Origin of the sequence: Methylosarcina fibrata AML-C10, from assembly GCF_000372865.1 — a bacterium.
Taxonomy (GTDB): domain Bacteria; phylum Pseudomonadota; class Gammaproteobacteria; order Methylococcales; family Methylomonadaceae; genus Methylosarcina; species Methylosarcina fibrata.
Map to the genome: position 1 here is coordinate 1,586,581 of NZ_KB889965.1, position 57,671 is coordinate 1,644,251.

Genomic DNA, 57,671 nt, shown 5'->3' on the forward strand with positions numbered 1-57,671 from the left:
TTTTTCGTGAAGGACTATCTCGGACTCTCCGCCGAATTTCTAGCCGCTTTGACTTTCTGGGCGATGCTGCCCTGGGCCATGAAGATGCCGATCGGCCATCTCGTGGACCTGTTCTGGCGGCACAAGGCCAGGATGATCTATCTGGGCGCGGGCCTGATTGCGGCAAGCCTGCTGATCATGTTGAATCTTTTGGTCGACCCGGACTCCATGACCGGCTGGCTGTCCGCCGAAACCTGGTATGTGGTGGCGACGCTGCTGGCTCCGATCGGCTACGTCATCCAGGACACCGTGGCCGATGCCATGACCGTGGAAGCGGTCGTACGGGTCGACGAACAGGGGCGGCCTTTGCCGGAGGGGCAAATTCAGTTGGCGCATACCACCATGCAGACGCTGGGACGAGTCGCTATTATCGGCGGCACCCTGCTCGTCGCCGCGGCCAACGTTTATCTGTTCAGAGGGGTGGAGACGATGGACGCTGCCCGGCAGGCGGCCGTTTACGTGCAAATTTACCGCTGGGCCTTGCTGATTCCGGTCATTTCCGTCGGCGGCGTGCTCCTGGCGTCTTATCTTCGATCAAGCGCGGAATGGCGGCTCGCCGCCCAGGGTTACGAAACGGCGGACATCGAACGCCTGCTGGATCGCCCATCGACCGAACTACCCGCCGTCAACTGGTGGATCCTCGGCGGCAGTTTGAGCTTTACTCTGTTTGCGCTAATCATGGGGCTGGCCAAAATTCCCTACAACGAAGAACTGGTCTTTCTGGGGTCTCTATCGATCGTCGTCTTTCTGATGTGGCGTTTGACCGAAGAGCTGACCGTGTCTCTCAGAAAGCAATTATTCGGCATTGCTCTGGTCATTTTCGTCTTCCGCGCCATTCCGTCGACCGGAGCCGGCTCCACTTGGTGGATGATCGATGCCCTCGGTTTCGATCAGCAGTTTCTGTCGAAGCTGTCGCTGATTTCCAGCGGATTGACCCTGTTCGGCATGTTTGTATTTCGGCGTTTCATGGCCGAACGCTCGATCACCGAGATCGTCGCGATACTGACCGTGATCTTCACCGTCCTCAATTTGCCCGAAATCGCTTTGTATTACGGATTTCACCAGTGGGCGCAAACTCACGTCGCCGGTTTCATCGACGCCCGTTTCATTGTGCTGGTCGATACCGCGCTGGAATCGCCTTTAGGCCAGGTTGCCATGATTCCGATGCTGGCCTGGATCGCCAATTCGGCTCCCCGGCAACTCAAGGCAACCTTTTTCGCGGTGATGGCGGCGTTCGTCAATCTGGCCCTGTCCCTCTCCCAATTGTTGACCAAACTGCTGAACCAATGGTTTGTGGTTACCCGCGAAGTCAGGGATGCCGTGACCGGGGCGATCGCCGTACCGGCCGATTACAGCCAGTTGGGCGGCCTGTTTTTCGCGGTCATGGTCCTGGGCTTCGCCATGCCGATGCTGGCCATCGTCATCGCGAAACGGACCCTGCTCAGCGAAAGCAAACCCTGACGGATCCTTCCCGGATAAGCATCGCCGGGCGGTAACTTACAGAAAGTCCGCCCCGTGCCTTGACGGTCGCCATTCCGGCAAAGCCTTCCGGACGGATTACAGGGCAGAACCGGGTTCCGATACTGCCCTCAATGCCGTCAAATAGGCCGGATAAGTAAAGCGCATCCGGCCCGCCAGAGTCATCGTACCGAGTACTTGTCATGCGTCATTCCGTGGATTGTCCTGCGAAGCAATGACTTGCAGCGCACTTGCCGGATAAAATCATATATAATGCCGGATTTAATCAATCATAAATCAACCGCTGTTTTACCCCATGCCGAAGAAGAAAAGCTCAACTCCATTCGAAGAATCCCTCGCCGAGCTCGAGCAGTTGGTCAGTCAACTTGAACAAGGAGACATAACTCTGGAAGAGTCGTTGAAGTCTTTTGAACGAGGGGTCTACCTGACCCGAACCTGCCGGCAGGCCTTGCAGGAGGCGGAACAGAAAGTTCAGATTCTTCTGGAAAAAAACGGCAGTCAATCCCTGGAGCCTTTTACTGATGAGTAATGCGTTAAAAGAATACCTTAGTTTTTGCCAAAACCGCGTCGAACGGGCCCTGGAAGCCCGCTTGCCGGGTGAACAGATTTTGCCGCAGAAGCTGCACAAGGCGATGCGCTATTGCGTGCTGGACGGCGGCAAGCGGATGCGTCCGATGCTGACCTATTGCACCGGCAAAACGCTGGGAATAGAACCGGAGGTATTGGACGGCCCGGCTTGCGCAGTCGAATTCATTCATGTCTATTCGCTCATCCACGACGATCTTCCGGCCATGGATGACGATGACTTGAGACGCGGCAAGCCGACCTGTCACGTCGCCTTCGATGAAGCGACCGCCATCCTGACCGGCGATGCCCTGCAGGCTTTGGCTTTCGAAACTCTGGCGCATGACCCTACCATTACGGCCAGCATGGAAAACCGGTTAAAAATGATTACCGCCTTAGCCAAGGCCAGCGGCTCGCAGGGCATGGTGGGCGGACAAGCGATCGATCTCGAGTCGGTCGGAACGAAAATCACGTTGCCCGAACTGGAAAACATGCATATTCATAAAACCGGCGCCTTGATACGTGCGAGCGTCAATCTGGCCACCTTCGCCAAAGAGGGCATCGATCCCTCGGCCGCCAAAAAACTGGACCAGTATGCCAAATGCATCGGCTTGTCCTTTCAGGTCAAAGACGATATTCTGGACGAGGAAAGCGATACCGCGACCCTCGGGAAGACCCAGGGAAAGGACAAGTTCAACGACAAACCCACCTACCCGGCCTTGCTGGGGATGGCGGGCGCCAAGCAAAAAGCGCTTGATTTACATGAAAAAGCCATCGAGAGTCTGGACATCTTCGGCAAAGAAGCCGATCTTCTGCGTGATCTGTCCCTTTATATCATTCAACGCGACCATTAAATCCCCACTTGATTACTAGGACATTTAATCTGATAATCGCTCGTTTTGTTAAGGCTTTAGCGTACCGCATCCGCATCGCCAAAGAATGGCATCACGCCACCCTGCCCCTAGACTTGCCGAGCTGACTCAAGGACTCGAACTACCCATGACCCAATCAGGCCGTTATCCGCTATTAGACACCCTCCATTACCCTGCCGATCTGCGCCGTCTCGGCAAGGAGCAGCTCAAGCCGCTGGCGAAGGAGCTGCGCGAGTACCTGACGCAGACCGTGAGCGTTTCCGGCGGCCATTTCTCGGCCGGTCTCGGTACCGTGGAATTGACCGTGGCCCTGCACTACGTGTTCGATACGCCCCAGGATCAGTTGGTCTGGGACGTCGGCCATCAGGCCTATCCGCACAAGATCCTCACCGGCCGCAAGGAACGGATGACCACGATCCGCACCCGCGGCGGCGTCGCCGCCTTCCCCTGCCGCAGTGAGAGCGAATACGACGCCTTCGGCGTCGGCCATTCCAGCACCTCGATCAGCGCCGCGTTGGGCATGGCGATTGCCGCCGAGCTCAAAGGCGAACAGCGGCAGATGGTGGCGATCATCGGCGACGGCAGCATCACCGGCGGCATGGCGTATGAAGCGATGAACCACGCCGGTTCCATCGACGCCAATCTCCTGGTGATCCTGAACGACAACGACATGTCGATCTCGCCCAACGTCGGCGCGATGAACAACTATCTGGCCAAGATCCTGTCCAGCCGCCTGTACGTCTCGGCCTGGGAGGAAAGCAAGAAGGTCCTAAGCCGCATGCCCAGCGTCTGGGAACTGGCCCGGCGCACCGAGGAGCACATGAAGGGCATGATCGTGCCCGGCACTTTGTTCGAGGAGCTCGGCTTCAATTACATCGGCCCGATCGACGGCCACGACCTGGACGCCCTGGTGCCGACGCTGGAGAATCTGAAAGCGATGTCCGGCCCGCGCTTCCTGCACGTCGTCACCCAGAAAGGCAAAGGCTATCCGCCGGCGGAAAAGGATCCTCTGGCCTATCACGGGGTGCCGGCGTTCGACCCGAGCCGGGACTGCCTGCCGAAAGCGGCGCCGTCGCCGCATCCGACCTACACCGAGGTGTTCGGCCGCTGGCTCTGCGACATGGCCGAGCAGGACCCCCGGCTGCTCGGCATCACCCCGGCGATGCGCGAAGGCTCGGGTCTGGTGGCCTTTTCCGAGCGCTATCCGAAGCGTTATTTCGACGTCGCCATCGCCGAACAGCACGCGGTGACGCTGGCCGCGGGCCAGGCCTGCCAGGGCGCCAAACCGGTGGTGGCGATTTACTCGACCTTTTTGCAGCGGGCGTACGATCAATTGATTCACGACGTCGCCTTGCAGAATCTGGACGTCCTGTTCGCGCTCGACCGCGCCGGTCTGGTCGGACCGGACGGGCCGACCCATGCCGGCAGTTTCGATTTCAGCTATCTGAGCTGCGTTCCCAACCTGCTGGTCATGGCCCCGGCCGACGAGAACGAATGCCGGCGGATGCTGACCACCGGCTTTCTTTACGAAGGGCCGGCGTCGGTGCGCTATCCGCGCGGCAAGGGACCGGGGGTGGCGGTCGAGCCGGGGTTGACGCCCTTGCCGATCGGCCAGGCCGAGGTGCGCCGGCAAGGCAGCCGCATCGCCGTGCTCGCCTGGGGCAGCATGGTCGCGCCGGCGGTGCAGGCGGGGCAGAGCCTCGGCGCCACGGTGGTCAACATGCGCTTCGTCAAGCCGCTCGACGAGGCGTTGATCCTGGAGCTGGCGAAAAGCCACGACGTGCTGGTGACGGTGGAAGAGAACGTCCTGGCCGGCGGCGCCGGCAGCGCGGTCAACACGCTGCTGCAAGCGCGGAAGGTGCTGATGCCGGTGCTCAACCTCGGGCTCCCGGACCATTTTGTCGAACAAGGCACCCGCGAAGAGCTCCTCGCCCTCTGCGGCCTCGACGCCCAAAGCATCACCGACCGCATCGCCGCGTTTTGCGCTTGAATCGGCTTGCTTTAACCGGAGCTTTCGTTTCTTATAAACCATCAGAAGCAGATGATAAACGCACTTTCCCCTTTACAAGAGAAAACTCTGGAACGTCTGAAAAGCAAAATCCGCGATATTCCGGATTTTCCGATACCCGGCATCATGTTCAAGGATATTACGCCGCTGGTCAAGGATCCGGCCACCTTGAAACTGGCAGTACATCAGTTAATGCAGCCTTTTCTGGGAAGCTCCATCACGGCCGTAGCAGGCATGGAAGCGCGGGGATTCATTTTCGGGTCCCTGGTGGCCTGGGAATTGGGACTTCCGTTTATCCCTCTCAGGAAACCCGGGAAATTGCCTTATGACGTTCAAAGCGTATCGTACGATCTGGAATACGGTTCGGCTTCACTGGAAGCCCATATCGATGCTTTTGAAGATGGGGACCGCGTGCTCTTGATCGATGACCTGCTGGCTACCGGAGGAACGGCAAGAGCCAGTTGCGAGTTGATCGAGAAACTGGGGGCAAAGGTGGCGGCCTGTGCGTTTGTCGTGGAACTGGATTTTTTACAGGGCCGCAGCAGACTTGAAGGATACGAAATCCATTCCCTGCTCCATTTTTAAGAGCAGGGACCGAAACTTTTTTTCGGAAGAGATTAATTTTTCCGGCTGTATTTCCTGCTCTTTTTGGTTTCTTGAGTTTCTTTTTGCACCTTCAACTTCTCCAGCTTCTCGCTGGCTTCGGCGAAGGATTTCGAAGCTTCTTCGAACGACGGGCTCATGCTACCGGACGAATTGGAAACTTTTGAAAAATGAGGCGCGTCGGCAGCACTGGCCGATTGTTCGGCGGGGGCAGCCTGGACCGGAACACCGGCCACAGCCGCTTCGTCTGCCGTCGTTGCTTTTTCTGTAGAAGAGGACTCAGTTACAGGCGTCTTTCCGGCGCCGTCAGAAACGGCCGTAGGTTTCGGGGCGACCTCTTTCCTCCTGGCGGCGGATTCGTCTCCGGCGGCATCGCCTTCGCTCAACTCGTCTTCGAATTCGGACAGATCGGACGAAGATTCAGCCTTGCCGTCGGACGCAAGACTGCTGCGCCATTGCAAAAACGATTCCCGCGTGAACACATAAGGATCCAGCGCCGCTTCATCGATAAATTTCAATGCCCCTTCGGCGCTGGCTCTGGAATTCAGCATGGAGACCAGTTGCACCGGCAAACCGACGTAAGTGGCCGGGTTCGCCGCCGTATCGAAGACGGAGCCGGGAATGCCCCGGGTAGTCGTCGGGCCAATGAAAGGCAACACCAGATACGAGCCTTGAGGCACGCCCCATACCGCCAGAGTCTGCTCGAAGTCTTCCTCGTTTTGCTCCCAGCCGACGTGTTTGGCCACGTCGAACAAACCGCCCAGGCCCACCGTGGTATTCATTAAGAAGCGTCCGCTGTCCTGGGCGCTCTGGGAGAATTTGGCCTGCAGCATGTCGTTGAGCACGACGTTGATGTTTTTCAGATTATTGAAGAAATTGAATATCCCTGTCTGCACAAACTGGGGCGTTACCCATTTGTAGGCATCGGAAATGGGCTCGGCAACGTAGTTATCGACTTTATCGTTAAAATAAAATACTTTCCTGTTGAAGTTTTCATAAGGATCAGCCTTGGCCGCTGCGGTGTCCGCCGTCTTTTCCGCTTCCTTTTCGCCGCCGCTCGTGGCACATCCGGCCAAAGCCATGCTCGCACTGATCACGAAAGCCGGAAAAAAGGAATGTCTTCTAGCGGAGCGCAAGCCGCTGAATGGTGTGCTCATTACTGTAAAACCTATTGTTTGGAATAATTGTCGATTTTTTCGTTAATCTTTTTAATTAAAGCGTCGAAGCCTTCCCGTTGCAAAATGGTGGTGTATTCCGATCTTTTCAAGGCCAGATCGCTGACGCCGTTTGCAATAATATTAATGATCCGCCAACTGTCGCCTTTCTCTTTCAGCATATAATCGAATTTTACCGGTTTGTCGTCGGGCACGTTCATCTTGGAATGCACGACCACGCCGCCTCTGGCGGTTTCCTTTTCGGAATCGAAAACGAAGGATTCTCCCCCATATTCCTTGAAATTATAGGCATACGAAGCGACGCTCAACCGGCTGAACACGTCCACCAGCTTGTCCTGTTGCTCCGAAGTAAGCTTTTCCCACTCCTTTCCCACCACGATACGGGCGATTTTTGGCAAATCATGGCTGTTGGAGACGGCATCATACAGCTTGTCATAACGTCCGGCAAATCCTAATTGTTTGCCGTTTTTCATGACGTCGATAAGCTGCTCCTGGAATTTTTCGACCACCGCCCTGGCGCTCTCCCCGGCCATGGCATGAGCCGAAAGAATGAGAAAAAAAATAAAATAACCTGCTGATTTTATTATATTATTGATCATGATGTGAAATCTCGTAGTTACACCGCCCGTCTGTTAGTTCTGATCCATCAGCCGCTTAAAGCCATAGAACCGCTTGCTTCGCTCCGGAAGATGAAAGACCCGGGACGCGCCTGTCGGAGGCGCGCTGCGCCCTTCAGAATACCGACGCCGATCGATACCCTGAACGCAAGTGCGCTTCCTGTCGCCAGCTCATCCCAATGAGAGTATTTTGACGGTAAATTGCGACACGAATCAAGTGGTTGTTGAGTTAAACCGCTGCTTGTCCCGGTCGAATCATTCGGCCATTTCGACCCGGATGGGTATCCCCGAAAAAGTCGGCGTCGGTCTTTCTTCCTTATAATAGGCAGGCGCCGGCTCCGGAATCATCTCGCCTTCCGTTTTAGGACCCCGAAGAGCAGTCATAATCCCTTTCAACGGATTTTTTAACATATCCTCAACGGCCGTGGCCTCATAGCCGCAATGAGCCATGCAGTTGGCGCATTTCGGATTATTGACGGTTCCGTATTTTTCCCAGGGCGTGGTGTCGAGCAGTTCCTGAAAACTGGAAGCATTCCCCTCATCGGCCAGCAAGTAGCAGGGCTTCTGCCAGCCGAAAATGTTGCGCGTGGGGTTCCCCCAAGGGGTGCAGTTATAGTTTTGATTACCGGCCAGAAAATCGAGATAAAGCGCGGAATGGTTCAATTTCCATTTGCGTTTTTTCCCGATTTTAAAAATACCCCGGAACAATTCCTTGACATCGCGGCCTTTGATGAAGACGTCCTGTTGCGGCGCTCTCTCATAGCTGAAACCGGGAGCAATGGTGACGCCCTCGACGCCCAATTCCATCGCATAATCCAGGAATTCGGCCACTTCCTCCGCTTTCTCTCCCTGAAAGAGGGTGCAGTTGATGGTCACCCGGAAGCCTTTGCCCAGCGCCAGTTTAATCGCTTCGACCGCGCGATCGAATACCCCTTCCTGGCAGACGGAGGCATCGTGCCTTTCGCGCATCCCATCGAGATGAATCGAAAACGTCAGATACGGCGACGGTTTGTAATCGTCGATTCTCTTTTTCAACAACAAGGCATTGGTGCAGAGATAGACGTACTTTTTACGCGCGATGAGACCCTCGACAATCCGGGGCATGTCCTTATGGATCAGAGGCTCTCCGCCCGGAATCGACACCATGGGCGCACCGCATTCATCGACCGCCTGCATGCACTCTTCGTAAGAAAGACGCTTGTCGAGAATTTCGTTCGGGTAATCTATTTTGCCGCAGCCGGCGCAGGCCAGATTGCAGCGAAACAAGGGCTCCAGCATCAAAACCAAAGGATATTTCTTAACTCCTTTAAGCTTTTGCTTTAATAAATAGGTACCAACAGTTAACTGTTGACGTAAAGGAACTCCCATGACCCAACCTCCGAAAAAATGAAAACGGCAGCCGCATTGCGTGGACTGCCTTAAAACTAGATTACCAGATAAAGTGTAGCTATAAAACAACAACAAGACAAGATTCACCGTATTACAACCACCGAACTTTTCAATTTTCCGCTCGGGCGCCCAACTCGTTAATCTCCCCTAATTTGTTGACTAGAATACTATCTTTCCAACAACATCTCCAGCTTTTTACGGTAACACCGCATTAATTTTTAACTCTCGCCCGTGGCCGACAGCCTATTGCTCAAATACAACATCTGCTTTTAAGCTACTGTTTTAATTCTTAAATGACACGACAGCTCGAAGCCAACTCAACAATATTGGCAACAAAACAACATTACTTTGCAAATTACCAACAAAAAGGCTATTATTGCCCGTAACGAATCTTTAGCTCGCACTTACCGGCGGGTGGACAGTATTAAGTATTATGAGCGAAACCCGAATCTCTCTGGATAATCCAAAATCACTCGGCAAATTGTCTGACGATGCGTTTCAGGCTTTGCTGCTGGAAGGGGTATCCAGAACCTTTGCCTTGACCATTCCCCAATTGCCGGCTTCTCTGTACAGCGCCGTCGCCAATGCCTATTTATTGTGCCGCATCGTCGACACCATCGAAGACGAAGTCTCTCTGACGCCCGAGCAAAAAAAATATTTCTGTTCCGAATTCATATCGATCGTAAAAACCGGAATCAACACCGAATCCTTTGCCGTGGAACTGGCGCCGCTTCTGTCCGGGCAGACTTCCCCGGCGGAGCATACGCTCATTCACGTATTGCCGCGCGTCATCGAAATCACTCACAAGTTTGATCCGGCTCAAATCGACGCGCTTGCCACTTGCGTTGAAACGATGGCGGCGGGCATGCCGATCTTTCAAGCGCAAAATCTTAACCACGGCCTTGCCACCCTCGCGGATCTGGATAAGTACTGTTACTACGTCGCAGGCTGCGTCGGAGAAATGCTGGCCAAGCTCTTTTGCCATTATTCTCCCGAAATCGATCGGCACCGGGACGAATTGTTGCGCCTGTCGGTTTCTTTCGGGCAAGGTCTGCAAATGACCAACATACTGAAAGACATCTGGGACGACGCCAAGCGCGGCGTCTGCTGGCTGCCGCAGGACATCTTCACGGAAACGGGATTCGATCTGAAAAATTTGACGCCGGAAACCAGCGATGCAAGCTTCAAAGCCGGTCTGGAACGCTTGATCGGCATCGCTCACGGCCATTTGCAAAATGCCCTGACCTATACGCAATTGATTCCCGGCCACGAAACGGGAATTCGCAATTTCTGCCTGTGGGCATTGGGCATGGCGGTTTTAACCTTAAGAAAGATCAAGAGAAATATGGATTTCAATCAATCCGATCAAGTCAAAATAACTCGGAACAGTGTGAAAGCCACCATTTTTGTAACCCGTTTGATAGGCCGCAGCAACTTCATGCTGGCTCTGCTGTTTAATTGGGCAGGACGGGAACTGAAAGCGCCCGGCTGGACCTATTCAACCCCAAACCCAAAAGCTCAGTGAAACTAATATAAGGAATCACTATGTTTACCGATGCAACGACCCAAACCAATACAACGGATCTGCCCGGCTCTTCGACGCCTATTCATTCCCATGCCTTCGATATCGATAATGCGATAAACCAGGCCAAGAATCGGTTATTAAGTCTTCAGGACCAGCAAGGTTTCTGGGTATTCGAACTGGAAGCGGACTGCACCATTCCGTCCGAATACGTCATGATGATGCATTATCTGGGTGAAATCGACGAGGCGCTGCAGGCCAAAATAGCCGTATACATCCGCTCTCGTCAATCCGAAGACGGCAGTTTTCCTTTGTTTACCGGAGGCCCCGGTGACATCAGTTGTAGCGTAAAAGCCTATTACGCATTAAAAATGGCCGGCGATTCTGTCGACGCCCCGCACATGACTCGCCTTAGGAAATGGATTCTGGCTCAGGGAGGAGCGGCCAAGGCCAACGTATTTACTCGAATTGCTCTGGCAATGTTCAAACAATTGCCGTGGCGAGGCGTTCCCTATATTCCTGTCGAAATCATGCTGCTGCCGAGCTGGTTTCCTTTTCATCTGGACAAGGTTTCCTACTGGTCCAGGACCGTGATGGTACCGCTGTTCATATTGTGCACCTTGAAGGCAACCGCTAAAAACCCGAATCAAGTCGACATTCTCGAACTGTTCACGGTCCATCCGGATCAGGAACGGCACTATTTTCCGGAAAGAACGCTGCTGAATAAATTCTTTTTGGGACTCGACAAGCTGGGCCGGGTCACTGAACCGTTGATTCCTGCGAAAATACGCGCTCGGGCGATCGAAAAAGCCAAAGCATGGTTTATCGAACGGCTGAACGGCGAAGACGGCCTGGGCGGCATTTTTCCGGCGATGGTAAATGCCTACGAAGCGATGCTGCTGACCGGCATGCCCAAGGATCATCCTCATGTCGTCATCTGCCGCAAAGCCATCGATAAGTTACTGGTGATCAACGAACACGACGCCTATTGCCAGCCCTGCCTGTCTCCGGTCTGGGATACCGGCCTGGCCGCTCTGGCTCTGCAGGAAGTTTACAAAGGCGAAAATTCATCCGCACTCACCAACAGCGAAGACCTGGCAAAGGCCTACGAATGGCTGCAAAGCAAACAGCTTATGGACGAACCGGGCGACTGGCAGGTCAAAAAACCCGGACTTCCAGGCGGCGGCTGGGCCTTCCAGTTCAATAATCCGCATTATCCGGACGTGGACGATACGGCGGTGGTCGCTTTCGCGATGGCCGACTCGAAACGGACCGGCCTTGACGAAGCCATTCACCGGGCAACGCGCTGGATAGCCGGCATGCAGTCCGAAAACGGCGGTTACGGCGCTTTCGATGCCGACAACACGTATTACTATCTCAACGAAATCCCGTTTGCCGATCACGGCGCCTTGCTGGATCCGCCGACCGCCGACGTGAGCGCGCGCTGCGCGATGCTGATGGCCAGACTAATCAAGGCACATGAAGAATATCTGCCGGCGCTGAAGCGCACGATCGACTATCTGCGCAGTGAGCAGGAAGCCGACGGTTCCTGGTTCGGCCGCTGGGGCACCAATTACATTTACGGAACCTGGTCCGTCTTGCTGGGCCTGGAGCAAACCGACCTGCCCAAAAACGATCCGATGTACGTCAAAGCGGCCGCCTGGCTGAAAAGCGTACAGCGCGAAGACGGCGGCTGGGGCGAAGACAATTTCAGCTACCACGATGCCGGCGTCCGCGGAAGATACCGGTTCAGTACGGCCTTTCAGACCGCATGGGCCGTTCTCGGTCTGATCGCCGCCGGAGAAGCGCACAGCCCCGAAGTCAAGGCGGGTATCGATTTCATCCTGCGTCATCAAAACCGGGACGGTTTCTGGAATGATAAATGCTTTACGGCGCCGGGATTTCCGAGGGTTTTCTATCTCAAATACCACGGTTACGACAAATATTTTCCGCTTTGGGCACTGGCGCGTTACCGCAACGAACTTAATAAAAAGTGATTACGGGAATCCTTGCCGCTTTGCCCGAAGAGCTCGCCACGCTGACTTCCAAAAAAATCGGCAAAGGGTCTGGCGTTTTTATCGGCGACACGGTACTGATCGCTTACTCGGGCGCCGGACCGGCCAATGCGGAGGCAACCGCCCGGCAACTGGTTGATCAGGGCGCAACCCGCCTGCTCAGTTGGGGTTGTGCCGCCGGGCTCGACGCTTCGCTAAAACCTGGCGATCTGTTGGTGCCGGATCGAATTGTCGACGCGGACCGTAACGAACTGGCCGTCGCTTCGGAATGGCGCACGGGATGCCTTCAGGCGCTACAGCGTTTGCCCGGCGCCCTTCCCCTCCGTATCCACGAGGGAGCGATCGCCGAAAGCCGCGACTTGATCAGTTCCAGCCGCGCCAAACAACAACTGCATACACGGACCGGAGCGGCGGCGCTCGACATGGAAAGCGCGGCCATCGCTCGAGTGGCAAGGCAATATCAAAGGGATTTTCTGGCGCTCAGGGCCGTTGCCGATCCGGCCGCGATGGATTTGCCGAAAGCCGTCGGTTATTCCCTCGACGACCAGGGCGAAGTCCGGCTGGACAGATTGATGGGTTTTCTACTTTTCCACCCTCTCGAATTACCGGGCTTGATCCGATTGGGACTTCACTTTAACCAAGCCAGGATCACTTTAAGAAGAGTCGCCGGCCAACTTCAATCGCTTACCGGTGTCGGCGAGCTGACGGCGATCGAAACCGTTTAAATCTTTACTATTGAATTTTATATCTTTATGTCTTTTAGTATCGCCGAACTTTTCGAACAACACAGCACTGATAAATTCGATCTTCACGAACAGTTTCTCAACAACCAGATGGTCCGCGTATTAAAGACCATAGGTTACGACCGGCATTACCGGAAGGCGAACGGCCAATACCTGTACGACGAAAAAGGCGCGGAATACCTGGATTTGTTGAGCGGTTTCGGCGTCTTTGCGATCGGCCGCAACCATCCGACGGTCATCAACGCCTTAAAGGAAACGCTGACTCTGGAGCTGCCGAACCTGGTGCAACTGGACGTGTCCGTACTCAGCGGCTTGCTCGCCCAGGAAATTCTGAAGACCACTCCGGACAATCTGGACAAGATGTTTTTCTGCAATTCGGGGACCGAATCGGTGGAAGCTGCGATCAAATTTGCCCGCTTCACCACCAAACGCGAAAAGATCGTCTTTTGCGAGCACGCTTACCACGGCTTGACCATGGGCGCCTTGTCGCTGAACGGAGAACCCATATTCCGCGAAGGCTTCGGCCCGTTACTGCCCGGTTGTTATTCGATTCCTTTCAATGACGCCGAGGCTCTGGAACAGGCTCTAAGGGACAAGGACGTGGCCGCGTTCATCGTGGAGCCGATCCAGGGCAAGGGCGTTAACGTACCCGACGACAATTATCTGCCGGAAGTCGAACGGATCTGCAAAAAATACGGTACGCTGTTCGTCGCCGACGAAGTTCAGACCGGCCTCGGACGCACCGGCAAATTCTGGGCGATCGAACACTGGAACGTCCGCCCCGACATGATCTGCATGGCGAAGGCCTTGTCCGGCGGCTTTGTTCCCGTCGGCGCCGTGGCGATGACGCAAAAAATCATGGACAGCGTCTACAACCGCATGGATCGGGCGGTGGTGCACGGTTCGACTTTTTCCAAAAACAACATGGCCATGGCGGCCGGACTGGCCACGCTGCACGTGATGCAGGAGGAAAATCTGGTGGACAACAGCGCCAAGCTGGGCACGGACATCATCGACAGCCTGAACGCGCTGTCCGAACAATACGAATTTCTCAAGGAAGCCCGCGGCAAGGGCATGATGATCGCCATCGAGTTCCATTCGCCGAAAAGCCTCAAATTGAAAGCCGCCTGGGCGATGCTGGAAGCAGCCAATAAAGGCTTGTTCTGCCAGATGATCACGATCCCCTTGTTCAAGGAGCACCGGATCCTGGCCCAGGTCGCAGGGCACGGCATGAACGTGGTCAAGCTGTTGCCGCCGCTGAACCTGAATCCAAAAGATCGCGACACCATCGTGGCCGCCTTCGACAAGACCATTGCCGACACTCACCAGATTCCGGGCTCGATCTGGGACCTCGGAAAAAATCTCGCCAGCCATGCCTTAAAAGGCAAAAAAGGATAAACATTATGAAACAATTGTTCCGGTTCGGTTTATTGTGGCTCACTCTGACTCAGATTCCTCATGCGCTGGCTCATGCCGTAGTGACCGATTATTCTTTAAAAATCAAGCCGATTCGCGCGCTGCAGAAAGACACCGTGGAACTGATGTTCAATTCGAAAATCGAACTGGGCCTGTCCCAGGTATTTCTGGTGCGCAAAGGCGACGTTCACGAAACGCTTCCGATCAGCAAAGGCGCGCGCCAGGGTCAGATGATCATTGCCGTGCCGCCGTTGGAAGCCGGCGACTACGCCATCAAGCTCAAAGTCTTCGCTGCGGACGGTCATCTGACCGAAGACGTCATTCATTTTTCTGTCTCTCAATAGGTTTCACTAATGGCCGGCATTGCTGACTTTCTGGATTCCCTAATCGGCGGATTCGATCTTATCTGTTTCGCCCTGACCATCGGCGCCTTGCTGTGGGGATGGTTCATCTTGCGCCCCTGGCAGGCGCAAGGCCGCTATAACGCGGCCTTGATGGAAAAAACGACGACCCTGTTATACAAAGGCGCTTTTTATCTGGTGGGCGCCCAGATTTTTAAAATTATTCTTAAAGTCTGGTTGATGGCCGCCGTGCTGGACCGCTGGCCTTTTCCCGAGTTTGCCCAAACCACGCAATTTATCGGCGGCCTGGTGCGCGCCCTGTTAACGCTGGTATTGGCAAGCTATTGTTACCTCGTCTTGAGCAAACATCCTTACTCGCAACGGCACTGGCTGACCGCCCTGCTGCTCGCTGTTCCCATGATCGTCTCCGGCGCCTGGCTGGTGCACGCGGCCGGCCGTTTCGACGACAGAGTCTTTTTGATGTCGCTGACCGTCATTCACCAGCTCGGCGCCGCCGCCTGGATAGGCGGCGTGTTTCAACTGGTCAATCTGTGGCTGCTCACCTATCGAAAGCAAATTCAAGCCGACTTGTGGCCATCGCTGCTCAAACGGTTTTCTTTATTCGGAATGGCTTCGGTGGGTCTCATTCTGATCTCGGGCACTCCCATTGCCCTGCAATACATCGATACCTGGAACGGACTGGTCGGCACCGGCTACGGCAACTTGCTGATGGTAAAAATCGTTCTGCTTAGTCTCGCCCTGAGTCTGGCCTGGCTGAACCGCTCCGCCGTTCTCGAATTCGGTTTGTCGGGCAATCCGCTTCGGCTGACCCGCAGCGTGCCTTATTATATCGAAGCGGAAACGTTCGTTCTGATCACCCTGTTGTTTACCGCCGCCAGTCTGGCTTCCCAGCCTCCGGCGATCGACATTCCCAACCTGACGGCAAGCTGGCAGGAAGTACTCGAGACGTTCAAACCCGCCATGCCGAGGACGACCTCGCCTACCCATACGGATCTAATCGCCGGCGAACCGGGCCGGGTGGCGATCATCGGTCAGGTTCCGTCGGTCGCAGCGACGGAATGGTCCAATTACAACCATAACATAGCGGGCATCTTTTTAACGGTAATGAGTTTTTTTGCCATGCTGTCTTACATGAAATCGCCGTCTCCCGCTCTGAATCGCTTTTTTACCGCCATCAAGTTCTGGCCCCTGGGTTTCGTGCTGCTGGGAATCTTTTTATTTTTCCGGAGCGATGCCGAGACCTGGCCTTTGGGTCCGATCGGATTCTGGGAAAGCACTTTTAACAACGGCGAAGTGCTGCAACACCGAATTGCCACGTTACTGGTGTTCGTGCTGGGCGTGATCGAACTGAGAGCCCGCATGAAAGGCAACCAAAACACCACGTTGCCATTGATTTTTCCGGTACTGGCCGCCTTCGGGGGGTTAATGCTGCTGACTCACTCCCATGTCGGCTTTCAACCCAAAAGCGCTTTTCTGATCCAGGTCGGGCATACCGCCATGGGCGTTTTTGCGCTGGTTTTAGCGTGCGGCCGCTGGCTCGAATTGAAACTGGACAAGCCCGGCAAGGAAATTGCCGGGTTTATCTCAGTGGCGGCCCTATTCCAAATGGGACTCATCCTGATGTTCTATCGTGAACCTCTCTACTGAATATGAAAGCACCAAGCAAATACCCTTTACTAGACACCCTCCATTACCCTGCCGATCTGCGCCGTCTCGGCAAGGAGCAGCTCAAGCCGCTGGCGAAGGAGCTGCGCGAGTACCTGACGCAGACCGTGAGCGTTTCCGGCGGCCATTTCTCGGCCGGTCTCGGTACCGTGGAATTGACCGTGGCCCTGCACTACGTGTTCGATACGCCCCAGGATCAGTTGGTCTGGGACGTCGGCCATCAGGCCTATCCGCACAAGATCCTCACCGGCCGCAAGGAACGGATGACCACGATCCGCACCCGCGGCGGCGTCGCCGCCTTCCCCTGCCGCAGTGAGAGCGAATACGACGCCTTCGGCGTCGGCCATTCCAGCACCTCGATCAGCGCCGCGTTGGGCATGGCGATTGCCGCCGAGCTCAAAGGCGAACAGCGGCAGATGGTGGCGATCATCGGCGACGGCAGCATCACCGGCGGCATGGCGTATGAAGCGATGAACCACGCCGGCGCGATCGACGCCAATCTCCTGGTGATCCTGAACGACAACGACATGTCGATTTCGCCCAACGTCGGCGCGATGAACAACTATCTGGCCAAGATCCTGTCCAGCCGCCTGTACGTCTCGGCCTGGGAGGAAAGCAAGAAGGTCCTAAGCCGCATGCCCAGCGTCTGGGAACTGGCCCGGCGCACCGAGGAGCACATGAAGGGCATGATCGTGCCCGGCACTTTGTTCGAGGAGCTCGGCTTCAATTACATCGGCCCGATCGACGGCCACGACCTGGACGCCCTGGTGCCGACGCTGGAGAATCTGAAAGCGATGTCCGGCCCGCGCTTCCTGCACGTCGTCACCCAGAAAGGCAAAGGCTATCCGCCGGCGGAAAAGGATCCTCTGGCCTATCACGGGGTGCCGGCGTTCGACCCGAGCCGGGACTGCCTGCCGAAAGCGGCGCCGTCGCCGCATCCGACCTACACCGAGGTGTTCGGCCGCTGGCTCTGCGACATGGCCGAGCAGGACCCCCGGCTGCTCGGCATCACCCCGGCGATGCGCGAAGGCTCGGGTCTGGTGGCCTTTTCCGAGCGCTATCCGAAGCGTTATTTCGACGTCGCCATCGCCGAACAGCACGCGGTGACGCTGGCCGCGGGCCAGGCCTGCCAGGGCGCCAAACCGGTGGTGGCGATTTACTCGACCTTTTTGCAGCGGGCGTACGATCAATTGATTCACGACGTCGCCTTGCAGAATCTGGACGTCCTGTTCGCGCTCGACCGCGCCGGTCTGGTCGGACCGGACGGGCCGACCCATGCCGGCAGTTTCGATTTCAGCTATCTGAGCTGCGTTCCCAACCTGCTGGTCATGGCCCCGGCCGACGAGAACGAATGCCGGCGGATGCTGACCACCGGCTTTCTTTACGAAGGGCCGGCGTCGGTGCGCTATCCGCGCGGCAAGGGACCGGGGGTGGCGGTCGAGCCGGGGTTGACGCCCTTGCCGATCGGCCAGGCCGAGGTCCGCCGGCAAGGCAGCCGCATCGCCGTGCTCGCCTGGGGCAGCATGGTCGCACCGGCCTTGCAGGCGGGGCAGAATCTGGGCGCAACGGTAGTCAACATGCGCTTCGTCAAGCCGCTCGACGAAGCGTTGATCCTGGAGCTGGCGAAAAGCCACGACGTGCTGGTGACGGTGGAAGAGAACGTCCTGGCCGGCGGCGCCGGCAGCGCGGTCAACACGCTGCTGCAAGCGCGGAAGGTGCTGATGCCGGTGCTCAACCTCGGGCTCCCGGACCATTTTGTCGAACAAGGCACCCGCGAAGAGCTCCTCGCCCTCTGCGGCCTCGACGCCCAAAGCATCACCGACCGCATCGCCGCGTTTTGCGCTTGAATCTAGAAATGGAGGGCGGAGGCAGAATATTTGCCTCGTTCGCCCTGCTCCAACCTTTTCTGAATCCGGTTGCAGCAGGCAGAATTAAGGCTGAACCGATCCGTTCAGCCTTAAAATAAAAACGAGCAGGCCGCCTTAGGCGCTCACCTGAGCGATCCAGTCCTGGAGATTGTAATAATTGGTGATGCGCGCCACCTTGTTATCGCGCACTTCGAAAAACGCCCCCGCCGGCAAGCGATATTTTTGGCCTTGAGCGACCGGCAATCCCTCGTCCGTTTTAAGATATTCACCCAATACGACAAACTCGGCGGCGGCGCGAGTGCCGTCGGGAGTCGCCATGACGACCATGTCGACCAGTTGTTCCTTGTAGTTGTAATTCATGCAAGCCATGAATTGAGCAAACGCTTCCTTGCCGATTTCCCGTTTGCCTTGATTGATGTCGTGGATGACGTCGTCGGTCAGAAGAGTCATAAAGGTCTCCATGTCGCCTTTGTTGAACGCCTCGTAATATTTTTGTATCAGGTTGATGGTGTCTTGGTTCATAGTGATTCCATAGTGAGTTAAATGACGCCTATTTTATAGTAAAATGGATTTTCGCCTTGATTATTTTCCGCTTCTTTCCAAAATGGCCGGGAATCGCCGCCGTCGGCAAATTACAGAGCCGATAATTTTCAGAAAAGGAACACGTGCCCTTTTTCGATTTCCGCCAAAACCTTAGCCGCCCCGGAAGGGCTTTAGAAATACCGCAGATGCTTCGAATCACCGAATTAAAACTCCCGCTCGATCACGACGACCGCCAATTGCAAGCCGAAATCCTGAAACGGCTGGGCATCGGCGCGGAGGAGCTGATCACTTACACGATCTTCAGGCAGGGCTACGATGCGCGTCGGCGCGACGCCATCAAGCTGATTTATACGCTCGACGTCGAACTGAAAAACGAGCGCGCGGTGCTTTCCCGTCTGCACAAAGACAGCCAGATCTCGATCGCTCCGGACACCGCCTACCGTTTTGTCGCCCAGGCCCCGAAAGAACTGACGACCCGTCCCGTCGTCATCGGTACCGGCCCCTGCGGATTATTTGCCGGGCTGATCCTGGCCCAGATGGGTTTCCGTCCGATCCTGCTGGAACGCGGCAAGGCGGTGCGCGAACGCACCAAAGACACCTTCGGGCTGTGGCGCAAACGGGAATTCAATCCGGAATCCAACGTCCAATTCGGCGAAGGCGGCGCGGGCACGTTTTCGGACGGCAAGCTGCATACCCAGATCAAGGATCCCCATCATTACGGCCGCAAGGTATTGACCGAGTTCGTCAAGGCCGGAGCGCCGCCCGAAATTCTGTATGTGAGCAAACCGCACATCGGTACTTTCAGGCTGGTATCGATGGTCGAGCAAATGCGCGCGACGATCGAGTCCCTGGGCGGAGACATCCGTTTCGGGAGCCGGGTCGAAAAAATCGACATCGACCACCATATGGTGCGCGGCGTCATTCTGGCCAACAGCGACCGAATTCCCGCCAGCCACGTCGTACTCGCCGTCGGGCACAGCGCGCGCGACACCTTTAAAATGCTCTACGACAGCGGCGTGTATATCGAAGCGAAGCCTTTTTCGGTCGGGTTTCGCATCGAGCATCCGCAATCTTTGATCGACCACTGCCGGTTCGGCAAATACGCAGGCCACCCGTTGCTGGGCGCCGCCGACTACAAGCTCGTGCATCATTGCAAAAACGGACGCTCGGTCTACAGTTTCTGCATGTGCCCCGGCGGTACCGTGGTCGCCGCGACCTCGGAAGCGGAGCATGTCGTCACTAACGGAATGAGCCAATATTCGCGCAACGAACGCAACGCCAACAGCGGCATCGTGGTCGGCATTACGCCGGAAGATTATCCGGATCATCCTTTGGCCGGCATCGATTTTCAGCGGCGCCTGGAAGCAAGAGCGTTTGAACTGGGCGGCGGCAACTACGATGCTCCGGGTCAACTGGTCGGCGATTTTCTTGCCGGCCGCGCATCGGTCCGTTTCGGCACGGTACTGCCCTCGTATACCCCGGGCGTGCATTTATGCGACCTCGGCACCGCCCTGCCCGACTATGCGATTGCAGCGATACGCGAAGCCTTGCCGGCGTTCGATAAAAAAATCCCCGGCTTTGCGATGGCGGACGCGGTCCTGACCGGCGTCGAAACCCGCACGTCTTCACCGGTGCGCATCAAGCGCAACGAAGAATTTCAGAGCTTGAACACGCGCGGTCTGTATCCGGCCGGTGAAGGGGCGGGTTATGCCGGCGGCATCATGTCGGCCGCGATTGACGGCATTCAGGTCGCCGAAGCGGTGGCGCTGGACATCGTCCGGAAGATTCAACAATAGCGGCGGTACAGAGTTCACCGTTGGCAAGCTCTTCCCCGAAGCCGTTATTTGGAGCGCTTGCTGGTATTGAACACGTAAGAAGAAACGACTCCGCGCGGATCGAACTTGATCACAAGGTCTTCGGTGCTGCCTTCGCCGAACAGACTGTAACGATAATGCCCGTAGGTCCAGGTTTTCATGCCGTTATCGAGACCGGTGCGCCAGGGAGTACCGAAAGTCGTATAAATGTCGTTCTGCGTGGTTTCTCCTATTTTGATGGTGGAAACCTGACCTGCCGGAAACTCATGTCCGACCGAAGCGCATCCCGTCAACAATACGGGAACGGACAGCACCAGAGCGCCCAGCGTATTTCGAAAGGATCGGTGCGAGTAAGGTTGAGATAAAATCAGAGCTTTCATGGGTTTGTTCATTTCCAGATATAGAAAATAATAAAGCGAAAAATTGGCCAATTATAGAGCAATTTCGACAATTTGCCCGATCTTGACTGGCATTCGCGTCCTGTTCAAATTAAAATACACACTATCGTGCAGAAATGAAAATTTATCAATTTGAACTATTCTTACGATAACATGGCGTTTTATAAGGCGCTATCGGCGCCGGCCCTGCCCGATCCAATCGGACGGCGCTACTCAAGATGTTATTCGCTATTAATCTAATTTCTGATTTCATCCCCGTGCATACCGAACTATTCAACTGGCGGACTTAATGACTGACTATAAACTAACGCACCTAAAACAGCTGGAAGCTGAAAGTATTCATATCATCCGAGAAGTTGCCGCCGAATTCGAGCGGCCGGTGATGCTGTATTCGATCGGCAAGGATTCGGCGGTCATGCTGCATTTGGCGATGAAGGCGTTCTTTCCCGGTAAGCCGCCCTTTCCGCTGCTGCACGTCGACACGACCTGGAAATTCCGGGAAATGATCGAATTCAGGGACAGACTGACCCGGGATCTGGGCCTGGAGCTGTTGGTCTACATCAATCAGGACGGCGTCGCCCAGGGCATCGGCCCGTTTACCCACGGCAGCAAGAAACACACGGACGTGATGAAAACCGACGCGCTCAAGCAGGCCCTGAACCAATATCAATTCGACGCGGCCTTCGGCGGCGCCCGGCGCGACGAAGAAAAATCCCGGGCCAAGGAGCGGGTCTATTCGTTCCGCGACAAGAACCACCGCTGGGATCCGAAAAACCAGCGTCCCGAGCTGTGGAACATTTACAACGGCAAGATCGACAAGGGCGAAAGCATCCGCGTGTTCCCGCTGTCGAACTGGACCGAGCTGGACATCTGGCAGTACATCCATCTGGAAAAAATCCCGATCGTGCCGCTGTATTTCGCCAAAGAGCGGCCGGTGGTCGACAAGGACGGCATGCTGATCATGGTCGACGACGAGCGCATGCCGATCGGCCCCGAAGACAAGATCGAAATGAAACGGGTGCGTTTTCGCACGCTGGGCTGCTACCCGTTGACCGGCGCCGTCGAATCGAACGCGACCACGCTGCCTGAAATCATCCAGGAGATGCTCTTGACTACCACCTCGGAACGCCAGGGCCGCCTGATCGATCACGACCAGGCCGGGTCGATGGAACAGAAAAAGCGGGAAGGCTATTTTTAAGCCCGGTTTCAGCCTGCGCTCCGGTCCGCCCCCAGGACCGGCGATTCGACCGACGATATTGCACCCTTACAGGAATTCGAAGAAAGACTATGTCCCATCAATCCGATCTCATCAGCACCGACATCAACGCCTATCTGGCTCAGCACGAACGNAAGGAANTGCTGCGNTTTCTGACCTGCGGCAACGTCGACGACGGCAAAAGCACGCTCATCGGCCGTCTTCTGCACGACTCCAAAATGATCTACGAAGATCAACTGGCCGCGGTGCAAGCCGACAGCGTCAAGTCCGGCACCACCGGCGCCGGCAAGATCGACCTGGCGCTGCTGGTCGACGGCCTGCAGGCGGAGCGGGAACAAGGCATCACCATCGACGTCGCCTACCGCTACTTCTCCACGTCCACGCGGAAGTTCATCATCGCCGATACCCCGGGGCACGAACAATACACCCGCAACATGGCCACCGGCGCCTCCACCTGCGACCTGGCGATCATTCTGATCGACGCCCGTTACGGCGTGCAAACCCAGACCAAGCGGCACAGCTTCATCGCTTCCTTGCTCGGCATCCGGCACATCATCGTCGCGGTCAACAAAATGGATCTGGTCGATTACAGCGAAGCCACGTTCAACCGGATCAAAGAGGACTACCTCGCCTTCACCCGGGCATTGTCCCTGCACGACGTCCGTTTCATTCCGATTTCGGCGCTGGACGGCGACAACGTCGTCCATCCGAGCGCGCACATGCCCTGGTTCACCAGCGAGCCGTTAATGGACGCATTGAACCACGTCCAGATCGCCAACGATTACAATTTCACCGACGCCCGCTTTCCGGTGCAGTACGTCAACCGTCCCAACCTGAACTTCCGGGGCTTCTGCGGCACCGTCGCCGCCGGCGTATTCCGCCAAGGCGACCGGATCACCGCGCTGCCTTCCGGTAAAAGCAGCACGATCAAATCGATCGTCACCTACGACGGCGAGCTGNCACAAGCCTTTCCGCCGATGGCCGTGACCCTGACCCTGGAAGATGAAATCGACATCAGCCGCGGCGATATGATCGTCGGCGCCGACACGACCCCGGCCGTCGTCGCGGACAAATTCAACGCCCACATCGTCTGGATGAACGAGAAGGCGCTCGCCCCCGGCCGCCAGTACACGCTGAAACTGGCCAGCCGCAGCGTGTCCGGTTCCGTTTCGCTGATCCACCACCGGATCGACGTCAATACGCTCGAGCATCACGACGCCAACGAACTGAAACTCAACGAGATCGGCTACTGCACCGTGTCGGTGAATGCCCCGGTCGTGTTCGATCCGTACCGGGCCAGCCGCGGCACCGGCTCGTTCATCGTCATCGACCGCCTCAGCAACGGCACCGTCGGCGCCGGCATGATCGTCGGCGCCACCGGCGACGAAGCGCTCCAACCCGTCAGCACCGAAGAACGCGCAGCACGCTTCAGCCAGAAAGCGGCGGCGGTCGCCTTCATCGGCCAGAACAGCAAGGACGTGGCCTACCGGATCGAAAGAAAACTGTTCGACAACGGACACGCCGCCACCGTACTGGAAGCTCAAAATCCGATGCTGGTCGACGCCATCAAAAACGCCGGCCTGATCGGTTTGTGCGTCAACGGCAGCCAGGAGTCGTCTGATGTGGTGTTCGATGCGGATAAAGTCCCGCTCGACGACATCTATGCCGAGTTGAAAAACCGGAAAATCATTTACTGATACCGTACCGGTATTTGCGAAAGCTTGTTTTGGGCAGCCACTACCCCCCAAAACAAGCCGACGAACGACGCGGGTTTGCCGTCTCCCGCCATCTTGACTGTCACCCTTGCCGATCCGGAAAAATTTGGCCGTTGGCTTCAAGCCAACGGTGCAGCCAATAGCCGGGATCGGCCATGACTTCCGCCTCACTCTCGGAGGCAATTCCTTGCGCGTCTTTCCACTCAATCTCCGTCAAGGAATCGAGTGGCTCCTTTTTCTTTAGCGAAAGGGCTGTATTTTCGATCAAGGCATTCACCCCTCCCGCAGGATTAGATGACTTTGAATGCCATTAACGCCGCTTCCCGATCCCTCCTTCCGCAACGTATACGCAGGACTCCAGGCCCGGCAGTACGTCCGATTTTTCAAGCCATGACCCTTCATCGTAAATTGCGGCTAACAGAACCAACAGTCTCTGCATGCTTTTCTTCACCGCCCTTAACTTACAATTAAGAAACTCGTGACACACTATAATCGCCTGCCGCCGAAAAACGGAAAGCCGAGTCATCCTGAGCGATAGACAAAGCGATTCCAGGGAGCGCTGGCGTGCTCTTTGTGGAGTGGCAAAGCTACCGACATAGCCTCGAGTCATTTTCCAATAACTGTTTCATCCTGTGCCTCGACTCAAAAAGCTGGAGCTAAATCAACACGGGAATAGTTGCCGAGGTCCGGGAAAAATAATGACTCTTCGAAACCTATGCAATCGGTAAAAAGGGGGATTTCTCAAATAATCCGCAAATTATTTGAAGAAGCACAGTAATTAATAGGTTCGTAAACTGCACATTTGCGAACAATGATTAAGTTTGTTTCCACAAAACCAAACGAGTGATTTTATTATGAAGTCTTCTAAATTTCATTTCAACGGTAAGACCGGGATCGCCGGTATTATTCTACGGGCGTCGGTTTCTCTTTATCTGGCAGGGATCGTCGGCATCGCCCAAGTCGATACGGCACAAGCCGCTCGATGGGGCGGGGGCGGCGGAGGCAATACTGACAGAACGGCGCCTACCGTTCCTACCGGGCTCACGGCCACCGCGGCTTCTTCTTCCCAAATCAATTTGAGCTGGAAAGCCTCCTCGGACTCGGTCGGCGTTAAAGGCTACAAGGTGTACCAAGGCGGCGCTCAAATCGCAACCGTCTCCAGCACTTCTTTTTCCAACACGGGACTTTCTCCCAGCACCACTTATAAATACACTGTCGCCGCATACGATGCTGCGGGCAATACTTCAGCACAGTCCTCATCGGCCAGCGCCACCACTTCCTCAAGTTCCGGCGGCGGTTCCGGCGGCAGCGCCGACGGCGTTCCTTCCGGCGTTCCGGCGGGCATCTATTCGATTGACAATGTCGTCGATCAGCCGTTCGTTGACGGCGTGCTTGTTCGGATATATTGGGATAAAAGCGAACCCCAAGAAAATCAATATTCTTTTACCAATCTAGACTCGACCGTTCAGAAGGCCATATCTCTGGGGCAATCCGTCACTATAGCCCCCATGGTAATGGCTGTTCCGACCTGGCTGGAATCGAAATGCGCTACTTATAACGACCCTCAATTCGGTAAAACCTGTGTACCCTGGGACGCCACGGGCCTATCCGCTCTGCAAAATTTCATCAACGCTCTGAGCACGCATCAAATCAACGGAACCGCGATAAAGGATTTAACTTCGGTCAGGCAGATTAATGCAAGCCTCTTAGGCATGCAATCCGTGCGGTTGACGACAACCTTTAGCGGCTACTCTGCGTCAAAAATGAAAGACGCGGCGATCACCACAGCCGGCTATTGGGCTAGCGCTTTCCCGAAGAAGAACCTGTATTTGGGACTTTTCGACATTACAGACAACACCAGCAACCCTTCTACGACTGAAGACATCCGCGATACTTTACTAGCTCAGTACGGCTCCGTCATGAGTTTTTTCCAGGAAGTAATGACCGGCTCCGCACCTCAAACCAACTCGATTTTAGGCGAGAATCTGCTGCCTGCCGTAGGCAAAACCGGCATCATGCTCCAGGCTTGCGGAGAATGGTCGAATCAAAATTCCTGGTCTTATTGTAATTTTCCGAAAGGCGACACGCCCAGCGCCGGCATGAGCAATGGATTTAATAATTACAAAGCGACCTATTTCGAATTCTACGACACGGATTTGAACAACAGCAGCTATTCGTCCCAATTCCAGCAATGGCATGATACTTTAAAGCCATACATTCCATAAATTCAGTACCTTCCCCCAATATAAGTACCTACTATCCGCGCGCTCGCAATGAACGCGCGTTTTTTATCCGAATTAAAAAATTCGGGATTCCTTCTAATTGATCCGTCACCGAAAGACGTTCCAGTTTCAAGTGGTGTTTTTTAATCGGTTAGAACCCTCTGCCACAGTGCAATCGGTTATTTTAATGAGCATGGGAACCAAGCCGAGATAGGGGGAACACCTACTGAACGCCGTGCCGATCAACGTACCTGTCTCAACCTGTCCGGGCATTCGGACAATGCCGGCCATGATGCGGTCGGCAATTCCTGAAACGGCGCGGCAAGTGTCGGAGCTGGTTCAGAGGTTGATTACCCCTCGGGGCGTTTCCGATCTTTGATGGCAGCGTACAGAATAAACGTTATTGCAAGCCGATAAGTGAACGGCATACGCCTGCAAGCCGAAGAACTTCACAGCCAACCGAAACAGTTACCGGCCCAAAAGAATTGACAATGCGTCAAAGCCTGCTCGCAACGTAATCACCTCGCGAGCTGTTATCCTGTCTGGATCAAAGAAAGTTTAAACAGCCGCCCTGCAAAGATTTTCTATCACGCTAGGGCCGGCTTGTTTTCAGACTCTTTACGAGCCGAGTTGCGTAATCCCGGAATTAAGACTTGTTCGAGAAGATAGCGGCAGCTTGTAACAAAAACACCGGCCAAAAGCCGGTGTCTTGCAAGTGAACGGGGACATAAATCCGTTACTACCCCATGCGTGAATAAAATTTCTTAGCTCTTGGCCGACAACGCCTCGGCGTTGCGTTTCGCCAGTCCGTCGATGACTGCGGCGAGCGAGCCTTTGGCCTGGACTTCGTTGGTGAAGGTGGTGCGGTAATTGGTCACCAGGCTGACTCCTTCGATCAGGATGTCGTAAGCTTTCCATTGGCCGTTGCTCAGGAACATCCGGTAGTTGACGCCGACCGGTTGAATGCCGGGCTGCAACACCTCCGTTTTGACCACGACTTTCGTTGCGCCGGGCTCCATTTGCATGGGCAGGAAGCGCACCGACCACTCTTTGAACTCGATAAAGGCTCGCGAGTAAGTTCTTACCAGCAAGGTTTGAAATTCCTGCTTGAAACGTCCGCGCTCTTCCGGGGTGGCAGTTTTCCAGAGCTTGCCGAGCACCAGCGCAGAAATCCGATCAAAATCGGTATGCGGATAAATGACTTCGTTGACAAATTGGGTAATTTGTTTGAAATCTCTGGAGAACCCGGGATTCTGAAGCCGTTTTTGCAATTGATCCGAGGCACTCTGAATGGCTTGCTGCGGCGGCAGCAGGTTTTCGGACATCGCTCTGTTAATCGGCAGCAAAGCCATTAACAGCGCAGATAAAATAAATACTGCAAATTGCTTAGTTTTCATATGACCCTCATTTATTCAAACTAATGTGTGTTGACCGTTTTAGGGTATCAGCAAGACTCTTTCCTGATACAATGTTTTCCTGGGAACCCAGCGATCGAAAAAAGATCCCGGACCACCAAGATTCTGATTTTTTCTAAACCCAAGGTTATGGATAAGATGTCCTATCATACCATTAATTTCCCTCGTACACGCATGAGAAGAATGCGTTATAATGATTTTTCCCGCCGTTTGATGCGCGAACACCGTCTTTCCGTGGACGACCTGATCTATCCGATGTTTGTCACGGAAGGCTCGGACCGGAAGGAGCCGATTCTTTCGATGCCCGGAATCGTCCGATTGTCTCTGGATTTGCTGCTTGAAGAAGCGCAGGAAATTTCCCGCCTGGGCATTCCCGCCATCGCCCTCTTTCCCGTCGTTTCGCCGGAAAAAAAATCCGAGACAGCCGAGGAATCCTACAATCCGGACGGATTGGTCCAACGCAGCGTGCGGGCCTTGAAAAAAACCGTTCCCGATCTGGGCATCATCACCGACGTCGCTCTGGACCCTTTTACTTCCCACGGCCAGGACGGGCTGATCAATTCCGAAGGGTATGTACTCAATGACGAAACCATCGACGTGTTGTGCCGGCAAGCGCTGTCGCACGCCGAAGCCGGAGCCGACATCGTCGCGCCGTCGGACATGATGGACGGACGCATCGGCGCGATCAGGCGGGTATTGGAAGCCGAAAAGCATGTTAACACGTTAATTTTAGCCTACTCCGCCAAATATGCTTCGAGTTTTTACGGCCCTTTTCGAGACGCGGTGGGCTCGGCCGGCGCCCTGGGAAAAGCCGATAAAAACAGTTATCAAATGGATCCGGCCAATTCGAATGAAGCCTTGATCGAGATTCGGCTAGACTTACAGGAAGGCGCCGACATGGTCATGATCAAGCCCGGCCTGCCTTATCTCGACGTCATCCGAAGAGTCAAAGACCGTTACGGCGTGCCTACTTTCGCCTACCAGGTCAGCGGCGAATACGCCATGCTGAAAGCCGCCGCTCTGAACGGCTGGCTCGATGAAAAACAGGCCGTTCTGGAATCCCTGCTCGCTTTCAAGCGGGCCGGCGCCGATGCCGTTCTGACTTATTTTGCCAAGTCCGCAGCGCAATGGCTGCAACCCTGATTCCATGATGAAACCCGCAGAGTGCGGTGCGTAACGGCTAATTTTCAAATCCAAATTGCACTAATCCATAATAAAAAAATACAGAGGGAGCCCGTCCTATGCCAGAAGAAATGATGAATCCGAAAAGAAAGTTCCAGATTGAGGAAGGCATTCTGATCCTGCTGCTGATCTTGTCTCTGACCGGTATTTTCATTAATGATTTTTCTCCTGCCGACGGCTACGGTTACTGGATCGTCATGGTCTTCGTCTTTGCGGTGTTCGCCATCATCATCGGCTGGCTGCAATCGAAACATCGAAGCGAAGACATCAAAATCATCCTGAGCGAACAGGCCCTGCACTGGACGGCGTCCCTGCTGGTGGTCGGGGGGGCGTTTCTGGTGCAAAAAGCAGCGGGATCGACCGACACCGGCCTGCTGATCTTGCTGATCCTGTCGCTGGCAACCATCCTGGACGGTTTGCGCGTCGGCTGGCGCTTCAGTCTGGTCGGATTGTTTCTCGGCACCTCGGCGGTCATTGCCTCCTACACCGAGCATTTTTTCTGGATAGAATTACTGATTGCCGTTTTTATCGTCACGGCAACCATTTTATGGGAAATCTGGACCGAAAAATGAGCACCAACACAACTTCGATCGATCGTTACGCCGTATTCGGCCATCCGATCAAACACAGCAAATCGCCCCGAATTCACCGGTTGTTCGCCGAACAAACCGGGCAGTCGCTGCATTACGAAGCCCGGGAGGTAACACCGGAGCAGTTTTTATCCGCGGTGAACGCTTTTTTTGCCGAAGGCGGCAAGGGATTGAACTGCACGGTACCGCTCAAGGAACTGGCTTTTGCCTTTGCCGGCCGCACGACGCCTCGCGCCGGTTTCAGCAAAGCCGTCAACACCCTGGCCTTACAGCCGGACGGCAGCATTCTCGGCGATAATACCGACGGCCAGGGGCTGGTGACCGACCTGGTGCGCAATCATGCACTCAATCTTGAAAACACGAAAATTCTGATTCTTGGCGCCGGAGGGGCCAGCCGGGGAATCCTCGGTCCTCTGATCGAGCAAGCGCCGGCGGAGGTTGTCATCGCCAATCGCACGACCGGGAAGGCCGTCGGTCTGGCCGCGGAATTCGCCGAACTCGGCGCAATCCGGGGCTGCGGCTTCGACGACCTGAACGGTTTGGAATTCGACCTGATCCTGAATGCGACTTCCGCCAGTTTAAGCGGCCAATTGCCGCCTTTGCCGGAAAATCTGCTGGCCGAACACGGCAGTTGCTACGACCTTGCGTACGGCAACGAACCCACCGCCTTCGTGCGTTGGGGCCAAGCGCATCGGGCCGTGAAAAGCCTGGACGGATTGGGCATGCTGGTCGAACAGGCGGCGGAAGCTTTTTATCTCTGGCGCGGAGTCCGCCCCGAAACTCGTCCCGTGATCGAATGGCTGAATGCCGAAAGAAATGATCGCGAGTTTCCTTAAGGCTGAGCTTTCAGCCCTGTTTCAGATACTCGTCCTTCAAATGGATATAATGCTGAGAGGAATATTTCAGAAATTCCTTTTCGGTTGCGGTCAAAGGGCGCGCTTGCTTGGCCGGGGAGCCGACATAGAGATGCCCGCTTTCGAGCTTCTTGCCGGGAGTCACCAGCGCGCCGGCGCCAAGCATCACATAATCTTCAAGCACCGCGTCGTCCATGATGACGGAGCCGATGCCCACCAGACAATAATTACCTATCGTGCAGGCATGGACGACGGCTCGATGGCCGATGGTCACGCCTTTGCCTATCGTTAACGGATAGCCTCGATCGTTGTATTTGCCGTAATGAGTGACGTGCAAGACCGAGCCGTCCTGAACGTTGGTCCCCTCGCCTATCGTAATGGCTTCGACGTCGCCTCGGATGACCGTAGACGGCCAGATCGAGACGTCGTCACCCAGAGTGACGTCGCCGATCACCGTTGCCTGAGCGTCAATGTAGACTCTCTCGCCGATCACCGGCCGCTTGTTGTTAAACGTTCTGACTGACACGAAAATAACCCGTTTTCTCGGAAATTGTCTAATAAGAAGATGACGGAAAAAGTTAAAGGTTCAAACCAGTCCCCGAAAACCGGGTCCCGTTCGATTCAAGTTGCAAGGCGACCTTCGAGCCGGGCAGCGCCTCGCGCGAAGGAGGCTGTCGTAAAAGTCAATACAGAACTCTCTCCCTCGGGGAGAGGGCAGGATGAGGGGATATAAATCAATGTCTTACTTTATTTATTCCCCTCACCCCAACCCTCTCCCGCGGGGAGAGGGGGCTTTTACGACGCTCTCCAAAGGTTGCGGAATGGTCTATTTGTCTTGATAAATGCCGACCGCTTATTTCGGTTCTTCCTTGGACTTCTCGGGCGGGGTCGTTTCTTTCGGCTGATCGGCGGCCGCTCCCGCTTCCGTACCGGGCTTGACGACTTCGGCTACGGCCTCCTTGGCTTTCTCTGCCGCATCGGCCGCAGCGGATTTGGTAGCGTCGGCCGCATCGGCTGCGGCTTCTTTCGTTTGCTCGACCGCCGCGGCTCCGGCCTCTTTGGCGCTCTCTACGGCTTGGGATGCCGCCTCGCCGGCAGTGCTTGCAGCACTTTTCGCCGCTTCGGCCGCTTCAGTAGCCGCACCTTGCGCCGCGGGCGCGGCTTCCTGAGGCGCATTCGAAGCCGCGGTTTTGTCTTCCGACTTTTCACAGCCCGCCAACAACGCCAGCCCAATTAAACCGGATGCAATCAACTGTGTAGTTTTCATGTGTCGTTATCCTCAATTAGTTATTCTATTGTTTGAATTGCGAAAGAACTGTCACGAACAATAACATACCAATAAACTTTAAATATTTCTAATAAAGTTTCAATATTTATGATATTTCCCCCTTCAAAAAAATAGACTACGGTTTGTCTCACCTCAGTCGAAACCGGCTTCTTCAATGTTCATCGCGTTAAAAACGTCCGTTGAGAAGTCAGATAAGAGCTCTGAAAAAGCCACGTCTCGCTCGGTTTCAAAATGGGGAAAGCCCCCGGCAGACGCGCCGGCTCTTGAAAACGGCTTTGCTGGAAACGCTCAGGCCGCGCCGCAGCAACGCTTGTACTTTTTGCCGCTTCCGCAGGAGCACGGGGCGTTCTTGCCGAGATTGGTATTCAGCCCGACTTTGGCGATCGATTTCACTACGCCGTCCAGATAATACCAGCGATTGGCGTTTTTTATAAACCGGCTGATTTCGTGCAGCGCGTATTCTTCGCCCTCCTGGATGAAATAGGCCTTAAACTCGACCAGCCCTTTGCCGTCTTTAGCGCCGCCTTTTTTGGTCTCGATAATTTCCAGTTTATGCCATTCGGCTTTTTCCCTGGAAAAATCGATCGTCTCGGGACATCGGCCGGCATCCCAGGTATTCGAAAGATAATCGGCGTTCCGCATGGCATAGGCGGTAAAACGCGAACGCATCAACGATTCGGCGGTAACGGGCAAAGTTTGGCCGGAATGGAACAGCCCGCAGCATTGACCGTAAGCCAAACCGGAGCCGCACAGGCAGTCTTCGGAAAAATCAGTCATCATCAAAAAATATCGTCATTCCCGGCTTCAGCTTTGAATAAAGCAACCGGGTTCTAGTACCCACGTAACGTATTAAGAATACCGCTGCAAATAACTTTTCTCATGGCTTCCACGCTCTGCGTACCCATAGGGCATTAAGATGGGAACCGCGATGAAGTTATTGGTGACCCTATCCAAAACGGGAGCCGCCGCATCAAAAATACTCGGAAAAAGAGTTCATAATTTTTCAATGCATTGTAATTGATGAAAATTTGAAGCTCAATCGCTTCGGTGATATTTGCAATTCAGCCGCTAATGACTGCCGGAGGCGAATTGAGGTATCAAGACCGTCCTGGCCTTAATGAAATAGGTAAATTTATCAGCTTTGAGATTCGATTTTATTACCGTGATTCGTCCGGTAATTTTTGCAACGAACGAGAAATATTTACAGGATAAACCTGAGTCAGCAGAAATGATTTACCGGCAGGAATTAATAACCTAATGATTTTCAATACTTTTCAAATCAAATAGCATTTTGGCCTACAAATTGCTTTAAATTGAGGCATCGACTTTAAATAACTTACTATTTTAATAAAGATTCGACGGGTTTCGGCGATGATTTGGGTTGAGCCGATTGCGTGAAGCGCTATTAACCAACTCTCAGTCCGGCCGATCAGAAACCTGCGAGTGTTCTCATCAGTTGTTCATGGGACATGTCTGATGGACATAACGCTGTTCCTTCTTTAGAAGAGGCCAAACCTTATGCCTAGACACAACTTATTGATTAACGCCTTGCCCGACGAGGTGTTCGACCGGATCCGGCCGCACCTGGAACCGGCGCCGATGCCGACGGGCGAAGTGCTGTACGAATCCGGCGATGCCTTGTGTTACGCCTATTTTCCCACGACCAGCATCGTCTCCCTGCTGTACGAGCTGGAGAACGGCTCGTCGGCCGAAATCGCGGTGGTCGGCAACGAAGGGATGATCGGAGTCGCTCTGTTGACCGGCGGCGGCACCATGCCCCACCGCGCCGTGGTGCGCAGCGCGGGCGACTGCTACCGCTTGAAAGGCAGTTTGTTGAAGAACGAATTCAATCGGGACGGCGTGCTGCACCAATTGCTGCTGCATTACATCCAGGCGTTGCTGACGCAAATCTCGCAGACGGCGGTGTGCAATCGCCATCATTCGATCGACCAGCAGTTGTGCCGCTGCCTGCTGTTGAGTCTGGACCGGCTGCCGTCCAATGAGGTGGTCATGACTCAGGAACTCATCGCCAACATGCTCGGCGTACGACGGGAAGGCATCACCGAAGCCGCCGGAAAATTGCAGGAAGCCGGCTTGATCCGCTACAGCCGCGGGCATATTACGATCGAGCACCGGGAGGGTCTGGAAGAGCGGGTGTGCGAATGTTACACCGTGGTCAAACAGGAGTTCGACCGATTGTTGCCTTGCCGTTGTCCGCTCAATCCCGCCCGCTCCTCTCTGGCCCTGGCAAGAGCATGATCCCGAAGACCGGGACCGGCGCGTTATGAAGGAATTGGGAGTCTTGTGGTTCTTTCTCTTCCATGATCCATGGACCACAGACAAAAGCCGCTAGCGGCTACGACCGTGGGTTGGCGCCCACCTGAATATTTGAGTTTTGAAAAACATCGGTTTGAACGTCTCGGCAATTGTTTAAAGCGTTCGGGGGGTTGATATGAAATTCTGGCAATTTTTGGCTAGCTTCTGGATCTTCTCAGGTATTTTTCTAATGACGGACACGGCAGAATCCATTGCGCATATGATGGGCTTTAATGATCATCAGGCCTCCGTTTCATCGGTAAAAACTCATTCGCCCGTGGCGCTCTGTGACTTTTTGATCAGGAGTTCGGGCACGACCGTCACAGCAACATGGCGTCAGTCCGTCGAAGCGTGGCAGCCCAGCGACTTGTCGCAAGCCGGGTATTGTACAGAGCAGCAGCCCAGCGTCCGTACGTTCACGGCGCGCTTGAGAGGCTACCGTAAATTGCCCGGACCGGATCCGGCTGCCTGGACGACGGCGCCGATTCAATCGGCCGCCGCCGGGATCACGGTCTTTGCCCAGGCCCGGCGCCCCTCGGCATGAAAGTATCGGAGTCGGCAGTTATCCGGGCACGGAGGGGTTATCGGGTCTGGCCTTTAATTTGTTGTAAAGCGTCTTGACACTGATGCCGAGCATTTCCGCCGCCGCTTCCTTATTCCCCGAGCAATACTCGAGCGTCACATCGATGAGCCTGTTTTCCATCTCTGAAATAGTCATCCCGGCGGTGATTTCCCTGCCTCTTTTTGACTTGGCGCCGACCGGCAGAGGACAAGCATCCAGTATGCATTCGGCCGTGATTTCGTCATCCGCCATAATATACGCTCGATGCAGGGCATTTTTCAGTTCCCGTACGTTGCCCGGCCAGTGATAGCTGTTCATTTTTTCGTAGGCATCCGGAGTCAAGGTCTTTTTCTTCTTTTCCGATCGGCACAAGTCTTCCAGGAAAAAACTGGCCAGAATGTCGACGTCGCCTTTACGGTCTCTTAAAGGCGGCAGGCAGAGTGGAAACACCTGAAGCCGGTAAAGCAAATCTTCTCTGAGTTTGCCTTCTTCAACGGCCTCCATGGGGTCGCGATTCGTTGCGGAAATAATGCGGACGTCGGTCTGCACCAGCGTGTTTCCGCCGACCGGCAAAAAAGCGCCCGTTTCCAATACCCTCAATAGCTTGGCTTGCATTTCGATCGGCATTTCAGTGACTTCATCCAGAAATAAAGTGCCGCCCGAGGCCTGTTCGAAATAACCTTTACGATCTTTCGTCGCGCCGGTAAAACTGCCTCTTTCGTGCCCGAAAAGTTCGCTTTCAATCAACTGCGGAGAAATGGCGCTGCAGTTGATGGGCAAAAACGGATTTTTTCGCCGGGTACTTAAGTCATGAATGGTCTGCGCGACCGCTTCCTTTCCGGTACCGCTTTCGCCGATGATCATCACCGAGGCGATCGAAGGAGCGACTTTGGCTATCTGGTCGTACACTTCCTGCATGGGTTTCGAAGTGCCCCACAGCTTGCCGAAGCGTCCCAGGTTTCTCAACTCCTTGCGCAGTTGATCAATTTCATCTTTCAGATCCCCGGTTCTCGGAATCTTGGCAAGAATATTTTTCATGCGCTGCAAACTGACCGGTTTGGTTAGATAATCTTTAAAGCCAAGGCGCAACGCTTCGACCGAAGTTTCCAGGCTGGCGAATCCGGTCATCAAGATCATTTGTACATTGGCCGGCGCCGGCTCCTCGCCGAAGATTTCCAGACCTTTGCCGTCAGGCAACATCAAATCGGTCAGGATAACGTCGGGCATGCGTTTTTCAATTTCCGCTCTCGCTTGCGCCAGGTTGGCGGCGGCGGCAACGACAAACCCTTCTTTCGCAATGATATGTTTCAGCGCCATGGCCGAATCGACGTCGTCATCAACTATCAGTATGAAAGGCATGATATCAATAGGCATTCATGTGTTTAACTTAAAGGCAGACCGACATGGAAAGTTGTGCCCAGGTTGATGCCGGGACTCTCGGCACGAATCGTTCCATCATGCAATTCAACCAGTTGCCTGGCTATGGTCAGACCCAATCCCAAGCCGGTATTATTTCCATAGCTATGAGTCGGCGCCTGCAAGTAACGATCAAATACGTAAGGCAATAGTTCCGCCGAAATACCGATGCCGTTGTCACATACGGTAATCTCGGCATAAGGCTTATCCTTGTCCCCGCGGCGGTCGGCTCGAATCTTGACCCGGCCGTGTTCCTGGGTAAATTTGATGCTGTTGCTGATCAGATTGCTAAAAATTTGTTGCAAGCGATCCGGGTCCGCCTGCAGGATAAGTTCGGCGGCGTCATGAGAGAACGACAAAGCGATGTGCTTCTTGTCCGCGACCGGTTGCTGAGCCGTCACGATGTCCTTCAATAAATCGACAAGATTCACGGTTTGTTTGTACAGCTTGATCGTCCGGTTTAAACCGCGGGTAAATTCAACCAGATTGTTCAATATATAGCTCTGCTGCCGGATGGACCGCTCCAGGGCCTCGATGCCGGTCTTAAGGGTTTCCGGATCGGTATCCGGCGATTTGAGGATGTCGATCCACAAGAGCATCGAATTGATCGGGCCGCGCATCTCGTGAGATACCATGCCCAAAAATTCGTCTTTACTTCGGTTGGCGGCTTCGGCCTGCTTGCGGGCTTCCAGGGCGAGGGCCAACGACAACCTTTCCTGTTCGTGTTTTTTTACTGCACAAACGTAACGAATGGCTCGGTCAAGAATTCGGCTGTTGATTTCCGCCTTCACCAGAAAATCACTGGCGCCTTCCTGCATGGCGGTTAAATCGATCTGTCGGTCGGAATGTTCGGTCAATAAAATCATCGGCACATTCAAACCTTCGGACAGAACTTTGCGGATAATCTCGATACCCGTCGTTCTTCCCAGGCGGTAATCCAGAAGACAAACATCGTAATCGTTTTTAAGGTAAACCAGTCTGGCCAGAGCGTCTTCGGCGTTGTCAACCCATTCCAGCTCATAATCGGTGTGCTCGATTTCGGCAAGTAAATCCCGAGTGATAACGAAGTCGTCTTCGTCGTCTTCAACTAAAAGAACACGTAAAGGGCGCAATGGATTTTCCCGAACATGACCTTACGACAACAACGCGTACTCCACCCAGTATTTTTTAATTGTCGTCATTGCGGACACCATGTCTTCAAAGGTCACTGCCTTTGTTATGTAAGTATTGGCGCCGATGTCGTAACACGCGGAGATATCCTCCGGCGCCGTCGACGTGGTAAAAACGACCACCGGAATCTTTCGCAGCAGGCTATCGGATTTGATTTCTTTCAGGGCTTCCCGGCCGTCTTTTTTCGGCATGTTCAAGTCGAGCAGAATAAGATCCGGTATCCGCCAGTTTTTGAAGTCCGCGAATTTTCCGCGCCGATTGAGATAGTCCATCAGGTCTTCGCCATTCTCGACAAAACTGATGTTCTGGCTGGAAAACTTCGCTTCGTTCAACGCTTCTTCAATCAATAGCCGGTCGTCGGCGTCGTCATCGGCAAGCAGTATGACGTTGACGTGCCTGTTTTTGCTTTGATGGTTCATAAATTCAAGCCTATGAGATCATTAAAAATGAGTATGGATGTAAGGATTTCTTGATTTTTTATTGCTGTAAAAAATCTTGTAGCTTAAATTTAAAAGCCGATAAGCTTTAATATGTCCCGATCAAGAAATAAATCAGCCAACATTGAAAGTGGGCATTGCATAATCTTTGTTTATTTATCGTTTTTGCAATAATCCGGACCACGAACTCTACCGTTCGGATAGCCGGGCATAGTCCGTTCAACGGCTTTTTTCGCTTTTGTTCGAAATCCGGATCCGCAAAAACGGACGATTCCGATCAATAATCTCCTCTTGCGTGCAGCCTGTGTCAACTGCTCATTGGCGCATTCGGCAAAAATTCCATAAAAATTTCCATAACTTGATTAAGAGATTGAGTTAATTTCACCGAATACGTTCATAGTTTTCTACGTGCCGCGTATTGTGCATGGGGATTTTAGCTTGCAACCTCCGACTCTTGCAGGGCAGGAAAGCCGATCAAAAAGGTTGTCCCCTGCCCTGAAGGCGCCGGCATAATCCGGATAAAGCCTTGATGCCCTTCGATTATTTTCCGGCAAACGGCAAGTCCGATGCCTGTCCCTTCGTACTCATTTTTGGTATGCAGGCGCTGAAAGGGTTTAAAAATTTTTTCCTCGTATTGCGGATCGATGCCTATGCCGTTGTCGGTGACGGCAATTTCATAAAATTCCGGCGGCGGTTTTCCTGTTTCAAAACCGGTCTGGTTGTGCCAGTTGACCGTGATTTTAGGCGGTACGTTCGGTTGATGGAATTTCAGTGCATTACTTAAAATGTTTTGTAATAACTGTCTCACCTGAACAGGATCCGCCTGTATTTCCGGCAGGTTGCCGATGCAAATTTGCCCCTGGGTCACCTCAATGCTGCCTTCAAGATCGCTGATGACTTCATCCACCTGCTCATTGAGGTCTATGAAAACTTTATTAACCATCAGGCTGCTTGAGGACACTCTGGAAAACTGTAGCAGGTCGTTAATGAGGGTATGCATCCGTTTCGCAGCCTTCTGCATGCGTTCAAGATAATCGCGCGACGTTTCGTCCAAAGCCGCGCCCGATCTGGTTTTCAGGCGGTCGCCGAAGACCTGGATCTTGCGCAGAGGCTCCTGCAGGTCGTGCGAAGCAATGTAAGCAAACTCCTGCAGCTCCCGATTGCTTCTTTCCAGTTCTTGCGTTCGGTCTCCGACTTTTTCTTCAAGAGCGTCTCGCGCCTGCGCCAACTCCTCAATCAGATCTTGTCGACGGCGCAGATCGACGTAGATCAGGTAATATGAAAAAATGATCAGTGCTGTCGTCAAGGCTGCGCCAATAAACAGACCCCGTAACGCGAAATCCTTGCTATGGATCGAATCCTTCCGCCGATCTTTCAACAACTGTTTTTCACTCTGACTGATTTTTTCGGAAAGCCGGTTGATGTCGTCGTTGATTTCGAATTCGGCCTGTTGAATCAGAGCTGGCGTGGGTACTTTATATCCGTTTTTTTTAAAGATCGCTATCGTGTCCTGAAATTCCTGCTTTCGCTTGTCCACGAGATTTCTCAGGGTGTTAACTTCTTTTTTCCGAGAGGGGTTGTCGGCAACTAGAGCGGCAAGTTGGTCGCCATGTTTCTCGATCTCGTTCAACGCGTCGTAGAATTTATCCAGATACCGACTGTCGCCGGTAATGATATAGCCTCTTTTTCTGCTTTCCGCAGCCCTGACGTCGGCAAGAAACTGCAAATTCTTTTCGATCACTTCTTGGGTATGAAGCACCCAATTGTAATCCTCGATAAGCCCGCTGATTGCTTTGTAAGAGATAAGGGTCGTGGCGATCAGGCAGCAAAAAATCAAGACCAGCGTCCATACGGAAGAAGACCTGACAAGCTGATAGGCTACTGGATTCTGCCTGGCCATTTTTTTCTCTGTAAGCGGAAAAATCTGACTCATTGATTTACATCAAGGAGAAATAAGAAGCGTGAAAGCCCGCCGCCAATCGGTTTGACTCCATGTGAGCAGGAGATGAAATGGAATTGAGCGATGGACTGAGAGTGATTCTAAAAGGTCATTCGGGACGGGACAAGTGACGATCGGATTTGTTTTGCCGGCATGCCGTCGGCTTGACAATGCCGTTCGGCCAAATCCAGAATCGAAAGAAGCGTTTTCCCGCATCCGTAATGAATAATAATCAAATCTTTGAAAATTATAAACAATTATTTCATCGGGACTTTTATCCCAGTTATACACAAATCCTGTGGACAACTTTGTGGATTAATTGTTCTGTCAGCCGCTTAAGTACGGTTTTTATTACATTTTTATTAAATTGGCTAAAAAGGAAGCATATTCACAACCTATTTGTAATCAATAACTTAAGTAATGACAATGAATCAGGACGACTTCAGGTCCGGCTTGATAAGTCATTGATTCCGGCTGTGCATAATTAATATTGGATCAATACCATTTTCCGAATTCTGCGCATTCAATCAATTTTTTCCATTCTCTACGTCCGTTACGTTAGAGAGCGGGTAAAGCGCTTGAAATAATCGATACAATGATCCCGACGGGACTTTTGTCCCAGTTATACACAAATCCTGTGGATAACTTTGTGGATTACTTGTTCCATAAGCGGCTTACTTACGGTTTTTATTATCATTTTGTTAAATTGAACAAAAAGAAATCAATTCAAAATAACAATATAATCAAAAGCTTAATTCCTATCCAGAAATTTCGGGCGGTTTCGGCTCCGCTTTGCTAAGTCATTGATTCCGGCTGTGCACAATGACTATTGAAGCCCTATCCTCTACTTCATGCGGCATATGTTTTACTTCAACCTCTTTCATCCCAGGCTTTTTCCAGCCGTTTTGCCGACACCGGGTAAGCGGTCTTCAATTGCTGGGCATAAAGCGAGACCCTGAATTCTTCCAGAGCCCAGCGGAACGGGTCGAGTTCCGGTATCACGCTCTCTTTTTTCGACTTTTTTTCGACATCCTGCCAGAAGCGGTTCGCATAGCGGCTGATTTCCTGATTTTTTTGCGGATCGTTGCTTAATTTGTCGAGACGATAGACGACCGCTTTCAGATAACGTGGAATCGCCTTGAGCTGCTCGTACGGCGTGTTGCGGATAAATCCGGCATAAATCAGAAAATTGAGCTGCTGGTTGACGTCGGCGGCCAGAGGATTGTTCTCATTCAGGCGTTGCAGCCGTGCTTTGACGTCGCCGTAAAGAGTCAGGACCTCCAGGGCCGTCTTCCCTGCTTCCTGGGCGGACGTCATCAGTTTTTCCTTGTTCTGCAGCAAGCTTTGCTCGAACGCCTGCTGACTGCGCAGGATTCGGCCTTCGACGAAGACATGATTGAGAATCAGGTACAGCATGTCCTCCTTATAGGATGCGCTCGGTTTATAGTCGAGAATGCCGTGTTTGGGCAGCCGGCTGTAAGTCAGTTCGGCCGCGGCCGATTGTGGCATGTTTTTCAAAAGATAAGTGCATTCCTTGCGCAACTGCAATTGAAACAACCGGATCAGACCGGCCCGATGCTGCTGCGCCGCCTTGCGCTCGGTATCGAACAGCCGTACGCCGACGGCATTGCCTTCATCGACGATCGCGGGATAGCCGATGAACGGCTGGCCGCGCTGCGTGAATTGCAAAGTGTCCGGCAGATCGTCGAAGGCCCACTGAATGCAGCCGGTGTAATTCAGCTCGTCCGCGGCCAGTTGGTCGAAGCTGTCGCCGGCGACGACCCCGTGTTTGGCCTGGAGTTTTTTCAGATCGCGGCCGTGATCGAGCAGCTTGCCCTGGTCGTCGACGATCCGGAAATTCATTTTCAGATGCTCGGGCAAAGACTCCGGATTCCAGGCATTCAACGGGATCGCCTCCCCGGTCAGCTTGCGCAGCCGGTTGCCGAGCCATTCGTAAAGTGAACCCTTGAAATCGGGCTCGATTTCAAGGCAGCGCTTGACTGTTTCCGGCACCGGCACGAAATGCTTCCGGATCGGCTTCGGCAACGATTTGACCAGCGCGATGCATTTTTCTTCGAGCATGCCCGGCACCAGCCAGTCGAACGGAGCTTGCGCAACCTGATTCAACTGGTGCACCGGAATGACTGCGGTCACGCCGTCCTCGTCGTGGCCGGGCTCGAAACGGTATTGCAATCTTATCGTCAGATTGCCGACCTTCCTGCTGTCCGGATAATCCCATTCGTTGACCGCATGATCCTGTTCCCGGGTCAGGTCTTCTTTAGTCAGAAACAGGAATTTTGGATTCTCGCGCTCGACCTTTTTCCGCCATTGATCGAAAGTGATGCCGTTGACGACCTCGGCCGGCAACTTCTTGTCGTAAAACTGGTACAGCCATTCCTCGTCCTCGACCAGATCGACCCGGCGGCCCTTGTGCTGAATGTAGCCGACCTCTTCGAGCAGTTTTTGATTGGCCAGGTAAAACGGCGCATTGCTGTGATAATCGTGGTCGACCAACGCCGAGCGGATGAAAATTTCACGCGCGGCTTTCGGATCGACATGTTCGTAAGGGACTTTTCGACCTGCCTGCAAAGTCAGGCCGAACAGCAGTGTGCGCTCGTACACCGCGCAGCGTGCCGCCTTTTTCTCCCAATGCGGATCGTAATAATTGCGCTTGACCAGATGCGCCGCGCACTCTTCGATCCATTCCGGCTCGACCTTCGCGACGGTCCGCGCGTAGACCTTGCTGGTCTCGACCTGTTCGGCCGCCATGATCCATTTCGGCCGCGCCTTGTGCTGGCCGGAGCCCGGAAAGATGAAGAACTTGAGTCCCCGGGCGCCGAGATATTCGTAAGTCTCGTGCCGGAAACCGATGTTCGAGAGCAGGCCCGGCAACAACGCGCGATGAATTTCAACATAGCTGGCCGGCACCGTATTCATTTTCAGGTTCAGATCGCCCTTGATCACCTGCATGATCTGCGCATGAATGTCGACCCATTCGCGCATTCTTATGTAGGAAAGAAAGTGTTCCTGGCAGTATTTGCGCAGCTTGTTGTTCGACAAGTGCTTTTTCTGCTCCTCGAAATCGTTCCAGAGATTGAGCAGGGTCAGAAAATCCGAATCCTCGTGGCGAAAGCGCGCCTGTTTCGCCTCGGCCTGCGCGAGCTTGTCGGCCGGCTTCTCGCGCGGGTCCTGAATGCTGAGCGCCGAGACGATGATCGCGACTTCGTGCAGCGCATGCTGCTTTTCGGCCGCGATCAGCATCCTTGCCAGGCGCGGGTCGGTCGGAAACTTGACCAACTGTTTGCCGATCTCGGTCAGCTTGCCCTGTTTGTCCAGCGCGTTGACTTCCTGCAGCACGGTCTTGCCGTCGCGGATCATTTTTTCCTCGGGCGGCTCGATGAACGGGAAATCCTCGATGTCGCCGAGATTCAGCGCGGTCATCTGCAGAATGACCGCCGAGAGGTTCGTGCGCAGGATTTCCGGCTCGGTGAATTCCGGCCGCGCCCGGTAGTCTTCCGGCGAATACAAGCGGATGCAGATGCCTTCGGCCACCCGGCCGCAGCGCCCTGCTCTCTGATTCGCGCTCGACTGCGAAATGCGCTCGATCGGCAGCCTCTGAATCTTGCTGCGGTGGCTGTAGCGGCTGATCCGGGCGTGCCCCGTATCGATCACGCCGCGGATGCCGGGCACGGTCAATGAGGTTTCGGCGACGTTGGTCGCCAGCACGATCCTTATCTTGCCGCCTTTCGGCTTGAAGACGCGCTCCTGCTCGCTGACGCTGAGCTTCGCATACAACGGCAGAATCTCGTACCGGCTCGGATGATGTTTTTTCAGCGATTCGGTCGTTTCCTTGATTTCGCGCTCGCCGCTCATGAAGATCAGAATGTCGCCGTGCAGGTCGCGTACCAGTTCGTCGACCGCGTCCAGAATCGCCTGCTGCAAATTGTCGCTGGTTTCGTCGTTCGCGGCTTTCTTGCCGTCCTCGTCCTGTTCGGTTTCCTCGACCGGCCGGTAGCGGATCTCGACCGGATAGGTGCGGCCCGACACCTCGATGATCGGCGCATCGAAAAAATGCCGCGAAAAACGCTCCGGGTCGATCGTCGCCGAAGTGATGATCAGTTTCAGATCGGGACGCTTCGGCAGCAGCCATTTCATGTAACCGAGCAGGAAGTCGATGTTCAGGCTGCGCTCGTGCGCTTCGTCGATGATGATCGTATCGTACTGGTTCAGGTACGGATCGTTCTGCGTCTCGGCCAACAGAATGCCGTCGGTCATCAGCTTGACCAGCGAATCGGCGTGGGTCTTATCGGTGAAGCGCACCTTGAAGCCGACCGATTTGCCGACGGGCTCGCCGAGTTCTTCCGCGATCCGGTCCGCGACCGTGCGCGCGGCGATCCGCCGGGGCTGGGTATGGCCGATGAAACCGCCGGCGCCGAGCCCGATCGACAGGCAGATCTTCGGCAGTTGCGTGGTCTTGCCGGAGCCCGTTTCGCCGCAAACGATGACCACTTGGTGGTTGCGGATCAGTTCGGCGATCTCGTCCTTCCTGCCGGTGACCGGCAAATCGGGAAAATTCAACGCCGGCACGCTGACCAGACGTTGCTTGCGTTTGGCAATCGAGTGCTCGATCTTCGATTGCAGCGCGGCGAGTTGGGCTTCCGGATTTTTACCTTTCTGGCATTCGCCGCGCAGCCGGTCGAGCTGGCGCTTGAAGCCGGGCCGATCCGGGTTCAGGCACTGGGGCAATTGGCGGGAAAGTTGCTTGAGAGTTTCAGGAAGGGACATCGAAACAGCCATTTAAAAAATGGCTTATTATACGCTAAACGGACGTTTCGAAAGCGAACGCAAACGGGCCGGCGTTTCATGCCGGCCGCGCGGCTGTCTTTAGGAGTCCATATGGTGCGCCTTGAGGCCCCAACTGAACAAATTGGAAAAGCGCTTGTTGCCCTGCCGCAAACGGGGCAGCAGCATCTGCATCCAGTGAAAGAGCAGATGAAATCCGATTTCGGGATGATTGTCGAGAAAATGCTTCAGCTTGACCGAATCGATAACGGCCAATTGGCATGGCACGATGGTTTTTATGGAAGCGCAGTGCGGTTCATTATCGAAAAAGCAGGAAAGTGCGAATTCTTCCCCTTCCACCAATTCGCACAATCCGAAGCACACATGCTGCGCCTCCGAAATTTTAATGTCGGTGCAAACCGAGACTTTGCCGTTCAGTATGACGTAAATTTCCTTGCCTCGGGTTCCTTCCGTAAAAACGAACCGATCGGCATCGTAATTTTTTCGATACCAGAATTCGCCTTCCATGAATTCGGGGTGCTCAAGGAGAAACTTTAGCGAACAGGAATGTGAGGTATCTTCCATAAAGATGTGCTCAGGAAGTCATTATACAGCCGCTTGACGGCGATCGAAGCGATTATCGTCTGTTTTTCGTGCTTTCGCAAATTTGCCGCAGGATGCCGAAGCCGTGCGCCGGAAAAGCCTCTTTTACCATGTCATTTTTCCGATCCCCGGACGCCTGAGCGGCGTTTTCGACTTCTTCCGGCCGGAGCGAAGAAACAAGCAGTCCGTATCGAAATGAACCGTCCCGCCCTTGCTTCATCTAATTTTTTAGCATGCAAGCCCTGCCGCCGGCGTTACAAAAAGGACTTGCCTTATCGGCCGAATTGAGGAATATAATGCAGTCAACTCAAGATGAATGTATTTCTCCGATCTTTGAACCATAACAATAACATCGAGGAAGCCATGAAATTTCTTGCCGTTCACCCAAGCCCGCTCATGTACACCCGGGTATTTTTGCGTCTCGAACCTTTGGGGCTGGAATTGGTCGCCGACACGGTCCGGCGTCTGGGCCACGAAGTGTATCTGATCGATCTGCAGGTCGAAACGCATCGGGATTTTTTACGAACGGTCGAGTCATGGCGTCCCGACGTCATCGCGTTTTCGTTGAATTATCTGGCCAACGTACCCGAAGTCGTCGATCTGGCCAAAATGGCCAAGGACCGTTTGCCGGATTGCTTTGTCTTTATCGGCGGCCACAGCGCCTCTTTTACCGCCGATGAACTGCTGGAGCACGGCGAAGGCCGGATCGATGCGGTGCTGAAGGGCGAAGGCGAGTCCGGCGTGCCTTTGCTGTTGCAGGCTCTGAAAGAAGACCGGAACAGCGTCCATACGCTGCCCGGCGTCGTCACCCCTCACGGCCGGGGCCCTCAGCCCACTTTCGTGCCGGATTTGAACAATCTCAGCCCCGCACGGGATCTGCTCCGTCATCGCCGCCACTATTTTCTCGGCATGCTCGATCCCTGCGCTTCGATCGAATTTTCCCGAGGCTGCCCCTGGGACTGCTCGTTCTGCAGCGCCTGGACTTTTTACGGCCGCAGCTACCGCGTGCTGAATCCCGACAAAGTGGTCGAAGAATTGCAGCAGGTCCGGGAAACCGGCGTCTTCATCGTCGACGACGTCGCCTTCATCCAGGACAAACTGGGCCTTGAGATCGGCGAAGCCGTCGCCCGCAAGGGCATCAAGAAGGAATATTATCTGGAGACCCGCGGCGACGTGTTGCTGCGCAACAAGGACGTCTTCAAGCTCTGGAAGGAACTGGGCATGAAATACATGTTTCTCGGAGTCGAAGCCATTGACGAAGAAGGGCTGCAAAAATACCGCAAGCGCGTTTCTCTCAGCAGAAATTTCGAAGCGCTCGAATTTGCCCGCTCGCTCGATATCACCGTCGCGATCAACCTCATTGCCGATCCCGATTGGGACCATCAGCGTTTTAAAACCATCCGCGAATGGTGCATGGAAATTCCCGAAATCGTCAACATCAGCATCAATACGCCTTATCCCGGCACCGAAAGCTGGCTGACCGAATCGCGGAACCTGACCAGCCGCGATTACCGGTTGTTCGACATCCAGCACGCGGTGCTGCCGACGAAAATGCCGCTGGACGAGTTTTACCGGGAACTGGTGGAGACGCAAAAAGTGCTGTTCACCAAGCACATGGGCTGGGCCGCGGTCCGGGATACCGCATCGATCATCGGCAGGCAACTGATGCGCGGGCAAACCAATTTCCTGCGCAGCCTGTGGAAATTCGACAGCGTCTTCAATCCCAAGCTGCAGTTGGCCGATCACGGCATGCCGGTCAAATATCACATGGCGCCGCCGCCTCAAGCGCAACAGCGCGCGGACGCCAAGTCGATCTATATCCATCAGCCGATGGGACGAACCGGCCGGCAACTGGACGAGGCCAGCGAACGTTTTGTCGACGCCACTCGCGCCGGCATAAAAACCGTTCCTTGAAAGCAAGAGTGCATTGCCGGCTTTCGCAGGATGCGGAATTTGCTCCGTTATCCTGAATAATCGGCTCTGACTGCCTTCAGAACTTTACTTTGGTTCTAAGGTCTTTTGAAATGATACGGCAACAAGCTGAAGTTACGGTAATCGACCGGAGTGGATGCTCGTGGCGCAAGGCACCGGCCGCATTTCCGGCAAGTCAATCAGGGGGTTTTATTGATTGACGGTAAAGGAGGCTGCCGAGCCGGGTTTTAAAAATTGATATGCAAAAACAGAAGGAGTGCCTCGTGCAATTTTTTCGAATGCGATCGCCGGAATACAGTTCCACTCATCAGGACCTGTTCATCAACGGCAATCTGGAACACGTTTACCGATTTCCGGGAGTCAGTTGTCTGGCCTGCCGAACCACTTACGGAGGAAGCCGTATCCTGTCGGACCCGGCTCCGCAGCAAATCCTGAACGACAAACGTTTTAAAAGCCGCTGGCCGGTGTCCGACGAGGAACACGCCGCGATGCAGAAAGAGATTGCCGGTTATCTGAACAAGGAATTCGTTTCCTTCGTTACTTTCCGGCCGGGAGATAATTTCCAGCCGGCCTACCTGAGCATTCCTGCGAAACCCACGGCCGATTTTTTATGGCCGAACATACGCAGTTTTGTGGTCTCCGAAAGAATGAAAAAGATGGTGTTCGAGGAATTGTCGGGCACTGTCGACATCGTGCCGATCGAATTGCGAAAAGTCGGCAAGCCGAAGCCGAACGTCGCTGCCGACACGGCTTCTCGAGAATCCTCCACGATGGGCCGCAGCCGGCTTGAATCGCTTGATTCCGACGAGTCGGTCGGCCCTTATTACCAGATTCTGGTGCGAGCGGAATCGGATTATCCGAAAGGCGGACTGCCGCTTTCGACTTGCTCGGTATGCAAACGCGAATACATCGAGGAAGAAAAAAGAGAACTGATCATGAAGGAGGACATGTGGCGCGGGCAGCCCATATTCTTTCTGAAAACCACGCTCTACGTCGTGGTGACCGAAGCGCTCGCCGAGAAAATCCGAAAGGCGCACGCCACCAACGTCGATTTCGTTCCTTATTAAGGACCGAGGATTCCTATCCTATTTATTGGTTTTATCCGACTATTAAATGTAATGGGTAATGCGTATGAAAATCTTGATGGTGTTGACCTCACACGACCAACTCGGCGATACCGGTAAAAAAACCGGATTCTGGCTGGAAGAGTTTGCCGCTCCCTATTACGTTTTAAAGGATGCCGGCGCCGACGTCACGTTGGCCTCGCCTCGGGGCGGTCAGCCGCCGGTGGATCCGAAGAGCGACGAGCCGGAGTTTCGGACGAAGGCCACGGAGCGCTTCCGGCGGGACCAGGCGGCCCGGTCCGCGCTGGCGTCGACGTTAAAATTGTCCGAGATTTCGCCGCGGGAATTCGATGCGGTCTTCTATTCCGGCGGTCACGGCCCGCTTTGGGATCTGACCGGCGATAAGGATTCCATCGCCTTGATCGAGTCGATGTTTGCGGCGGGTAAACCGGTCGCCGCGGTCTGTCATGCACCTTGTGTCTTGCTGCACGCCAAAGCGCCGGACGGCAAGCCTCTGGTTCAAGGCAAACGGGTCACCGGCTTCGCCAATTCGGAGGAAGCCGCCGTGCAGTTGACCGAAGTCGTTCCGTTTCTGGTGGAAGACGAGCTGGTTCGGCTCGGAGGCCTTTATACCAAGGAAGCCGATTGGCAGCCGCACACCGAAAGCGACGGCTGTCTCATTACCGGCCAGAATCCGGCTTCTTCCGAGGCCGCCGCCCGGTTGTTATTGACACAACTGGGCCGAAGCACCGATAAATAGCCGGCCAACCGGCAGACTCCCCGATGGCTTGTGCCGGCGGACAGCCCGAATTACCGCTCGGAGGCCCTGGCCGTTGTCCTGTCCTGAAGAAGAAATTCGGCGGCATCCCGTTGCAGGTCCACCGGTTTTTTGGAGATAATGCCGCTTTCCCATGCCAATTATCTCTTATCCAGGCAAACCTGAAATGCTGACGCGACTGATCGTCTATTGGGCGTATTTTCTAAAAACCTGGCCGCGTTACCAAAACACCAAGCGTTTTTTTCATTCCCTTCTGATCGATCCGAAGAGCCGGCTACGAGCCTACTTCGATGTGTTCATGATCGCCATGGTCATGATCAGCGTTTTTTTATTGATCTATGAAGTCGATCAGACGCCGAACGAGGCGCAGACCGTCTTCGAACACGTCGTCGTCGTTCTGTTCGCTGCCGAATATCTGCTGCGCCTCTGGCTGTACAGCGATAATCATCAACTCATCCTGGATTATTATGAAAAGACGGAATATCTGAATATCCCTTTCCGTCTGCGCAAAGTCTCCGCTCTGATTCTTGCGAAAAAAATCGAATACGTCACCAGTCCCCTGGCGATGATCGACCTGCTGGCCATTTTGCCGAGCTACCGGCCGCTCAGAATCTTGCGCATCTTTCTTATCTTCCGGTTGTTCAAGCTGTTCCGCTATATCAACAGCATCAAGCTGTTTACCCAGATCCTGTCCAACAAGCGTTTCGAGCTTTACACGCTGGCCGTGTTCCTGGGTTTTCTGATCTTCATCGGCAGCACGGCCATTTATCTATTGGAAAATCCCGAAAAAGGCGGCAGAGTCCGCGACCTGTTCGACGCCTTTTATCTGACGGTGGTAACCCTTTCCACTGTCGGTTACGGCGATATCGCACCGCAGACGACCGGCGGCCGCCTGGTCGCGATGTTTCTGATCTTTACCGGTCTCGGCGTCTTGTCTTTCTTTACTTCCATTATCGTCTCGGCATTTGCCGACAAAGTGCACGACATGCGCGAGAGCAGCGTCTATACCGAGCTGTATCGGCACGACGACATCGTCATCATTTGCGGATTCGGCCGGGTGGCTCTGCACATTGCCCGGCAATTGCAAAAACATCACAAGCCTTTCGTCATTATCGATAAAGACCCGGCCCGCGCGGAGGCCGCCAAGCACCTGGGTTTCCTGGCCATCCAGGCCGATGCCAGCAAAAATGAAGTCCTGACCAACGCGGGCATTGCCCGCAACGCCACCGCCGTAGTGTGCGCGACCGGAGACGACGTCACCAACGTTTACATCACCCTGACCGGCCGCCAGTTAAATCCCGGTATTCGAATCATTTCCCGGGTATACGGAGCGGAAAACATCAAGAAACTGTATCAGGCCGGAGCGAATCTGGTCATCGATCCGATCGAGACGGCAGGCATGGTGGCGGCCGAATACGTCGGCCAGCCGGTCGCGTTCGAGGCGATTTTGGGCATCATGCGCGAAGAAAAGGCGTTTATCATGGAAACGATCGGCGTACAGCCCGGCTCTTCGATCGTGGGAAAAACGCTCGGCGAGCTCGATTTCGAGCGGAGCAAACTGATGTTGATCGGAGTCATCGGGAGTTATCCGGAATACCGGAAGGAGAAATACCGCTATCCGTTAAAAAACCAGCATTTTTATTTTAATCCGGAAAAATTTTTCGTACTGCGCGAAGGCGACTTGCTCGTGGTATTGGGCAAACAAATCGGCATCGACTACTTCCGCTACCAGATCGAAAAGAGCCGGCTGAAACTGGGAGGCAAACGATGAAACGGATTGTTGTCTTCGGCGACGTCCGCATGGCTCTGGAAACGATGTCGCGGCTCGACCGACAAACTTCCACCGTCGTGTACGCGGCGCCAAGCGAAAACGAAGCCGTTTTCATCGCGGACCACGGCTTTCCGACGGCGATCGTTGATTTTCGCGACGACGAGGCGTTGAAAACCGTCGGCATCGGCTCCGGCGTCGATTATCTTTTCTGCTTTTTCGAAGCCGATTCCGATAATGTCTTTTTGACGATTTCCGCGCGCGCACTCGACAAGAAGCTGAATATTCTTGCGATCGTTCATGATTCCGATTCTTCGGAGAAATTATTGGCGGCGGGCGCCGACAAAATCATTGATCCCTACGAAATCAGCGGACGCAGAACCCATGAAGTCCTGGTCAAGCCGGAAATCACCCAGATCCTCGATCAGACCGTATTCCGGCGCCACGATCTGAATATCGCCGAGATCGAAATTCCTGTGGGTTCCCGGCTGGAACGCTGCCGGCTCAGCTCGCTCCGGTTAAACGAACGGCACAATCTGATTCTGATCGGCGTCGTCGACAAGGAACTGGGCAACGAACTGCATTTTGCCGTCGGCGACAAGGAGCATGTTCTGAATGCCGGGGACGTGCTGGTCGTCATGGGTCCCGCCGAGGAGATTAAAGAATTCAAGGAACAGTTGATTTCCACTCGGAAAGAAACGAACGCCAGCCTTTTGAACGAATGAATCGATCGATCCGGGCCATTGTCACGTTCTCGATGCAATCGGCGCCGGCCGCGGTCTGCTGAATAGGTCTTACGCGCAAAGTGCGGTGCCGGCGTCACCGGGCGGACACGTAATGCCTGTTCCCAGGCAGACGCTTGAGAACAGGCTCGAATCCGCTCGCGCCTCGGGAACCCTGCATAAGGCACGAAGAAAAGCGTGTCCTTAAAGCGCCATCAAAGTTCAGAACAGAGCAACTCGTCATGGCGAGACCGATTCCCTTCATTCCATCGAAGCTTCATTTCCGGACTTTAAACCGGCCGGAATTAAAATACGCCGTCCCCGCCATTCTTCCCACGAGGCCGCCAGGATATAACTACCGAAAGCGATCGAAAGAGACAACAGATAAGGCGTCGCCAGTTCAAGTACATGCTGGCCGATGAGCCAGGTCAGCATGCCCGCGGCAAGGGTGACGCCGGCGCTGAGCACGCCGCCGAAACGGGTGAACAATCCGAAGAGGACGACGGTAAAGATGCCGGCGCTGCCGAAGGCAGAGGCTTCTTCGACCAGCGTGTAGACGCGATCCGCATACAGTGCCATGACAAACGCGATAACGCCGCACAGCATCACCATCCATCGGGCCATTTTTACTTTGCCTTCGTCGCTGATCGATTTCACCGCCGGCACGATCAAATTGTGCGACAGCAGGGCCGAGGCCGCCAGAAGCGCGCTGTCCACGGTGGATAAAATGGCGGAAATCAAGGCTCCGGCGAAAACGATATATAAAAAGGTATTCAGATGGTTCCGGGCCAGGGCGGGCAGAATCTGCTCGGGATGCTCAAGCCCCGGCAACAATTGCCCGCCGAGAAGGCCGATAAAGACCGGAATCAGCCCGACCGCCAGATAGAGAACGCCGCCTTGAAGACAGGCGCGCCGTGCAATCCGGGGCGAACGGCTGGCCAGCACCCGGGCCACCAGTTCCTGCGACAGCACCGAACCGCAAATGGGAATCGCCCAGTGTTCAACGATTTCGGCCAGAGAAGTATGGTCGGCTCGGAAAAAAGCGAGCCGTTTCGGTTCGATATGGGCAATCGAGGCCTCGACGCCGCCGCCCGCCTGCAACAGCAACGCCAACAGCAGGATCAGCCCGACGATCAAGGCCACGCCCTGCACGGCGTCGGTCACGACGTCGGCGAGAAGGCCGCCGTACATCGTATAGATGATGACGACCCCGGCCGCCACGGCGATGGCCATCTCCACCTGAAACCCCGACGCCGCCGACAGCACCTGTCCGAAGGCGCGAATCTGGGCCGCCGCCCACATGACCGACGTCGGCGCGATCAAGACGACGGCCAGGTTTTGAATGCGGGCGGAATAGCGTTGCTCGAACAAATCCGCGAGGGTCGTCAGGTTGCGCCGCCACAACTGAGCGGCGAAGAACAGGCCCATCACCATCAGACACACCGTATAGCCGAACGGATCGATCGTGGCCCCCGACAAGCCGTTTTCATAGACCGAACCGGCCGCGCCGATGCAGGTTTCGGCGCCGAACCAGGTGGCGAACACGCTCAAACTGGCCATGCCGGTGCCGAGGCTTCGGCCAGCCAGAAGATAATCGTCTTCGCTGGTGATGCGGCGGGAAAAATACACCCCGACCCAAAGCTGCATCAGAATATAGACGATAACGCCGAAGAGAACGGTATTCATGGTTTCAACAATAATCCAAAAATCGGTCGGGACGGTTCAATCTCTTTCACGGCGACGCTGGAGAAACGGGCCGAAACCGGCGGACGACGGACGTCCGGCGCGAACGCGAGGCAATACCGTCGGGCTTGCTTAAGACGATTCCAGCTCCTTTTTAGCCAGATAGTCTTCGAATTCGGCCAGCGGGATCGGTCTGCCGAAAAAATAGCCCTGGAAATACGGGCAGCGGTATTTGGAAAGATACCGCCATTGCGCCTTGGTTTCAACGCCTTCGGCGATGACGACCAGATCGAGGCTGCGCCCCAGCGACAGAATGCTGCGTATGATTGCCGCGTCCTGGCTGTTTTTTGAAAAATCCCGGATAAAACCCTTGTCGATTTTTAACTGATTGACCGGCAAAAGCGATAAATACGCGAGCGACGAATAGCCGGTGCCGAAGTCGTCCATGGCGAATTCCACGCCGAGTTTATTAATCTCGACCATCTTGGCTATCACTGCCTCCGGGTTTTCCATGACCAGACTTTCGTTGATTTCCAGTTTGAGCCGGCCGGGATCCACTTCGAACTCCGCCAATACCGCGCGGAGCTGATCGATAAAATCCGGCTGCCGGAACTGGCGGGCGCTGATGTTGACCGATACCGTCAAATGCCGGGTTAAAGGATGGTCGGCCCAGGCCGCAAGAATCGCGCAGGCCCGGTTGAGAACCCATTGACCGATCGGCAGGATCAGACCGGTTTCCTCGGCCAGGGGCACAAATTTGGCCGGCGGCACAAAGCCTCTCTGAGGATGCTGCCAGTGCAGCAGGATTTCCGCTCCCACCGCCTGCCCTTCTGCGTTCACCTGCACTTGAAACAGCAAGTCCAGTTCGCCTCCGCTGAGCGCATGGCGCAAATCGGCTTCCAGGGCATTGCGCTCGTTAAACACCGACTGCATCGCCGGATCGAAGACCCGAATCGTGTCGCGTCCGGCGTGCTTGGCCTGATACATGGCCATGTCCGCTCGTTTCAGCAGATCGTTGATGGGCACGGTATGCCCCAGAAACAACACCAGACCGATGCTGGCGCTGGAATGGTGCTCGAAATGATTTTTGTTTTCCGAAGGATTGCCCAGATCCAGCCAATAAGTCGCCGCCAGGGCTTCCCGGATTTTTTCCGCTACCGCCAGCGTCTGCACGGCCGCCTCCTCCGGTTTTTTCGACAGGTTTTCCAGCATCACGACAAACTCGTCCCCGCCCATGCGCGCCACCGTATCGCCTTCGCGGACACAGGACTGCAACCGTTTCGCCACTTCGATCAGCAACTTGTCGCCGAGATCGTGGCCCTGCGTGTCGTTCAGTATTTTGAAACGGTCAAGGTCCATCATCATCAGGGCGCCGTAATGCTGGCTCCGCTGGCTGCTGACCAGAGCGATGCCCAGGCGGTCCAGCATCAACCGGCGGTTGGGCAGATGCGTGAGAGGATCGTAAAAGGCCAGGTTTCGAATGTGTTCTTCCGCTTCCTTGAGCGCACTGATGTCGAAAAAGGCGGAAACATAATGACTGATTTCACCGGTATGGTCGGTTACCGCGCTCACCGAGAGCCAGACCGGGTAGATCGTGCCGTTCTTGTGCCGGTCCCATACCTCGCCTTCCCAGTGCCGGTTCTGTTTCAGCTCTTCCCATAATTTCGCATAAAAGGTCTTGTCCTGCATGCCTGATTGCAGAATGTCCGGATATTGCCCGATCGCTTCTTCCATCGTGTAACCGGTCAGACGGGTGAAGGCACTGTTGACCCGGATGATGCGGCCCGTTTTGTCGGTGATCAGAATGCCTTCGTTGACTTCGAAAGCCGTCGCGGCGATGCGCAAATCGATCTCTTCCAGTTTGCGGTCGGTGATTTCGGTCCAGGCGGCCAGCACTTCTTTCGGCAGACCGTTTTCGTCAATGATCAACTGCTGTTCGTCCCGGATCCATAACACGGAGCCTTTCTTATGGATAAAGCGGTATTCGTAAACCTGATGTTTGCCGGAAAACAGGGCCCTGCTTTCTTTCAGCACCCGGCCGCGATCCTTCTCGTAAAGATGCTGCTCCCACCACAGAGGTTCCAGCGCTTCCTCGATGCTGTAACCGGTAATGCGCGTCAGGTTGTCGCTGATCCAGTGCGGTATCAGGCGCTTCTGCTCGACTTTCAGCGCGAATAGAACCGTCGGACTGGTGGCGACCATGTAGCTCAACTGCTCGGTCGACCGTTTTAGCTGATGGGTGATCTGCTGCGTCCGGTCCAGCATCCTGTCCAGTTTTTCTTTGGTTATGATCAGGTAGTAGCTCAGCGAGGTCAGTACCGCCGTGATGGCCACGACAATCAAAATGATCGACGAAGAATCGTAGGAGGTGCTCTGCAGAGCATACTGCTGTACAGGCGCCAGGGGCATTTGCTGTGCCGCTGCCGCCCCGGCGCCATGCAATAGACAACCAAGAAAAAAAGCCAACTGCCTTAATGTACCCGGACGGCAATAAAACCGTCGGCTCTTTTTTCCTGTGAGCGGGACAAGTACGCTGTTTCCGGGGATAGGATCGATCATTGCGCTTCCGACGCCAAAAATGATAAAAAAACTTAATGAGTAACGAGATTCTTTGAAGCAAAAAGGCAGGCTGCCGAAGACGTTCAATTATCGACGCATACTTTCGGTCAGGACTGTGCCGATCTGCTTGCCTCTCTGCCGTAAGAAAGCGTTTACCGATACTCTACGCTTATCCAAAAAGCGTGAAACCGGCCCGGAATGATTTGCCAAAATCTCCACGGCGCTTTTATCCCGGTAATTTTAGACTTTAATTGGCCGGCCGCATGTTTTTCGGTAACGGCAGCCGGGCCCTCTCCTCGCCGCTTGCGGCTGCCGGCAACGGGATCGCAGCCCTTCCGACGACGTTTTCGGCCGCTGCCGTCAACCGATCGCCGAGCGGAAAAATATAATCCGGATGATCGATGCAACCTATGGGTCAAATCGGCCGCATGATAACCTAGTGTAGATGAACTTCTTGGTCATTATGACATCGGGAATGTTAAAATATCCTTATTTATACAGTGAATTCCGACGATTCAGCGAACGCTGCATCGACGCCAGGAAAGGCCGCCCCGTAGGGGTCTTCATCCCGTCCACTCGACACAAGCGCCGGGACCGGTTTTCAGGATGAAGCTTTCGGCAGCGGACAGTAAAAAAATCGCCGCGGATTCTTTGTTGATCCTGTCTTTTTTTCTTTATTAACCCAAGAGATAAACATATTGACCATGAAAATCAACTATTTCACCCTCATTTTCAGTTTCGCCTTCGCAGCCGCTGTCGGTGGCTGCGGCACGACCGCTCCGGAGAAAAAGACCGAAGCCGCCGGCCAGCCGGCCGCTCTGGTCAACGATTTTCCGACCCGGGACCGCGTCGAATACGTGCTGAACTGCGTGGCGCAACACGGCGGCCTGACCTATATCACCCAGTACGCCTGCGGCTGCAAGATCGACAAAATCGCAGAAAAAATGACCTTTGCCGAATTCGAAGCGGCCAAAACCTTTACTTATCTGAAAAGCACTCCCGGTGAAAGCGGCGGCATCTTCCGCGATCCCAAGCAATCCAAGGATTTAAGAAAATTGCTTAAAGAGGCGGAAGCCTATGCCGAGAGAATGTGCTTCGTCAAATAACGGCGAAAAGTCATGAAAGCTCATCCGGAAGCGCGATGGGCTTATTTACGCCCTGTTCGAGAACGGCCCGCTTTTTGCCGCGATGTTCTGAATTGAAGAGGAAAAGGCGGGCCAGCGGCCACTCCGTTCAGGAGCTTTCATATTTCCTTTTCCTCGCTTCCTCGATTCGCCAATACCGCTCATCCATTCAAACATCCGATAACACGTCGGCCGTCTTTTAGCGGTTACCTTCCTTGTTTGCCGGCCAAACTTACCCAAACGGACCGGACGGCATCCTCTTTAAATACCGGCTTTGTTTGGTCGAATGAAATTGCAGGCCGGTTTTGAATCTTCTTCTTGCGTTTCCCGACAACTCGTCCTCCTCCGCTTTCATGCCGCAAGAACTTCAAGAACCGGTTCTTTCTTTATCTTTATTGCTTCCAAAGCATTTTCGGTTCACAAGCACCACCAAAACTGTGTCAGGCGGAGCGAATTCATCCGCCTTGCACGCGGGGCTTCCAGTCGATAGTTCATCAATTCTTCGGACAAGCGAAAAACCGGTGGTTTAAACTCGGTAAAAAATTCTGTTGAAGAAATTGAATGAGCTCGGCAGATTGCGGTTGATCTTGAGGCACTTTTTCAGCGTCTCGATTTATTTTAATAATAAAGATTTGACAATTCAAGACGACCGGTCGTATTATAATTTCATGAACGCTACTTCACAAAAACGATTCAACCGCGACACTATCTTGAGCCAGGGCGTTTCCCTATTGATGCAGCAGGGCTACCACGGTACCGGGCTGAAAGAGATTCTGGACGCCGTAAGGATCCCGAAAGGGTCTTTTTACAATTACTTCGACAGCAAGGAAAGCTTTGCCGCCGAAGTCATCCAGCACTACATCGAGCCCTTTATCCGGCAACTGGAAGGCCATTTAAGCACTCCGGATCTCGATGCGTTGAGCGCGATCAAACGCTATTTCGACGAATTGATCGCCGAACTGGAAAAGTCCGGTTTCAAAGGCGGCTGTCTGCTCGGCAATTTGATGGGTGAAGTGGGCGACACCAGCGAACTGTGCCGCAACTCCCTGCAAACGGCCGTCCATCGCTACCGCGATTTGCTGAAGACCGGACTGGAAGCGGCGCAGAGCCAGGGCACCGTCAGAACCGACAAATCGGCCGAGGCGATGGCCGATCAACTGGTCGATGCCTGGCAGGGAGCCTTGTTAAGAATGAAAATCGAAAAATCCTCCGGACCGCTCAAGCAGTGTTGCCGGGATTTGC

At 54.3% G+C, this 57,671-nt stretch carries 46 protein-coding genes (2 of these 46 only partly in view); 28 read left to right on the forward strand and 18 right to left on the reverse strand.

Translation table 11 applies throughout. The annotated features are described in order from the left end of the window. The 5 genes from A3OW_RS0107595 to A3OW_RS0107615 all read left to right on the forward strand — a co-directional run. A protein-coding gene (locus A3OW_RS0107595) for an MFS transporter (protein WP_020562831.1) crosses the window boundary here: on the forward strand, positions 1–1,500 show its 3' portion. The gene continues 186 nt to the left of window position 1, outside the view; the window shows 1,500 of its 1,686 coding nt (coding positions 187–1,686); the start codon falls outside the window, past its left edge; it ends in the stop codon at positions 1,498–1,500. Positions 1,501–1,813: 313 nt separating this feature from the next. After that, positions 1,814–2,047 (forward strand): exodeoxyribonuclease VII small subunit, encoded by a 234-nt coding sequence (locus tag A3OW_RS0107600; protein WP_020562832.1) that lies wholly within the window; start codon positions 1,814–1,816, stop codon positions 2,045–2,047. After that, the gene (ispA, locus tag A3OW_RS0107605; protein WP_020562833.1) at positions 2,040–2,936 is read left to right on the forward strand and encodes a (2E,6E)-farnesyl diphosphate synthase; all 897 of its coding nucleotides are present in this window, start codon (positions 2,040–2,042) and stop codon (positions 2,934–2,936) included. Before A3OW_RS0107600 ends, ispA begins: the two co-directional genes overlap by 8 nt. A gap of 145 nt (positions 2,937–3,081) precedes the next feature. Then, positions 3,082–4,944, forward strand: a complete 1,863-nt coding sequence (gene dxs / locus A3OW_RS0107610) for a 1-deoxy-D-xylulose-5-phosphate synthase (protein ID WP_020562834.1) — start codon at positions 3,082–3,084, stop codon at positions 4,942–4,944. A gap of 87 nt (positions 4,945–5,031) precedes the next feature. After that, entirely contained in the window at positions 5,032–5,547 is a 516-nt protein-coding gene (locus A3OW_RS0107615; RefSeq protein ID WP_026223406.1) for an adenine phosphoribosyltransferase, read from the forward strand. 32 nt (positions 5,548–5,579) lie between these two features. Here A3OW_RS0107615 and A3OW_RS0107620 read toward each other — a convergent pair whose 3' ends face one another. The 3 genes from A3OW_RS0107620 to hpnH form a co-directional block, all read right to left on the reverse strand. After that, positions 5,580–6,722: an MlaA family lipoprotein gene (locus A3OW_RS0107620; RefSeq protein ID WP_026223407.1), complete on the reverse strand. Its 1,143-nt coding sequence runs from the start codon at positions 6,720–6,722 to the stop codon at positions 5,580–5,582. Between the two features lie 11 nt (positions 6,723–6,733). Beyond that, positions 6,734–7,339, reverse strand: coding sequence for an ABC transporter substrate-binding protein (locus A3OW_RS0107625; protein WP_020562837.1), 606 nt, complete (start codon positions 7,337–7,339; stop codon positions 6,734–6,736). Positions 7,340–7,612: 273 nt separating this feature from the next. After that, positions 7,613–8,725 carry an adenosyl-hopene transferase HpnH gene (gene hpnH / locus A3OW_RS0107630; RefSeq protein WP_026223408.1) on the reverse strand — a complete coding sequence of 371 codons (1,113 nt, stop codon included), beginning with the start codon at positions 8,723–8,725 and terminating at the stop codon, positions 7,613–7,615. Positions 8,726–9,179: 454 nt separating this feature from the next. Between hpnH and A3OW_RS0107635 the strand changes: the two genes are divergently transcribed. From A3OW_RS0107635 to dxs (A3OW_RS0107665), 7 genes are read left to right on the forward strand one after another with little or no spacing between them, the layout of a single operon-like run. Continuing rightward, positions 9,180–10,271: a phytoene/squalene synthase family protein gene (locus A3OW_RS0107635; protein ID WP_020562839.1), complete on the forward strand. Its 1,092-nt coding sequence runs from the start codon at positions 9,180–9,182 to the stop codon at positions 10,269–10,271. A gap of 20 nt (positions 10,272–10,291) precedes the next feature. Further along, positions 10,292–12,265: a squalene--hopene cyclase gene (gene shc / locus A3OW_RS0107640; protein WP_020562840.1), complete on the forward strand. Its 1,974-nt coding sequence runs from the start codon at positions 10,292–10,294 to the stop codon at positions 12,263–12,265. Then, positions 12,262–13,008, forward strand: a complete 747-nt coding sequence (locus tag A3OW_RS0107645) for a phosphorylase family protein (RefSeq protein ID WP_020562841.1) — start codon at positions 12,262–12,264, stop codon at positions 13,006–13,008. Before shc ends, A3OW_RS0107645 begins: the two co-directional genes overlap by 4 nt. A gap of 27 nt (positions 13,009–13,035) precedes the next feature. Next, positions 13,036–14,424, forward strand: coding sequence for an aspartate aminotransferase family protein (locus tag A3OW_RS0107650; RefSeq protein ID WP_020562842.1), 1,389 nt, complete (start codon positions 13,036–13,038; stop codon positions 14,422–14,424). A gap of 5 nt (positions 14,425–14,429) precedes the next feature. After that, a complete protein-coding gene (locus A3OW_RS0107655) occupies positions 14,430–14,786 on the forward strand; it encodes a copper resistance CopC family protein (RefSeq protein ID WP_020562843.1) in 357 nt (118 codons plus the stop codon). Between the two features lie 9 nt (positions 14,787–14,795). Next, positions 14,796–16,451 (forward strand): copper resistance D family protein, encoded by a 1,656-nt coding sequence (locus tag A3OW_RS0107660; RefSeq protein ID WP_020562844.1) that lies wholly within the window; start codon positions 14,796–14,798, stop codon positions 16,449–16,451. Positions 16,452–16,453: 2 nt separating this feature from the next. Further along, complete coding sequence (dxs, locus tag A3OW_RS0107665) at positions 16,454–18,316, forward strand: 1-deoxy-D-xylulose-5-phosphate synthase (RefSeq protein WP_020562845.1); 1,863 nt, start codon at positions 16,454–16,456, stop codon at positions 18,314–18,316. A 135-nt stretch (positions 18,317–18,451) separates the two neighbouring features. Here dxs (A3OW_RS0107665) and A3OW_RS0107670 read toward each other — a convergent pair whose 3' ends face one another. Further along, positions 18,452–18,859, reverse strand: coding sequence for a ketosteroid isomerase-related protein (locus tag A3OW_RS0107670; protein ID WP_020562846.1), 408 nt, complete (start codon positions 18,857–18,859; stop codon positions 18,452–18,454). 206 nt (positions 18,860–19,065) lie between these two features. On the opposite strand from A3OW_RS0107670, the gene A3OW_RS0107675 reads away from it, so the two are divergent. Further along, on the forward strand, positions 19,066–20,676 hold the full coding sequence (locus A3OW_RS0107675; protein ID WP_020562847.1) for an NAD(P)/FAD-dependent oxidoreductase: 1,611 nt from the start codon (positions 19,066–19,068) through the stop codon (positions 20,674–20,676). Positions 20,677–20,720: 44 nt separating this feature from the next. Here the strand turns inward: A3OW_RS0107675 and A3OW_RS0107680 are convergent, their stop codons facing one another. Further along, the gene (locus A3OW_RS0107680; protein WP_033412252.1) at positions 20,721–21,074 is read right to left on the reverse strand and encodes a hypothetical protein; all 354 of its coding nucleotides are present in this window, start codon (positions 21,072–21,074) and stop codon (positions 20,721–20,723) included. A 307-nt stretch (positions 21,075–21,381) separates the two neighbouring features. On the opposite strand from A3OW_RS0107680, the gene cysD reads away from it, so the two are divergent. Further along, positions 21,382–22,290, forward strand: coding sequence for a sulfate adenylyltransferase subunit CysD (cysD, locus tag A3OW_RS0107685; protein ID WP_020562849.1), 909 nt, complete (start codon positions 21,382–21,384; stop codon positions 22,288–22,290). Between the two features lie 89 nt (positions 22,291–22,379). Then, a complete protein-coding gene (cysN, locus tag A3OW_RS0107690) occupies positions 22,380–24,005 on the forward strand; it encodes a sulfate adenylyltransferase subunit CysN (RefSeq protein WP_020562850.1) in 1,626 nt (541 codons plus the stop codon). Between the two features lie 100 nt (positions 24,006–24,105). On the opposite strand, the gene A3OW_RS0107700 is transcribed toward cysN, so the two are convergent. Continuing rightward, positions 24,106–24,291 (reverse strand): hypothetical protein, encoded by a 186-nt coding sequence (locus tag A3OW_RS0107700; RefSeq protein ID WP_157385828.1) that lies wholly within the window; start codon positions 24,289–24,291, stop codon positions 24,106–24,108. A gap of 586 nt (positions 24,292–24,877) precedes the next feature. On the opposite strand from A3OW_RS0107700, the gene A3OW_RS0107710 reads away from it, so the two are divergent. Next, positions 24,878–26,248, forward strand: a complete 1,371-nt coding sequence (locus A3OW_RS0107710) for a fibronectin type III domain-containing protein (protein WP_020562854.1) — start codon at positions 24,878–24,880, stop codon at positions 26,246–26,248. Positions 26,249–27,009: 761 nt separating this feature from the next. Here A3OW_RS0107710 and A3OW_RS0107715 read toward each other — a convergent pair. Further along, positions 27,010–27,642 (reverse strand): MlaC/ttg2D family ABC transporter substrate-binding protein, encoded by a 633-nt coding sequence (locus A3OW_RS0107715; protein ID WP_026223410.1) that lies wholly within the window; start codon positions 27,640–27,642, stop codon positions 27,010–27,012. Between the two features lie 147 nt (positions 27,643–27,789). Between A3OW_RS0107715 and hemB the strand changes: the two genes are divergently transcribed. From hemB to aroE, 3 genes are all read left to right on the forward strand, one after another. Beyond that, positions 27,790–28,803, forward strand: coding sequence for a porphobilinogen synthase (gene hemB / locus A3OW_RS0107720; protein WP_198291296.1), 1,014 nt, complete (start codon positions 27,790–27,792; stop codon positions 28,801–28,803). A 98-nt stretch (positions 28,804–28,901) separates the two neighbouring features. After that, complete coding sequence (locus A3OW_RS0107725) at positions 28,902–29,414, forward strand: hypothetical protein (protein ID WP_026223412.1); 513 nt, start codon at positions 28,902–28,904, stop codon at positions 29,412–29,414. After that, on the forward strand, positions 29,411–30,268 hold the full coding sequence (gene aroE / locus A3OW_RS0107730) for a shikimate dehydrogenase (RefSeq protein WP_026223413.1): 858 nt from the start codon (positions 29,411–29,413) through the stop codon (positions 30,266–30,268). The genes A3OW_RS0107725 and aroE overlap by 4 nt, the downstream gene beginning before the upstream one ends. Before the next feature lie 10 nt (positions 30,269–30,278). Here the strand turns inward: aroE and A3OW_RS0107735 are convergent, their stop codons facing one another. The 3 genes from A3OW_RS0107735 to A3OW_RS0107745 all read right to left on the reverse strand — a co-directional run bounded on the left by A3OW_RS0107735 (position 30,279) and on the right by A3OW_RS0107745 (position 32,354). Further along, on the reverse strand, positions 30,279–30,812 hold the full coding sequence (locus A3OW_RS0107735; protein WP_020562859.1) for a gamma carbonic anhydrase family protein: 534 nt from the start codon (positions 30,810–30,812) through the stop codon (positions 30,279–30,281). A 327-nt stretch (positions 30,813–31,139) separates the two neighbouring features. Further along, complete coding sequence (locus A3OW_RS24405; protein WP_020562860.1) at positions 31,140–31,553, reverse strand: hypothetical protein; 414 nt, start codon at positions 31,551–31,553, stop codon at positions 31,140–31,142. Between the two features lie 309 nt (positions 31,554–31,862). Next, positions 31,863–32,354 carry a YchJ family protein gene (locus A3OW_RS0107745; RefSeq protein WP_020562861.1) on the reverse strand — a complete coding sequence of 164 codons (492 nt, stop codon included), beginning with the start codon at positions 32,352–32,354 and terminating at the stop codon, positions 31,863–31,865. A 738-nt stretch (positions 32,355–33,092) separates the two neighbouring features. Between A3OW_RS0107745 and A3OW_RS24410 the strand changes: the two genes are divergently transcribed. Next, positions 33,093–33,833 carry a Crp/Fnr family transcriptional regulator gene (locus tag A3OW_RS24410; protein ID WP_051091795.1) on the forward strand — a complete coding sequence of 247 codons (741 nt, stop codon included), beginning with the start codon at positions 33,093–33,095 and terminating at the stop codon, positions 33,831–33,833. Between the two features lie 247 nt (positions 33,834–34,080). After that, entirely contained in the window at positions 34,081–34,434 is a 354-nt protein-coding gene (tnpA, locus tag A3OW_RS26345) for an IS66 family insertion sequence element accessory protein TnpA (protein WP_020562863.1), read from the forward strand. Between the two features lie 18 nt (positions 34,435–34,452). Here tnpA and A3OW_RS0107760 read toward each other — a convergent pair whose 3' ends face one another. From A3OW_RS0107760 to A3OW_RS0107800, 6 genes are all read right to left on the reverse strand, one after another. Beyond that, positions 34,453–35,811, reverse strand: a complete 1,359-nt coding sequence (locus A3OW_RS0107760) for a sigma-54-dependent transcriptional regulator (protein ID WP_026223414.1) — start codon at positions 35,809–35,811, stop codon at positions 34,453–34,455. Positions 35,812–35,834: 23 nt separating this feature from the next. Beyond that, positions 35,835–36,980 carry a hybrid sensor histidine kinase/response regulator gene (locus A3OW_RS0107765; RefSeq protein WP_020562865.1) on the reverse strand — a complete coding sequence of 382 codons (1,146 nt, stop codon included), beginning with the start codon at positions 36,978–36,980 and terminating at the stop codon, positions 35,835–35,837. A 21-nt stretch (positions 36,981–37,001) separates the two neighbouring features. Next, on the reverse strand, positions 37,002–37,457 hold the full coding sequence (locus A3OW_RS0107770; protein WP_020562866.1) for a response regulator: 456 nt from the start codon (positions 37,455–37,457) through the stop codon (positions 37,002–37,004). A 451-nt stretch (positions 37,458–37,908) separates the two neighbouring features. After that, positions 37,909–39,408 (reverse strand): sensor histidine kinase, encoded by a 1,500-nt coding sequence (locus A3OW_RS0107775; protein ID WP_020562867.1) that lies wholly within the window; start codon positions 39,406–39,408, stop codon positions 37,909–37,911. A gap of 876 nt (positions 39,409–40,284) precedes the next feature. Then, a complete protein-coding gene (gene hrpA / locus A3OW_RS0107790) occupies positions 40,285–44,199 on the reverse strand; it encodes an ATP-dependent RNA helicase HrpA (protein ID WP_020562870.1) in 3,915 nt (1,304 codons plus the stop codon). 99 nt (positions 44,200–44,298) lie between these two features. Beyond that, positions 44,299–44,781: a cyclic nucleotide-binding domain-containing protein gene (locus A3OW_RS0107800; protein WP_083918163.1), complete on the reverse strand. Its 483-nt coding sequence runs from the start codon at positions 44,779–44,781 to the stop codon at positions 44,299–44,301. A gap of 381 nt (positions 44,782–45,162) precedes the next feature. On the opposite strand from A3OW_RS0107800, the gene hpnR reads away from it, so the two are divergent. The 5 genes from hpnR (at position 45,163) to A3OW_RS0107835 (ending at position 51,066) form a co-directional block, all read left to right on the forward strand. Continuing rightward, positions 45,163–46,713 (forward strand): hopanoid C-3 methylase HpnR, encoded by a 1,551-nt coding sequence (gene hpnR, locus A3OW_RS0107810; protein ID WP_026223415.1) that lies wholly within the window; start codon positions 45,163–45,165, stop codon positions 46,711–46,713. 281 nt (positions 46,714–46,994) lie between these two features. Beyond that, positions 46,995–47,798 carry a hypothetical protein gene (locus A3OW_RS0107815; protein WP_157385829.1) on the forward strand — a complete coding sequence of 268 codons (804 nt, stop codon included), beginning with the start codon at positions 46,995–46,997 and terminating at the stop codon, positions 47,796–47,798. 58 nt (positions 47,799–47,856) lie between these two features. Beyond that, positions 47,857–48,555: a type 1 glutamine amidotransferase domain-containing protein gene (locus A3OW_RS0107820; protein WP_232422344.1), complete on the forward strand. Its 699-nt coding sequence runs from the start codon at positions 47,857–47,859 to the stop codon at positions 48,553–48,555. Positions 48,556–48,739: 184 nt separating this feature from the next. Next, complete coding sequence (locus tag A3OW_RS0107830) at positions 48,740–50,344, forward strand: potassium channel protein (protein ID WP_020562877.1); 1,605 nt, start codon at positions 48,740–48,742, stop codon at positions 50,342–50,344. Further along, entirely contained in the window at positions 50,341–51,066 is a 726-nt protein-coding gene (locus tag A3OW_RS0107835) for a potassium channel family protein (protein WP_020562878.1), read from the forward strand. Before A3OW_RS0107830 ends, A3OW_RS0107835 begins: the two co-directional genes overlap by 4 nt. 258 nt (positions 51,067–51,324) lie before the next feature. Here A3OW_RS0107835 and A3OW_RS0107840 read toward each other — a convergent pair whose 3' ends face one another. Beyond that, the gene (locus A3OW_RS0107840; protein ID WP_020562879.1) at positions 51,325–52,749 is read right to left on the reverse strand and encodes a sodium:solute symporter family protein; all 1,425 of its coding nucleotides are present in this window, start codon (positions 52,747–52,749) and stop codon (positions 51,325–51,327) included. Between the two features lie 129 nt (positions 52,750–52,878). After that, on the reverse strand, positions 52,879–55,305 hold the full coding sequence (locus A3OW_RS28820) for a putative bifunctional diguanylate cyclase/phosphodiesterase (RefSeq protein WP_157385830.1): 2,427 nt from the start codon (positions 55,303–55,305) through the stop codon (positions 52,879–52,881). Between the two features lie 704 nt (positions 55,306–56,009). Here A3OW_RS28820 and A3OW_RS0107855 point away from each other — a divergent pair. Together A3OW_RS0107855 and A3OW_RS0107865 are read left to right on the forward strand one after the other, a co-directional pair. After that, positions 56,010–56,411 (forward strand): hypothetical protein, encoded by a 402-nt coding sequence (locus A3OW_RS0107855; RefSeq protein ID WP_020562882.1) that lies wholly within the window; start codon positions 56,010–56,012, stop codon positions 56,409–56,411. Positions 56,412–57,097: 686 nt separating this feature from the next. Next, positions 57,098–57,671 carry the 5' portion of a TetR/AcrR family transcriptional regulator gene (locus A3OW_RS0107865; protein ID WP_026223416.1) on the forward strand. It continues 23 nt past the right edge of the window, so only the first 574 of its 597 coding nucleotides appear in the window; the start codon lies at positions 57,098–57,100; its stop codon lies beyond the right edge, outside the window.

What these genes read in the sequence shown, in the direction of transcription:
- A3OW_RS0107770 (WP_020562866.1), bottom strand. Translation starts at nt 37,457, where the DNA reads ATGAACCATCAAAGCAAAAACAGGCACGTCAACGTCATACTGCTTGCC.
- A3OW_RS0107775 (WP_020562867.1), bottom strand. Translation starts at nt 39,408, where the DNA reads ATGAGTCAGATTTTTCCGCTTACAGAGAAAAAAATGGCCAGGCAGAAT.
- A3OW_RS0107715 (WP_026223410.1), bottom strand. Translation starts at nt 27,642, where the DNA reads ATGAAAACTAAGCAATTTGCAGTATTTATTTTATCTGCGCTGTTAATG.
- A3OW_RS24405 (WP_020562860.1), bottom strand. Translation starts at nt 31,553, where the DNA reads ATGAAAACTACACAGTTGATTGCATCCGGTTTAATTGGGCTGGCGTTG.
- hpnH (WP_026223408.1), bottom strand. Translation starts at nt 8,725, where the DNA reads ATGGGAGTTCCTTTACGTCAACAGTTAACTGTTGGTACCTATTTATTA.
- A3OW_RS0107725 (WP_026223412.1), top strand. Translation starts at nt 28,902, where the DNA reads ATGCCAGAAGAAATGATGAATCCGAAAAGAAAGTTCCAGATTGAGGAA.
- A3OW_RS0107820 (WP_232422344.1), top strand. Translation starts at nt 47,857, where the DNA reads ATGCGTATGAAAATCTTGATGGTGTTGACCTCACACGACCAACTCGGC.
- A3OW_RS0107600 (WP_020562832.1), top strand. Translation starts at nt 1,814, where the DNA reads ATGCCGAAGAAGAAAAGCTCAACTCCATTCGAAGAATCCCTCGCCGAG.
- hemB (WP_198291296.1), top strand. Translation starts at nt 27,790, where the DNA reads ATGGATAAGATGTCCTATCATACCATTAATTTCCCTCGTACACGCATG.
- A3OW_RS0107800 (WP_083918163.1), bottom strand. Translation starts at nt 44,781, where the DNA reads ATGGAAGATACCTCACATTCCTGTTCGCTAAAGTTTCTCCTTGAGCAC.
- A3OW_RS0107840 (WP_020562879.1), bottom strand. Translation starts at nt 52,749, where the DNA reads ATGAATACCGTTCTCTTCGGCGTTATCGTCTATATTCTGATGCAGCTT.
- dxs (WP_020562845.1), top strand. Translation starts at nt 16,454, where the DNA reads ATGAAAGCACCAAGCAAATACCCTTTACTAGACACCCTCCATTACCCT.
- shc (WP_020562840.1), top strand. Translation starts at nt 10,292, where the DNA reads ATGTTTACCGATGCAACGACCCAAACCAATACAACGGATCTGCCCGGC.
- A3OW_RS0107760 (WP_026223414.1), bottom strand. Translation starts at nt 35,811, where the DNA reads ATGCCTTTCATACTGATAGTTGATGACGACGTCGATTCGGCCATGGCG.
- A3OW_RS0107670 (WP_020562846.1), bottom strand. Translation starts at nt 18,859, where the DNA reads ATGAACCAAGACACCATCAACCTGATACAAAAATATTACGAGGCGTTC.
- cysD (WP_020562849.1), top strand. Translation starts at nt 21,382, where the DNA reads ATGACTGACTATAAACTAACGCACCTAAAACAGCTGGAAGCTGAAAGT.
- A3OW_RS0107625 (WP_020562837.1), bottom strand. Translation starts at nt 7,339, where the DNA reads ATGATCAATAATATAATAAAATCAGCAGGTTATTTTATTTTTTTTCTC.
- tnpA (WP_020562863.1), top strand. Translation starts at nt 34,081, where the DNA reads ATGACGGACACGGCAGAATCCATTGCGCATATGATGGGCTTTAATGAT.
- dxs (WP_020562834.1), top strand. Translation starts at nt 3,082, where the DNA reads ATGACCCAATCAGGCCGTTATCCGCTATTAGACACCCTCCATTACCCT.
- A3OW_RS0107675 (WP_020562847.1), top strand. Translation starts at nt 19,066, where the DNA reads ATGCTTCGAATCACCGAATTAAAACTCCCGCTCGATCACGACGACCGC.
- A3OW_RS0107655 (WP_020562843.1), top strand. Translation starts at nt 14,430, where the DNA reads ATGAAACAATTGTTCCGGTTCGGTTTATTGTGGCTCACTCTGACTCAG.
- A3OW_RS0107830 (WP_020562877.1), top strand. Translation starts at nt 48,740, where the DNA reads ATGCTGACGCGACTGATCGTCTATTGGGCGTATTTTCTAAAAACCTGG.
- aroE (WP_026223413.1), top strand. Translation starts at nt 29,411, where the DNA reads ATGAGCACCAACACAACTTCGATCGATCGTTACGCCGTATTCGGCCAT.
- A3OW_RS24410 (WP_051091795.1), top strand. Translation starts at nt 33,093, where the DNA reads ATGCCTAGACACAACTTATTGATTAACGCCTTGCCCGACGAGGTGTTC.
- A3OW_RS0107680 (WP_033412252.1), bottom strand. Translation starts at nt 21,074, where the DNA reads ATGAAAGCTCTGATTTTATCTCAACCTTACTCGCACCGATCCTTTCGA.
- A3OW_RS0107710 (WP_020562854.1), top strand. Translation starts at nt 24,878, where the DNA reads ATGAAGTCTTCTAAATTTCATTTCAACGGTAAGACCGGGATCGCCGGT.
- A3OW_RS0107855 (WP_020562882.1), top strand. Translation starts at nt 56,010, where the DNA reads ATGAAAATCAACTATTTCACCCTCATTTTCAGTTTCGCCTTCGCAGCC.
- hrpA (WP_020562870.1), bottom strand. Translation starts at nt 44,199, where the DNA reads ATGTCCCTTCCTGAAACTCTCAAGCAACTTTCCCGCCAATTGCCCCAG.
- A3OW_RS0107650 (WP_020562842.1), top strand. Translation starts at nt 13,036, where the DNA reads ATGTCTTTTAGTATCGCCGAACTTTTCGAACAACACAGCACTGATAAA.
- A3OW_RS0107745 (WP_020562861.1), bottom strand. Translation starts at nt 32,354, where the DNA reads ATGATGACTGATTTTTCCGAAGACTGCCTGTGCGGCTCCGGTTTGGCT.
- A3OW_RS28820 (WP_157385830.1), bottom strand. Translation starts at nt 55,305, where the DNA reads ATGATCGATCCTATCCCCGGAAACAGCGTACTTGTCCCGCTCACAGGA.
- A3OW_RS0107835 (WP_020562878.1), top strand. Translation starts at nt 50,341, where the DNA reads ATGAAACGGATTGTTGTCTTCGGCGACGTCCGCATGGCTCTGGAAACG.
- ispA (WP_020562833.1), top strand. Translation starts at nt 2,040, where the DNA reads ATGAGTAATGCGTTAAAAGAATACCTTAGTTTTTGCCAAAACCGCGTC.
- A3OW_RS0107660 (WP_020562844.1), top strand. Translation starts at nt 14,796, where the DNA reads ATGGCCGGCATTGCTGACTTTCTGGATTCCCTAATCGGCGGATTCGAT.
- hpnR (WP_026223415.1), top strand. Translation starts at nt 45,163, where the DNA reads ATGAAATTTCTTGCCGTTCACCCAAGCCCGCTCATGTACACCCGGGTA.
- A3OW_RS0107635 (WP_020562839.1), top strand. Translation starts at nt 9,180, where the DNA reads ATGAGCGAAACCCGAATCTCTCTGGATAATCCAAAATCACTCGGCAAA.
- A3OW_RS0107620 (WP_026223407.1), bottom strand. Translation starts at nt 6,722, where the DNA reads ATGAGCACACCATTCAGCGGCTTGCGCTCCGCTAGAAGACATTCCTTT.